The sequence below is a fragment of the Jiella mangrovi genome (assembly GCF_017815135.1).
GTDB classification, from domain to species: Bacteria; Pseudomonadota; Alphaproteobacteria; order Rhizobiales; family Rhizobiaceae; genus Jiella; species Jiella mangrovi.
The window spans coordinates 287266-330885 of the sequence record NZ_JAGJCF010000005.1 but is presented as its reverse complement, the minus strand read 5'-3'; the positions used below and the strand labels follow the sequence as shown (position 1 = coordinate 330885).

Annotated in this window: 44 protein-coding genes (1 of these 44 only partly in view); 17 read left to right on the top strand and 27 right to left on the bottom strand. The window is 65.4% G+C overall.

The genetic code is table 11. From position 1 onward, the window contains the following. Positions 1 to 266: 266 nt before the first annotated feature. The 4 genes from J6595_RS10605 to J6595_RS10590 form a co-directional block, all read right to left on the bottom strand. The gene (locus J6595_RS10605) at positions 267 to 2417 is read right to left on the bottom strand and encodes a sodium-translocating pyrophosphatase (protein ID WP_209594485.1); all 2151 of its coding nucleotides are present in this window, start codon (positions 2415 to 2417) and stop codon (positions 267 to 269) included. Positions 2418 to 2578: 161 nt separating this feature from the next. Then, positions 2579 to 3817 (bottom strand): MFS transporter, encoded by a 1239-nt coding sequence (locus J6595_RS10600; protein WP_209594484.1) that lies wholly within the window; start codon positions 3815 to 3817, stop codon positions 2579 to 2581. After that, positions 3814 to 4323 (bottom strand): transcription antitermination factor NusB, encoded by a 510-nt coding sequence (nusB, locus tag J6595_RS10595; protein ID WP_209594483.1) that lies wholly within the window; start codon positions 4321 to 4323, stop codon positions 3814 to 3816. The genes J6595_RS10600 and nusB overlap by 4 nt, the downstream gene beginning before the upstream one ends. Before the next feature lie 2 nt (positions 4324 to 4325). Beyond that, positions 4326 to 4775 (bottom strand): 6,7-dimethyl-8-ribityllumazine synthase, encoded by a 450-nt coding sequence (locus tag J6595_RS10590; RefSeq protein ID WP_209594482.1) that lies wholly within the window; start codon positions 4773 to 4775, stop codon positions 4326 to 4328. A 233-nt stretch (positions 4776 to 5008) separates the two neighbouring features. Here J6595_RS10590 and J6595_RS10585 point away from each other — a divergent pair, with 233 nt between their 5' ends. Next, on the top strand, positions 5009 to 5428 hold the full coding sequence (locus J6595_RS10585) for a hypothetical protein (RefSeq protein WP_209594477.1): 420 nt from the start codon (positions 5009 to 5011) through the stop codon (positions 5426 to 5428). 20 nt (positions 5429 to 5448) lie between these two features. Here J6595_RS10585 and J6595_RS10580 read toward each other — a convergent pair whose 3' ends face one another. The 6 genes from J6595_RS10580 to gshB all read right to left on the bottom strand — a co-directional run bounded on the left by J6595_RS10580 (position 5449) and on the right by gshB (position 11364). Then, positions 5449 to 6060 carry a riboflavin synthase gene (locus J6595_RS10580; protein WP_209594475.1) on the bottom strand — a complete coding sequence of 204 codons (612 nt, stop codon included), beginning with the start codon at positions 6058 to 6060 and terminating at the stop codon, positions 5449 to 5451. After that, positions 6060 to 7205, bottom strand: a complete 1146-nt coding sequence (gene ribD / locus J6595_RS10575; protein ID WP_209594473.1) for a bifunctional diaminohydroxyphosphoribosylaminopyrimidine deaminase/5-amino-6-(5-phosphoribosylamino)uracil reductase RibD — start codon at positions 7203 to 7205, stop codon at positions 6060 to 6062. Before ribD ends, J6595_RS10580 begins: the two co-directional genes overlap by 1 nt. After that, on the bottom strand, positions 7195 to 7716 hold the full coding sequence (nrdR, locus tag J6595_RS10570; RefSeq protein WP_209594471.1) for a transcriptional regulator NrdR: 522 nt from the start codon (positions 7714 to 7716) through the stop codon (positions 7195 to 7197). The genes ribD and nrdR overlap by 11 nt, the downstream gene beginning before the upstream one ends. A 265-nt stretch (positions 7717 to 7981) precedes the next feature. Next, positions 7982 to 9298, bottom strand: a complete 1317-nt coding sequence (gene glyA / locus J6595_RS10565) for a serine hydroxymethyltransferase (RefSeq protein ID WP_209594470.1) — start codon at positions 9296 to 9298, stop codon at positions 7982 to 7984. Between the two features lie 229 nt (positions 9299 to 9527). Then, the gene (locus J6595_RS10560; protein WP_209594468.1) at positions 9528 to 10268 is read right to left on the bottom strand and encodes an SH3 domain-containing protein; all 741 of its coding nucleotides are present in this window, start codon (positions 10266 to 10268) and stop codon (positions 9528 to 9530) included. A 157-nt stretch (positions 10269 to 10425) separates the two neighbouring features. Beyond that, a complete protein-coding gene (gshB, locus tag J6595_RS10555) occupies positions 10426 to 11364 on the bottom strand; it encodes a glutathione synthase (RefSeq protein ID WP_209594466.1) in 939 nt (312 codons plus the stop codon). Here gshB and J6595_RS22510 point away from each other — a divergent pair. The 3 genes from J6595_RS22510 to J6595_RS10540 all read left to right on the top strand — a co-directional run bounded on the left by J6595_RS22510 (position 11332) and on the right by J6595_RS10540 (position 14631). Continuing rightward, positions 11332 to 11718: a VOC family protein gene (locus tag J6595_RS22510; RefSeq protein ID WP_342453153.1), complete on the top strand. Its 387-nt coding sequence runs from the start codon at positions 11332 to 11334 to the stop codon at positions 11716 to 11718. The genes gshB and J6595_RS22510 overlap by 33 nt on opposite strands. A gap of 125 nt (positions 11719 to 11843) precedes the next feature. Continuing rightward, entirely contained in the window at positions 11844 to 13268 is a 1425-nt protein-coding gene (sthA, locus tag J6595_RS10545; RefSeq protein WP_209594459.1) for a Si-specific NAD(P)(+) transhydrogenase, read from the top strand. A 265-nt stretch (positions 13269 to 13533) separates the two neighbouring features. Beyond that, positions 13534 to 14631 carry a hypothetical protein gene (locus J6595_RS10540; protein WP_209594458.1) on the top strand — a complete coding sequence of 366 codons (1098 nt, stop codon included), beginning with the start codon at positions 13534 to 13536 and terminating at the stop codon, positions 14629 to 14631. Between the two features lie 201 nt (positions 14632 to 14832). On the opposite strand, the gene J6595_RS10535 is transcribed toward J6595_RS10540, so the two are convergent. Then, the gene (locus J6595_RS10535; RefSeq protein WP_209594457.1) at positions 14833 to 15729 is read right to left on the bottom strand and encodes a LysR family transcriptional regulator; all 897 of its coding nucleotides are present in this window, start codon (positions 15727 to 15729) and stop codon (positions 14833 to 14835) included. A 101-nt stretch (positions 15730 to 15830) separates the two neighbouring features. Between J6595_RS10535 and J6595_RS10530 the strand changes: the two genes are divergently transcribed. The 5 genes from J6595_RS10530 to arsH all read left to right on the top strand — a co-directional run bounded on the left by J6595_RS10530 (position 15831) and on the right by arsH (position 19333). After that, entirely contained in the window at positions 15831 to 16937 is a 1107-nt protein-coding gene (locus J6595_RS10530; protein WP_209594455.1) for an aldo/keto reductase, read from the top strand. 63 nt (positions 16938 to 17000) lie between these two features. After that, a complete protein-coding gene (locus J6595_RS10525; RefSeq protein WP_209594453.1) occupies positions 17001 to 17384 on the top strand; it encodes an ArsR/SmtB family transcription factor in 384 nt (127 codons plus the stop codon). Continuing rightward, positions 17381 to 18094 (top strand): MIP/aquaporin family protein, encoded by a 714-nt coding sequence (locus J6595_RS10520; protein ID WP_209594451.1) that lies wholly within the window; start codon positions 17381 to 17383, stop codon positions 18092 to 18094. Before J6595_RS10525 ends, J6595_RS10520 begins: the two co-directional genes overlap by 4 nt. Positions 18095 to 18120: 26 nt before the next feature. Continuing rightward, positions 18121 to 18528, top strand: coding sequence for an arsenate reductase (glutaredoxin) (gene arsC / locus J6595_RS10515; RefSeq protein WP_209594449.1), 408 nt, complete (start codon positions 18121 to 18123; stop codon positions 18526 to 18528). An 88-nt stretch (positions 18529 to 18616) separates the two neighbouring features. Then, positions 18617 to 19333: an arsenical resistance protein ArsH gene (gene arsH, locus J6595_RS10510; RefSeq protein ID WP_209594447.1), complete on the top strand. Its 717-nt coding sequence runs from the start codon at positions 18617 to 18619 to the stop codon at positions 19331 to 19333. Positions 19334 to 19402: 69 nt separating this feature from the next. Here arsH and J6595_RS10505 read toward each other — a convergent pair whose 3' ends face one another. Then, the gene (locus tag J6595_RS10505; RefSeq protein ID WP_209594445.1) at positions 19403 to 21094 is read right to left on the bottom strand and encodes a peptidoglycan D,D-transpeptidase FtsI family protein; all 1692 of its coding nucleotides are present in this window, start codon (positions 21092 to 21094) and stop codon (positions 19403 to 19405) included. A gap of 362 nt (positions 21095 to 21456) precedes the next feature. Here J6595_RS10505 and J6595_RS10500 point away from each other — a divergent pair, with 362 nt between their 5' ends. After that, positions 21457 to 21921: a GreA/GreB family elongation factor gene (locus tag J6595_RS10500; protein WP_209594443.1), complete on the top strand. Its 465-nt coding sequence runs from the start codon at positions 21457 to 21459 to the stop codon at positions 21919 to 21921. Between the two features lie 22 nt (positions 21922 to 21943). Here J6595_RS10500 and panB read toward each other — a convergent pair whose 3' ends face one another. Both panB and panC read right to left on the bottom strand, forming a co-directional pair. Beyond that, positions 21944 to 22762 carry a 3-methyl-2-oxobutanoate hydroxymethyltransferase gene (gene panB / locus J6595_RS10495; protein ID WP_209594442.1) on the bottom strand — a complete coding sequence of 273 codons (819 nt, stop codon included), beginning with the start codon at positions 22760 to 22762 and terminating at the stop codon, positions 21944 to 21946. Between the two features lie 49 nt (positions 22763 to 22811). Continuing rightward, on the bottom strand, positions 22812 to 23666 hold the full coding sequence (gene panC / locus J6595_RS10490; protein WP_209594441.1) for a pantoate--beta-alanine ligase: 855 nt from the start codon (positions 23664 to 23666) through the stop codon (positions 22812 to 22814). 194 nt (positions 23667 to 23860) lie between these two features. Here panC and J6595_RS10485 point away from each other — a divergent pair, with 194 nt between their 5' ends. Then, positions 23861 to 25090 carry an MFS transporter gene (locus J6595_RS10485; RefSeq protein WP_209594439.1) on the top strand — a complete coding sequence of 410 codons (1230 nt, stop codon included), beginning with the start codon at positions 23861 to 23863 and terminating at the stop codon, positions 25088 to 25090. Positions 25091 to 25099: 9 nt separating this feature from the next. On the opposite strand, the gene recO is transcribed toward J6595_RS10485, so the two are convergent. The 8 genes from recO to rpoZ all read right to left on the bottom strand — a co-directional run bounded on the left by recO (position 25100) and on the right by rpoZ (position 32678). Then, positions 25100 to 25837 carry a DNA repair protein RecO gene (gene recO / locus J6595_RS10480; protein WP_209594437.1) on the bottom strand — a complete coding sequence of 246 codons (738 nt, stop codon included), beginning with the start codon at positions 25835 to 25837 and terminating at the stop codon, positions 25100 to 25102. 20 nt (positions 25838 to 25857) lie between these two features. Next, complete coding sequence (era, locus tag J6595_RS10475; RefSeq protein ID WP_209594435.1) at positions 25858 to 26829, bottom strand: GTPase Era; 972 nt, start codon at positions 26827 to 26829, stop codon at positions 25858 to 25860. Then, on the bottom strand, positions 26826 to 27524 hold the full coding sequence (gene rnc / locus J6595_RS10470; protein ID WP_245197999.1) for a ribonuclease III: 699 nt from the start codon (positions 27522 to 27524) through the stop codon (positions 26826 to 26828). The genes era and rnc overlap by 4 nt, the downstream gene beginning before the upstream one ends. Continuing rightward, positions 27521 to 28255 (bottom strand): signal peptidase I, encoded by a 735-nt coding sequence (gene lepB / locus J6595_RS10465; RefSeq protein ID WP_209594431.1) that lies wholly within the window; start codon positions 28253 to 28255, stop codon positions 27521 to 27523. The genes rnc and lepB overlap by 4 nt, the downstream gene beginning before the upstream one ends. A gap of 87 nt (positions 28256 to 28342) precedes the next feature. Next, entirely contained in the window at positions 28343 to 28996 is a 654-nt protein-coding gene (locus J6595_RS10460; protein ID WP_209594428.1) for a DUF2062 domain-containing protein, read from the bottom strand. A gap of 258 nt (positions 28997 to 29254) precedes the next feature. Then, complete coding sequence (pyrE, locus tag J6595_RS10455; RefSeq protein WP_209594427.1) at positions 29255 to 29833, bottom strand: orotate phosphoribosyltransferase; 579 nt, start codon at positions 29831 to 29833, stop codon at positions 29255 to 29257. 72 nt (positions 29834 to 29905) lie between these two features. Continuing rightward, complete coding sequence (locus tag J6595_RS10450; protein ID WP_209594425.1) at positions 29906 to 32122, bottom strand: RelA/SpoT family protein; 2217 nt, start codon at positions 32120 to 32122, stop codon at positions 29906 to 29908. Between the two features lie 124 nt (positions 32123 to 32246). Then, a complete protein-coding gene (gene rpoZ / locus J6595_RS10445; RefSeq protein ID WP_209594424.1) occupies positions 32247 to 32678 on the bottom strand; it encodes a DNA-directed RNA polymerase subunit omega in 432 nt (143 codons plus the stop codon). A 327-nt stretch (positions 32679 to 33005) separates the two neighbouring features. Between rpoZ and J6595_RS10440 the strand changes: the two genes are divergently transcribed. Beyond that, entirely contained in the window at positions 33006 to 33590 is a 585-nt protein-coding gene (locus J6595_RS10440; protein ID WP_209594422.1) for a LabA-like NYN domain-containing protein, read from the top strand. A gap of 23 nt (positions 33591 to 33613) precedes the next feature. Then, positions 33614 to 34321, top strand: a complete 708-nt coding sequence (locus J6595_RS10435) for a uracil-DNA glycosylase (protein WP_209594416.1) — start codon at positions 33614 to 33616, stop codon at positions 34319 to 34321. Positions 34322 to 34365: 44 nt separating this feature from the next. Here the strand turns inward: J6595_RS10435 and J6595_RS10430 are convergent, their stop codons facing one another. The 3 genes from J6595_RS10430 to dapA form a co-directional block, all read right to left on the bottom strand. Continuing rightward, entirely contained in the window at positions 34366 to 34827 is a 462-nt protein-coding gene (locus J6595_RS10430; RefSeq protein WP_209594414.1) for a metallophosphoesterase family protein, read from the bottom strand. 133 nt (positions 34828 to 34960) lie between these two features. Next, positions 34961 to 35431, bottom strand: coding sequence for an SsrA-binding protein SmpB (gene smpB, locus J6595_RS10425; protein ID WP_209594412.1), 471 nt, complete (start codon positions 35429 to 35431; stop codon positions 34961 to 34963). Between the two features lie 169 nt (positions 35432 to 35600). Then, positions 35601 to 36482, bottom strand: coding sequence for a 4-hydroxy-tetrahydrodipicolinate synthase (dapA, locus tag J6595_RS10420; protein WP_209594410.1), 882 nt, complete (start codon positions 36480 to 36482; stop codon positions 35601 to 35603). Positions 36483 to 36820: 338 nt separating this feature from the next. On the opposite strand from dapA, the gene J6595_RS10415 reads away from it, so the two are divergent. Together J6595_RS10415 and J6595_RS10410 are read left to right on the top strand one after the other, a co-directional pair. Then, a complete protein-coding gene (locus J6595_RS10415; RefSeq protein ID WP_209594408.1) occupies positions 36821 to 39007 on the top strand; it encodes a lytic transglycosylase domain-containing protein in 2187 nt (728 codons plus the stop codon). Between the two features lie 88 nt (positions 39008 to 39095). Then, positions 39096 to 40016: an alpha/beta fold hydrolase gene (locus tag J6595_RS10410; protein ID WP_209594406.1), complete on the top strand. Its 921-nt coding sequence runs from the start codon at positions 39096 to 39098 to the stop codon at positions 40014 to 40016. Between the two features lie 70 nt (positions 40017 to 40086). Here J6595_RS10410 and J6595_RS10405 read toward each other — a convergent pair whose 3' ends face one another. After that, the gene (locus J6595_RS10405) at positions 40087 to 41052 is read right to left on the bottom strand and encodes a prephenate dehydratase (protein ID WP_425342139.1); all 966 of its coding nucleotides are present in this window, start codon (positions 41050 to 41052) and stop codon (positions 40087 to 40089) included. 2 nt (positions 41053 to 41054) lie between these two features. Continuing rightward, positions 41055 to 41783 (bottom strand): 3-deoxy-manno-octulosonate cytidylyltransferase, encoded by a 729-nt coding sequence (locus J6595_RS10400; protein ID WP_209594402.1) that lies wholly within the window; start codon positions 41781 to 41783, stop codon positions 41055 to 41057. 195 nt (positions 41784 to 41978) lie between these two features. On the opposite strand from J6595_RS10400, the gene J6595_RS22840 reads away from it, so the two are divergent. Together J6595_RS22840 and J6595_RS10390 are read left to right on the top strand one after the other, a co-directional pair. After that, the gene (locus J6595_RS22840; protein WP_209594400.1) at positions 41979 to 43238 is read left to right on the top strand and encodes a c-type cytochrome; all 1260 of its coding nucleotides are present in this window, start codon (positions 41979 to 41981) and stop codon (positions 43236 to 43238) included. A 221-nt stretch (positions 43239 to 43459) separates the two neighbouring features. After that, positions 43460 to 43620: the beginning of an extracellular solute-binding protein gene (locus tag J6595_RS10390; protein ID WP_245197997.1), read on the top strand. The gene runs 1882 nt beyond the window's last position; only the first 161 of its 2043 coding nucleotides appear in the window; it begins with the start codon at positions 43460 to 43462; its stop codon lies beyond the right edge, outside the window.

Sequence of the window (43620 nt, the reverse complement as noted above, 5' to 3'; positions counted from 1 at the left end):
CAGCCTCATGCAACTGTTCAGGTTTCGAAGACGGCGCGGGAAGGGGCCATGCCAGGCACCGGTCTGCCTTGCGGACGACCAGGATTCTCTCGGCCTCCTTCCCGCCTCCCACCATACACCAATTCGAACACACAGGATTCTCGGGACGGGGCCCGAGAATGACGAAGCGTTTGGGGCGGCGACTTCACTTCAGGGCCTCATCCCCTGCCAGCGGCGTGATCCCCAAGTGAGGTCGAGGATCACGCCGCAAAGGCGGGGTCGTTCCCTCACTGATGCGCCAATATCGCCAGCAGCAGCAGTGCCACGATGTTGGTGATCTTGATCGCAGGATTCACCGCCGGACCGGCCGTGTCCTTGTAGGGATCGCCCACCGTGTCGCCCGTCACCGAGGCCTTGTGCGCTTCTGAACCCTTCATGTGGCGCGTGCCGGCGGCGTCGACGAAACCGTCCTCGAACGACTTCTTGGCGTTGTCCCAGGCGCCGCCGCCCGACGTCATCGAGATCGCGACGAAGATGCCGGTGACGATCACACCGAGCAGCATGGCGCCGACCGCCGAGAAGGCCTGGCTCTTGTCGGAGATCAGATAGACCGCGAAATAGACGACGACCGGCGCCAGCACCGGCAAGAGCGAGGGCACGACCATCTCCTTGATCGCCGCCCTGGTCAGAAGGTCGACGGCGCGGGCATAGTCCGGCCGCTCGGTGCCGGCCATGATGCCGGGCTTTTCGCGAAACTGCCGGCGCACCTCCTCGACCACCGAGCTCGCCGCCCGGCCGACCGCCGTCATCGCGATGCCGCCGAACAGGAACGGGATCAGGCCGCCGAGCAGGAGGCCGACGACGACGTAAGGGTTTGTCAGGGCGAAGTCCGGCTGGACGCCCCGGAAATATTCGTAGCCGTTGCCGGCCTCGGCCTGCGCCACGAAATACTGCAGGTCGTAATTATAGGCCGCGAAGAGGACGAGCGCGCCGAGGCCGGCGGAGCCGATCGCATAGCCCTTGGTCACCGCCTTGGTGGTGTTACCGACCGCATCGAGCGCATCGGTCGAGCGGCGCACATCCGCCGGCAGACCGGCCATCTCGGCGATGCCGCCGGCATTGTCGGTGACCGGCCCGAAGGCGTCGAGGGCGACGATCATGCCGGCGACGCCGAGCATCGCCGTGACCGCGATGCCGGTGCCGTAGAGGCCGGCGAGCTGATAGGTGGAGATGATGCCGGCGACGATGACGATCGTCGGCATCGCCGTTGCCTCCAGCGACACGGCAAGACCCTGGATGACGTTGGTGCCGTGGCCGGAAACCGAGGCCTCGGAGATCGAGCGGACCGGGCGAAAGCCGATGCCGGTGTAGAATTCGGTGATCCAGACGATCAGGCCGGTGACGGCGAGACCGACGATGCCGCAGATGAAGAGGTTCAGACCGTTGATCGTGGCGCCGGACGAAGCTTCGCCGACATCGCCGAAGCCGATGGTGAAATAGTTCGCGATGGCGAGGCCGACGATCGACAGAAGCGTCGTCACCCACAGGCCCTTGTAGAGCGCGCCCATGATCGAGCCGTTGGAGCCGAGGCGGACGAAGAAGGTGCCAATGATCGAGGTGATGATACAGGCGCCGCAGATCGCCAGCGGATAGACCATGACGCTTTCGATGACGTTCGACCCGGCGAAGAAGATCGCCCCCAGAACCATGGTGGCGACGACCGTCACCGCATAGGTCTCGAACAGATCGGCCGCCATGCCGGCGCAGTCGCCGACATTGTCGCCGACATTGTCGGCGATGGTCGCCGGGTTGCGAGGATCGTCCTCGGGAATGCCGGCTTCCACCTTGCCGACGAGATCGCCGCCGACATCGGCGCCCTTGGTGAAGATGCCGCCGCCGAGGCGGGCGAAGATCGAGATCAGCGAGGCGCCGAAACCGAGCGAAACCAAAGAGTCGATCACCGTGCGGTCACCGGGGCCGAAGCCGAGCCAGCCGGTCAGGACGAGGAAATACAAGGTGACGCCGAGGAGCGCCAGACCGGCGACGAGCATGCCGGTGATCGCTCCGGACTTGAAGGCGACGCCGAGGCCGGCGCCGAGCGAGCGGGAGGCCGCCTCGGCGGTGCGGATATTGGCCCGCACCGAAACATTCATGCCGATGAAGCCGGCGAGGCCCGACAGGATCGCGCCGATGGCGAAACCGGCGGCGGCGTAGAGCGAGAGAAGGAACCAGCTGAGCGCGAAGACGACGACGCCGACCATGGCGATGGTCGTGTATTGCCGCGCGAGATAAGCCTGGGCGCCCTCGCGGATCGCCCCGGCGATTTCCTGCATGCGGGCCGAGCCCTGATCGGCGGCCAGGATCGAGCGGGTCGCCCATATGGCATAAGCGACCGCGAGCAGCCCGCAAAGGGCCACTACGAGAAGAATTGTCTGCATGCCGTTTCCTCACTTCGTCCCGGCCGAGGGCCCAAGACTATCCCGTTATTGTTATTTTGGGCCCGACCGACCTTGCTCCCCCAAGGACAGGGCAGGTGGAGGTTATATGAGGCATTGGCCGCGTCAAGCGCAGGCTGGCGCGCCGCGGGGGCGACGCTTGGTCAGGTAGTAAGCAACCGGGCGCCGGCACGGCGCGCTTCGAGGAGGATCGCCGCGAGGCAGACGAGGACGATCGGCACGGCAACGACGTTCATCGTGTCCCACCCGCTCGCATTGAAGACGCGGCCGGACATGTAGGACGAGAAGGCGACGGTGGTGAACAGGACGAGGTCGTTGAAGCCCTGCGTCTTGTTCTTTTCCGACGGACGATGGGTCTCGGCGACCATCGCCGTCGCCCCGATGAAGCCGAAGTTCCAGCCGAGACCGAGGAGCACGAGGCCGAGCCAGAACTGCCAGACGGCGACGCCGGACAGAAAGACCGCGAAGCTCGCCAGAAGGGCGACGAGGCCGGCCGCGATGATCCGCTCCTTGCCGAAACGGGCGATCAGCCGGCCGGTGAAGAAGCTCGGGCCGAACATGGCCATCACATGCCACTGGATCCCGAAGAAGCCGATCTGCTTGGAATGGCCGCAAGCGACGATGGCGAGCGGCGCACCGGTCATCACGAAGCTCATCATCGCGTAGCTGCCAACGGCGCACAAAAGCGCCGTCACGAAACGCGGCTGCAGAACGATCTCGGACAGCGGGCGGGCCGGCTCCTCCGGCCCTGCGTCCGCCTGAACGGCCGACACTTCGGGCACCTTCAGCCGCGACAGGACGAAGACGCCGAGAAGGCCGAGGATCGACACGCCGAAGAAGCCTCCGGCAAATTCCGCCGGCCGGAACAGGCCGGTGGTGAAATTCACCATCTGGGGGCCGATGACGGCGGCGAACATGCCGCCGGCAAGGACCAGGCCGATCGCCCGGGCCTGATAGTCGCGCGGCACGCCGTCCGTCGCGGCGAAGCGGTATTGCTGGGTGAAGGAGTTTCCGCAGCCGACGAGTATCATCGAGGCCACGAACGGCCAAAAGGCCTCGGCGATGAGGGAGAACCCCGCACAAAGCCCGCCGATCGAGACGAAAAGGGCGCCGGACGAAAAACCGAGCCGCCGGCCGATTGCCCGCATCAGCACCGCCGCTGGCAATGCGCCGAGCGCGACGCCGACGTTGAAGCCTGTGACCGGCAACGTCGCCAGCGACTTGTCTTCGAGGAGCAGCCAAGTGCCCGCAAGCCCGCCGGTCGAGATCGCCACCGGCGCGGCCGAACCGACCACGGCCTGCGCGACGGCAAGGACGAGGGCGTTGCGCCGCGCCGTCGCCGCCCCGACGGAGCCGCTGTACTCGGCTGCCCCTAAGGTCATGAGCCTTCGCTCTTGCCCTGCCTTTCGGCCTTGTCTGTACGATGGTCCCGGGCGATCCGGTCGAGCACGGCGTTGACCAGCTTCGGCTCGTCCTCGGTGTAGAAGGCCCTCGCAACGTCGACATATTCGGTGATGATCACCGCGACGGGTACGTCGAGCCGCGAGCGGAGCTCGAAGACGCCGGCCCGCATGATCGCCCGCAGGGTCGTGTCGAGGCGGTCGAGCGGCCAGTCCGTCGGCAGGGCGCCGTGGATCAGCGGATCGATGGTCTTCTGCTGGCGCACCACGCCGGAGACGACGTCGCGAAACCAGCCGGCGTCCGCCGAGCGGTACTGCTCGCCGTCGATCTCCTGGCCCAGCCGGAAGGACTCGTGTTCGGCCACGGTCTCCATCAGCGTCGAGCCGCCGACATCCATCTGATAGAGCGCCTGCACCGCGGCCAGCCGCGCCGCGCCGCGCTTGTTGGCGGCCTTCACCGGCCGGGGCGGCTGATGAGGTTCGGCCATGATCAGGCTCCCAGCCCTTCTCGGAGGACAATCATGCGCAGCGCCGTCTTGGCGGCCTCGCCGCCCTTGTCCTTGCGGGCGGGATCGGCGCGCACCAGCGCCTGCTCCTCGTTCTCGACGGTGAGGATGCCGTTGCCGATGGCCAGCCCTTCGTCGACGGCGAGCGTCATCAGCGCCCGGGCGGATTCCCCCGCCACGATGTCGAAATGGAAAGTCTCGCCGCGAATGACGCAGCCGAGCGCGACGAAGCCGTCGAATTCGGTCGCGCCGGCATCGGCGCCGGACAAAGCGAAGCCGATCGCGGCCGGGGCTTCCAGCGCGCCGGGAACGGTCACCACCTCGAAGGTCGCGCCTTCCGCCTCGAGCGCCGCCTTGGCGCCGGCGAGAAGGTGATCGTTGATGTGCTCGTAATAACGCGCCTCGACGATCAGGATATGCGGTTTGGAGGCCATGGGAAGTCCTTCAGGAAACGGATTGTCGGGGGGATACGCCTCCGCCGTGCCACAGGCAACCGCTCACTTGTCGAACGGTGCCTTTACGGCGGCCGGAGGATCGGAAAACGGCCGTGAGTTCCGCGGGTGGATGCCGCCGCATCCCCTTCAGCGCGGAAAAGAGTGCCGTTCATTGGGCGATTGTTCATCTCGATGACGGACAGTCAGGCGCAGTTGGAAGGAGGCCATGCGAGATGCCAAACGCAGCGATTGCTTTCATGCTTTGCCTGATCGTCCAGACCAGCGGGATAGCCCATGCCCAGACTGCGGATTTCGTCGGTCACTGGCGGCAAGTCTCCTCCAATGCCGGTGATTGTCCCCGGTGCAGCCTCGACGTCGTCGCCTCCCGGCGTGAGATCACCGTCAAGGCCAGCAACGGATGGTCGGCCGAACTCGCCGTGCAATTCGAGCAACGCGTGGCCGCTGCAGCCGGCAAGGGCACATGGCGGGAAGGTGCCGGCGGTTCGTATGGCGGCCTGGCGTTTTCGGTGCTGTTCCAGCTCGTCGACGGCCGGCTTCACATGCAGATGATGGTGCCGAGGCCGGACGGCAGGACCTCCCGCATCGAGGCCGTCTACGAGCGCAGCGCGCTTCTGAGCCTTCTGGCCAAGTAGCCTTCCGCGGCCGACAAGCCTCAGCCGGCCGACGCGCCGAACAGCCGCTCCGCATAGCGCGCAATCTGATCGATCTCGAGATTGACGACGTCGCCGACGCTGCGGTCGCCCCAGGTGGTCACCGCCAGCGAATGGCGGATGAGCAGCACGTCGAAGACGTCGTCCTCGACCGAATTGACGGTCAAGGACGTGCCATCGAGGCAGATCGAGCCCTTCTGGGCGATGTAGCGTTTCAGGTCCTGCGGTGCCCTGAGACGGAAGCGGACGGCTTCGCCTTCCTCCTCGCGCGAGACGATCTCGGCCTTGCCGTCGACATGGCCGGAGACGAGATGACCGCCGATCTCGTCGCCGATCTTCAGGGAGCGTTCGAGATTGACCCGCGTTCCCGGCTGCCATGAACCTGCGCTTGTCAGCCGCAACGCCTCTTCCCAGGCCTCGACCTCGAACCAGCGGGCGTTCGACGTCGTGTCGGGAAGCGTCGTCACCGTCAGGCAGACGCCGCCGCAGGCGATCGAGGCGCCGATCGCGATCGTTTCCGGATCATAGTCGGTGGCGATGCGGAAGGCCCGCCCCTTCTCGCGCGGCTCGACCGTTTCGATCCGGCCGACATCAGTGACGATTCCGGTGAACATCAAACGCCCTCACATGCAAAATCAAACCAGTGGTCATCGCCGAACACGTCCTGGCGCAGCAGCGCGAAACGCTCACGCGCCGCTTCGACGCCGACCGGTGCGGTCACCCCCTCTTCGCCGATCTCCACGGCGCCTTGAACCAGGATCAGGCGATCAACCAGCCGGGCCTGAAGGAAACTCTCGGCAATGTTCGCCCCGCCCTCGACGAGAATGCTGGTGATGCCAGTCGCCGCGAGGTCCTCCAGAAGCTCCGGCAAGGCGACACGACCTGTGTCGGGATCGGCGACGCAGGCGACGAAGGCAACGCCCTCGGCGGCAAGCGCTGCCCGGCGCTCGGGATCGGACGTCTGATAGGTGGCGATCATCGTCGGCACCGCACGCGCGGTGCGCGCCACCGTCATGTCGGGCGTCGTCCGAAGGTTCGGATCGAGGACGATCCGTGCCGGAGAACGGTCCGCCATGCCCGGGAGCCGGCAGTCGAGCCGCGGGTCATCCTCAAGAGCCGTGCCGGCCCCGACGAGAATCGCGTCATGCCGGGCGCGCACGAGATGGGTCTGGGCATCGGAGACGGCGCCGGTGATCTTAACCTGGCCGCCGCCACGGATCCCGATCCGCCCGTCTCTCGACAGCGCCATCTTCAGCGTGACGCCGGGCCGGCCGCGGCGGTGACGGGTCAAGTAGCCCTCGATCGTGCGCGCCGCTTCAACCGCCATCACCCGCGGCGTCACGGCGACGCCGCCGTCCATCAGCATCCGGTGTCCCTTGCCGTCGACCCGCGGGTCGGGATCGGCCGCAGCCGAAACGACGCGAGCGACGCCGGCTCGCACCAGCGCCTCGGCACACGGCGGGGTGCGGCCATGATGGGCGCAGGGTTCGAGCGTGACATAGGCGGTCGCGCCCCGCGCAAGGTCGCCGGCCTCGGCGAGCGCCCCCGCCTCGGCATGCGGGCGGCCGCCCAGCGCCGTGACGCCGCGCCCGACGATGCGCGGCGGGCGGCCGTCGCCATCGTTTCGCACGATCAGTGTCGCGACGGAGGGGTTAGTGCCGGTGCGCCCGACATTTCGCATGGCATAGCGGATCGCCGCCGCCATGAAATGCCGGTCCTCGGGCCGCTCGGGCACGAAGTTCGCCACGTCACTTGTCATCGGAATCACCTTCATCGAGGCTAGGCTCGGCCACTACGGCAGCGATCGAGCCGTCCTTGTGGGTGCGGGCGAGTTCGCCGATCACCGATTCGAAGTCGCTCGCCTCGGCAAAATCGCGATAGACCGAGGCGAACCGGACATAGGCGACGTCGTCGAGGCCGCGCAGGGCCTCCATCACCATCGCACCAATCACGTCCGAGCGCACCTCGGGCTCGCCCATCTGCTCGAGCCTGCGCACGATGCCGGAGATCATCCGCTCGACCCGCTGCGGATCGACCGGTCGCTTGCGCAGCGCGATCTCGATCGAACGCGCCAGCTTGTCGCGCACGAAGGGCACGCGTTTGCCGGATTTCTTCAGGACGTGGAGCTCGCGCAGCTGCACCCGCTCGAAGGTGGTGAAGCGCCCCGAACAATCCGGGCAGACCCGCCGCCGGCGGATCGCCGCGCCATCCTCGGCGGGGCGCGAATCCTTCACCTGGCTGTCCTGGGACCCACAATAGGGACAGCGCATGGTCTCGTCCTTTCAATCAACTCACAACGATGCTCTTGGGATCGATGCCGAAAGGGGAGAAGCCTGTCTGGCAATGCGCCGTCATTCTCGGGCTCCGTCCCGAGAATCCAGGGCAGTTGCCGCGGCCCCGGTCACTCCTGCCCCGCGAAGATGCAATCCAGGCGCCCTACGACCTCTGGATTCTCGGGACGGGGCCCGAGAATGACGAAGCGCCGAGGGCCGGGGGCCGAGGCTTCAGCATCCCCAGCCCCGCAAACCCGACGTCTTAGATCGCCTGATAGATCGGGAACCGGTCGGTCAGCGCGATCACCCGCTCCTTGACCGAAGCCTCGACCTCGGCGTTGCCGTCCTCCGAATTGGCCTTGCGCAAGCCGTCCAGCACCTCGATGATCAGCTTGCCGACCTCGCGGAATTCGCCGGCGCCGAAACCACGGCTCGTCGCCGCCGGCGTTCCGAGGCGGATGCCGGAAGTGACCATCGGCTTCTGCGGATCGTTTGGCACGCCGTTCTTGTTGCAGGTGATGTTGGCCCGGCCGAGCGCCTTTTCCGAATCCTTGCCCGTGAGGTTCATCGGCCGCAGATCGACCAGCATCAGATGGGTGTCGGTGCCGCCCGAAACGATGTCGAGCCCGCCCTCGCGCAGCGTCTCGGCGAGCACCTTGGCGTTCTCGCACACGGCCGCGATATAGGACTTGTAGGCCGGGCGCTGTGCCTCGCCGAAGGCCACGGCCTTGCCGGCGATGACATGCATCAGCGGGCCGCCCTGGAGGCCAGGAAAGATCGCGGAATTGATCTTCTTGGCGATCTCGGGGTCGTTCGTCAGAACGATGCCGCCGCGAGGCCCGCGCAGGGTCTTGTGCGTGGTCGAGGTCGCGACATGGGCATGGGGGAACGGGTTCGGATGGTGACCCGCCGCGACGAGGCCGGCGAAATGCGCCATGTCGACCCACAGATAGGCCCCGACCTTGTCGGCGATCTCACGGAACCGCTTGAAGTCGATCTGCCGCGAATAGGCCGAGCCGCCGGCGACGATCACATCGGGCTTGCTGTCCATCGCCAGGCTCTCGACCTGATCGTAGTCGATGAGACCGGTCGAATTGTCGAGGCCGTACTGGACCGCGTTGAACCAACGGCCGGACAGGTTCGGCTTGGCGCCATGGGTCAGATGGCCACCGGCGTCGAGGCTCATGCCGAGAAGGGTCGCGCCCGGCTTCGACAGGGCGAGCAGGACGGCCTGATTGGCCTGGCTGCCGGAATTGGCCTGGACGTTGGCGAATTCGCAGCCGAACAGCGCCTTCACCCGCTCGATGGCCAGCTCTTCGACGATGTCGACATATTCGCAGCCGCCATAGTAGCGCCGTCCCGGATAACCCTCGGCATATTTGTTGGTGAGAACCGAGCCCTGAGCTTCCATGACGGCTCGCGAGACGATGTTCTCCGACGCGATCAGCTCGATCTCGTGGCGCTGGCGCCCGAGTTCCTTTTCCATGGCGGAGAAGATCTGCGGGTCGCTTTGCGAAACGGCGGTCGTGAAGAAACCGGAGAAATCATTCCCAGCGTCGGCGCTTGGGGCTTGGCTCATGAGTTCACACTCCCTTTGGCGGATGATCGCTCCGCGGCGAAGGCAACGGCCGGGACGGCAGGCTTACGCCGAACGACCAGTCCTTTGCTGGCGGCTTAGCACAGCGCCGGGGCATCTCCAAGCAGCGCGAAAGCAGGCGTCGCTCGCAGCCATCCAAGGCAAAACGGCGCCATCGCATGTCGCGACGACGCCGTTTGCCAACTCGCTTGCTCGCGGTGAGCGACCGAACTCAGTCGACCCGATAGAGCGGCACAGGCGGGCGGCCGTCCTCACCGCGGCGGCGATCGCCTCGGTCGCCGCGGTCGCCGCGATCGTTGTCACGCATACGACGGGCGCCGCGATCGTCACGGTCGCCGCGGCGGCGTGCGTCTTCCCCCCGGCGCTCGGCATCCCGGGCCAAGGCACCGAAACCGCGATCGGGCCCCCGGTCGGCATTGTCACGCCGGTCATGATCGCGGTCTCCGCGATCATGGCGCCGATCCCTGTCCCGGTCACGATCACGATCACGGCCACGATCGGCGTCGCGACCACGGCGGTCCCGCCCCCTGTCGCCATCCCGCCAGTCCGGGCCGCGCCCCCGATCGTAGCGATCGCGGTTGCGGTAAAAATCGCGTTTGCTGTAGTGCGCGCCCCAATAGCTATCGACCGAGAAGGTGATGACCGGCGCGGTATAGGGGTCGAAGGCGTGCCGGCCAGAATAGTTGCCGCCGGTCAGGGCGATGTAGTTCGCCGAGATCCAGCCACGCTGTCCGCGAAACCTGACGTCGCACCAGGATCTCGTGCTGAGGCAACCGAACAGCCGAAGCTGCTCGCCGGCGACGAGAACGTCGACGACGGGATATTGCGTCGACGGGCCGGCTCGCAGATTGACGTTCGTGGTCGCAATGGCCCTTTCCGACGCATGGGCCGAAGCCACCGGAAGGGCCACGACGCCTGCAAGGACGGCAGCGGCTGAAAGCGTCTTCTTCATGTTTTCCTCCGAGAAGCACGTGTGGCCAGGATCGTCCCGGCCTCTTCGTCAGGAGAAGAACATAGTGCGGCACAACGTTCCCGGAACGCAGCCTTCATCTGCCGTTCATGTGGCCGGGTGACGATCATCCGGCCGCGCCGGTCGTCCTTGCCCGCCGTCAGAGCCGCGCTTCGATCGCGTCCCAGATCATCGCCGCAATGTCGTTGCCGCCGAAGCGCGCGACCTCGCGGATCCCGGTCGGCGAGGTGACGTTGATCTCGGTCATCAGACCGCCGATCACGTCGATGCCGACGAAGAGGAGGTTGCGCTCCTTCAAGGCCGGCCCGATCCGCTCGCAGATCTCCCGCTCGCGCTCCGTCAGCTCGGTCGCCGTCGCCACCCCGCCGACATGCATGTTGGAGCGCGCGTCGCTCTCGGCCGGAACCCGGTTGATCGCCCCGGCCACCTTGCCGTCGACGAGGATGATCCGCTTGTCGCCCTGGCGCACGTCCTTCAGATAGCGCTGGACGATGAAGGGCTCGCGGTAGAGCAGGCCGAAGGTCTCGAAGAACGAAGTGAGATTGCGGTCCTGCGGGGTGATGTGGAACACCCCTGCCCCGCCATTGCCGTAGAGCGGCTTCATGATGATGTCGCCGAACTCGGCCCGGAAATCCATCAGCTCGGCCATGTCCTTGGTGATCAGCGTCTCCGGCATCAGATCGGGAAAATCCGTGACGAAGATCTTCTCGGGCGCGTTGCGCACCTCGGCGGGATCGTTGACCACCAGCGTCTTCGGCTGCACCCGCTCCAGAATATGGGTGGCGGTGATATAGGCCATGTCGAAGGGCGGATCCTGGCGCAGGAGCACGACGTCGCTTTCGCCGAGATTGCGCTTTTCGGTTTCGCCGAGGGTGAAATGCCGGCCCTGTTCCTCGCGCAGCTCCATCGCCTCGCCACGCACCGTCACCGTCCCGTCCCGAAGCGAGAGCCGATCGGGCGTATAGTGAAACAGGCTGTGGCCCCGGCGTTGCGCCTCGAGGCAGATGGCGAAGGTCGAATCGCCCTTGATCGAAATCGACGAGACGTGGTCCATCTGGACGGCGACATCGAGTGCCATGGCGGCATCCCCGCTTTTGAAGTGTTCGTTGCGGCAGGTGGTAGCGCTGCTCTGCGACGCTGGCAATGGCGGCGAAGGTGCCCGCACCGTCGCCGCCCGATCATTCTCGCCGGCGCTGTCGAAAGCCAGCCCATCATGCATATATCTTGTGCAGTCGCCCCGGTGAAAACCGGCATCCAGCCTCGAGCGAACGTCATGACCGTCAGGCGGATCGTTGCGAATATCGCCGCAGAAGACCTCAAGGCGGCCTCGCTTGCCATCGGGTACGGCCCCGCTGCCGAACCGTCTGGCGTCCGGCGGCTGTTCATGCGCGATCCCTTCGGCCGGCTGATCAACATTCTCAGCCATGAATGATCGTCAGAGCCGCGATCTCCTCGATTGAGTTCGCCCCGGCGCGGGCACGTTTCTTGCACCGCAGCAGTGTCTGGCTTATCCGACGCGGGCATCGCTCGAACACACGAGACCCTTGAGGCCAAAGCGTGGAACATTACGACTTCATCGTCATCGGCTCAGGCCCCTCCGGCCGCCGCGCCGCCATCCAGGCCGCCAAGCTCGGACGCAGCGTGCTCGTCGTCGAGCGCGGCCGCAAGGTCGGCGGCGTCTCCGTCCATACCGGCACCATCCCGTCCAAGACCCTGCGCGAGACGGTACTCAACCTCTCGGGCTGGCGCGAGCGGGGCTTTTACGGCCGGGCCTACCGGGTGAAGAAGGACATCAGCGCCGGCGATCTGCGCGAGCGGCTGCATCTCACCCTCGGCCATGAGGTCGAGGTGCTGGAGCATCAGTTCGCCCGAAACCGAGTCACGACGCTGCGCGGCGAGGCAAGCTTCGTCGAACCGCACAAGATCGAGGTGCATGGCGACGAGGGCGAGACCCACCAGTTCACCGGCGACAACTTCCTCATCGCCGTCGGCACAAAGCCCTTCCGGCCCGACTACATTCCCTTCGACGGCAAGACGGTGCTCGACAGCGACGAGATCATCGAACTCGAAACGCTGCCGCGTTCGATGGCGATCATCGGCGCGGGCGTCATCGGCGTCGAATATGCGACGATCTTCAACGCCCTCGACGTCAAGGTGACGCTGATCGAGCCACGCGATTCGATGCTCGACTTCCTCGACAAGGAGCTTCTGGCGGACTTCACCTACCAGCTGCGCGACTCAGGCATGGCGCTGCGTTTCGGCCACAAGGTCGAAAAGGTCACCCGTTCCGGCGACGGTCTCTGCGAGATCGCGCTCGAGGGCGGTCGCCGCGTCCACGCGCAGATGCTGCTCTTTGCCGCCGGCCGGATGGGCTCCACCAAGGCCCTCAACCTCGAGGCCTGCGGCCTGACCACCGACCACCGTGGCCGCCTCAAGGTCGATGCGAAGACGCTGCAGACGGACGTGCCGCACATCTACGCCGCCGGCGACGTCATCGGCTTTCCGAGCCTCGCCTCCACCTCGATGGAACAGGGCCGCGTCGCCGCCTGCCACGCCTTCGGCTATTCGGCGGTCGAACCGCCGGAATATTTCCCCTACGGCATCTATTCCGTCCCCGAGATGTCGATGGTCGGCATGACCGAACGCGAAGTCTCCGAACGCGGCATCGCCTACGAGACCGGCATCGCCCGCTTCCGCGAGACCTCGCGCGGCCACATCATGGGCCTCGACAAGGGCATGCTGAAGATGATCTTCTCGCTCAAGACGCGCCGGCTGCTCGGCTGCCACATCGTCGGCGAAGGCGCCACCGAGCTGATCCACATCGGCCAGGCCGTCCTCAACCTGAAAGGCACGCTCGACTATTTCGTCGAGAACACCTTCAACTACCCCACCCTCGCCGAGGCCTACAAGGTGGCCGCCCTCGACGCCTACAACCGCATGGGCGGCGCCGACGTCGCGGAGCATATCTCGGGGGACGAGTGAAGCGGCGGGCAATCGGATTGGCATGGATGAATTCAGGCTTCGCTGGCATGCTACCGACACCCGTCACTCTTCGCCCCGTTCAGGACACGAGACGAACATTTCACGTCTGAATGCCGTGTCTGTGCGTCCGGCAGGTCGCGCTGCGCTATAACGAAGCTTCAAGGCCATCACAGGCCATCCAGCCGTCGCGGCATCGCGCATCGCCAGCCATAGCCTGGACGCGAGGCGGCATCCGCCGGTAAGGAACTTCATAAGGATCGCGTACGTGACAGATACGGACGAGCCAGTTCGCCCGAGACGAGACTGGCGAGTTCTATCCGCAGTCATCGCTGTGTGCTTCGTTTTGTCGGTTGGCGAACACACGCCCTTGCCGTATCTCGACGCCCTCGCTTTTGCACGTCACCTGGAGGCCACGCAGGGCGGCTCAGCAAGACTGTCGGTCTTTGCCCTCGGGCTCGCGCCATTCATATCGGCTCTCACGGGGCTCGAGCTTCTGAAGCTCGCCGTTCCCCGCTTCGCCGCCTGGATTGCGCGTGAGCCGAAAGCCTACCGGGCAGCAATGCTCGTGGTCGCCGCATTCGCCCTCGTCAGCGCTGCGATGCAGGGGACCGGTATCTCCGTCGCATTAGCTGCCATGGGTCTTGTTGCGGAGGATACGCTTTCGCAAGTGGCGGTCACAGTCACCCTTCTTGCGGGGGTGGCGGTCCTCATCCTGGTCAGCCAGTCAATTCGTCTGCAACGACTGCCGATCGGTGGGGTATGGCTCGTCATCGCCCTTCCCGCAGCCGGGAGCATCGTTGCAGAGTTCGGCCAATTGCTGGAGCTTCTCAGGATCGGGGCCGTCGATACGCCGCTTGTTGCGGCGGCATTTGCCCTTTCCCTGTCAGCCATAACCGCCATCGTGTTTTTAGCCACCGCGCTGGAAAAATGCGTCAGAGCAGCTGGCGGCGATCCGTTTCATTGGACCCCAATCCTTGTCTGGCCCCCTCTGATAGCGGGGAGCATTGCAAACTTCATCGTTAGTCTCGTCTTTGAATTCATGCCGATCGCACCGACATTGTCCTTCTTCGATCACGACACTCTGTGGTCGCTGGCTTTCTCTCTCCTCGTGCCAATCATCGTCTATCTCTACGCACGTGCCATCACGCGAAGCGTTCCGGGCGCCGCGACCTGGTTTGGCAAACGCTCGGTTTTAACCTTCGTCAGCCTCGCACAGATCAGCATCTGCGTCGGCCCGTTTTTGGCTTCGAATCTCCTTTCGCCGCTGCCGATAAATTCGACGTTGATCGTGATCGTCGTGGCTTTCTGGGCAATCTCGAGGCAGTTCCTCGCACCCCGAGCCCACTTGATCGGGCAGAGTTGATCGCCCGGATCGAGGGATGGAGGTGTTCCGGCCTGGCATCGCCTGTCGAAGACATCCATGTGCCCGATCGTGTGGCGACCCGTCCTCGAACTGACAGGCCACCTCGACTGTGTTGTCGAGAACAGCTTCACCGATCCGGCTCTTGCGGAAGCTTACAAAATCGCCGCCCGGCGCATGGGCAGCAGCTCCCTTCCGCGGCATTCATGCTCCGTTGTCTCGCAAGGCATCGATCAGGGCCCGCAATGCCGGCGGTGTCTGTCGCCGGCTTGGATGATAGAGCCGGCAGCCCGGGAAGACGGGACAATAATCGTCGAGGACCTGCACCAGGCGTCCTGCGGCAACATCCTCCGCGACTTCATGCTCCATCATGTAGCCGAGCCCGGCACCGGCCCGCACGGCCGCTGCCACCATTTTTCCATCGTTGGTGATCAGTTGACCGCCAGGCCGAACATTGATGTCGCGGCCGCCGAATGCGAACTCCCAAGGCAGAAGCCCGCCGCTCGTTCGCAGGCGATAGTTCACGCAAACGTGCCCGCGAAGATCGCTCGGCGTTTCCGGCTTCGGATAGCAATCGAAATAGTCCGGCGTGCCGACGACGACCGTTCGAAGGTCCGGGCCGACCTTGACCGCGATCATGTCCTTCTCGACCGTTTCGCCGAACCGGATACCGGCATCGAAACCGCCCTCGACGATATCGACCAGCCCGTCATCGACGTCGATTTCGACAGTGACGTCCGGGTTCGCGAGCAGGAAGGCCGGCAGCTTCGGCTGGAGGATGGTTTCGGCTGCGTAGGAGAAGGTGGTCAGACGCACAGTCCCGGAAGGTGTCTCCCGCCAATCGGCAAGGCTCGCCAGGCCGTCCTCGATCTCGGCAAGCGCCGGCGTCAGGGCGCGCAACAGGCGCTCGCCCGCATCCGTCGGCGAGACGCTGCGAGTCGTGCGAGCGAGAAGGCGCACGCCGAGACGGGCTTCGAGCCCGCGCATGGCATGACTGAGAGCCGACGCGGACATGCCGAGCCTGGCCGCGGCACGCGTGAAGCTGCGCTCGCGGGCGATCGCCTCGAAGGCGAGCAGATCGTTGAGTTCGGACCGCTGCATTCATGCATCGTGCTCACAAGCTCATGCAGGCCGCAACCGCTAATCATCGCGGACGACCCGCTTTATCTGTCGGATCGATCCCAATCGCACGGAGACGATCGATGACGATGACAGACTACCGCACGCTTGGCCGCTCCGGCCTTCTCGTCAGCCCGCTGGCGCTCGGCACGATGACCTTCGGCGCCGAACGCTGGGGATCGGGACTGGAACAATCACGCGCCGTGTTCGATGCCTATGTCGAAGCCGGGGGCAATTTCATCGACACCGCCGACGTCTATTCCGGCGGGCGCAGCGAAGAGATGGTCGGAACTTTCGTCCGCGAGAAAAACGCCCGCGATCGCCTGGTGATTGCGACCAAAGCCGGATTTGCCCGCCGTCAGGACGGCAACCCGCACAGCGGCGGCAATGGCGCGAAGGCCATTCGCGCCAGCCTCGACGGATCGCTCCGCCGGCTCGGCACCGACTATATCGACATGTACTGGATCCACGTGTGGGATCGCATCACGCCCGCGGAAGAGGTTCTCGGCACGCTCACCGATGCCGTCAGAGCCGGCAAGATCCTGCATTATGGTTTTTCCAACGCACCAGGCTGGTACGTCGCCAAGATCGCGACGCTGGCGAAGGCCCATGGCCTGCCCGCCCCGATCGGACTTCAATATCAGTACTCACTGCTTGATCGCGGCGTCGAACTCGACATCCTTCCCGCCGGTCAAGAGTTCGACCTCGGCCTGATACCCTGGAGCCCGCTCGGCGGCGGGCTGCTGACCGGCAAATACGGACGCGAGATGATGCGCGAGGCCAGTCGGTCACCCGGGCTTCCCGACAAAGGAGTGTCGAGCGACAACGAAGCCTCTGAGAACCGGGACCGCTTGAAGGGCGACAACCCGTTCGGCGGCATGCTGTTCACCGAGCGCAACTTCGACGTGGTCGATACGCTTCGGACAGTCTCGGCCGAAATCGGTCGCTCGATGGCAGAGGTCGCCCTGGCCTGGGCCGTTGCTCGCAAGGGGGTGTCGTCCGTCTTGATCGGGGCAAGCCGCGCCGACCAGGTCGCCCAGAACGTTGCCTCGCTTGATATCAGGCTGACTGAGGACCAGGAACGGCGGCTCAATGAAGTCAGCGCCGTGCCGATGCTCAATCCCTACTTCATCTTCCAGCTTCCGCCTGCCATGCGCTTCGGCGTCGCTTCGGCACGTGGTTGGCGATAGGGCGCAAGGCGGCCAGGCGGACACCCCCTTCCATTCTGCAATAATCCTTGTATACTCGCATCCATGAAAGACACCGCCGCCGTCTCAGCCCTTGCCGCCCTCGCCCATGCCGATCGCCTGCGCGCGTTTCGGCTGCTGGTGAAGGCCGGGCCGAGTGGCCTGCCCTCGGGGGAGATCGCCGAGCGGCTGTCGATCATGCCGACGCGGATGAGTTTTCATCTGGCGGGCCTCGATCGCTCCGGCCTCGTCCATTCCTGGCGCGAGGGGCGGCAGGTTCGCTATGCCGTGCGGTTCGAGGCGATGCGGGCGCTCATGGGCTTTCTGGCGCAGGATTGCTGCGACGGGAATCCGGAGATCTGCGGCGTCGTGACGGATCCCTGCAAGGAACCCTGCGTGCCGGCTGACGGACGCAGCAGGCAGGCCGCGACAGGGCCGGTCGGGCGATGAGCGACACGGCCACCTTCGACCTTCCCCGCCGCCTCGTCGCCGAGGCGCTCGGCACCGCCCTGCTCGTCGCCACCGTCGTCGGCTCGGGCATCATGGCCGAGCGGCTGACGGGCGACACGGCGCTGGCCCTTCTCGGCAACACGCTGCCGACCGGGGCAATCCTCGTCGTCCTGATCACCATTCTCGGGCCGATCTCGGGGGCGCATTTCAATCCGGCGGTCACCCTCGCCATGCTCTTGCGCGGGGCGATCGGCCGCCGCGAAGCCTGGCGCTATGGCCTCGCGCAGATCCTCGGCGGCCTTGCCGGCACCATCGCCGCCCATCTGATGTTCGATCTGGCGCCGCTCGCGCTCTCCACCCACATGCGCGCCGGCCCGGCTCAGTGGTGGGCGGAGATCGTCGCTACCTTCGGCCTCGTCGGCGTCATTCTCGGGGGCCTGCGGTTCAACGGCCCGGCGATCCCCTGGCTGGTCGGGCTCTACATCACCGCCGCCTACTGGTTCACCGCCTCGACCTCCTTCGCCAACCCGGCCGTCGCCATCGCCCGGGCCTTCACCGACACGTTTTCCGGCATCCGGCCGGTGGACGTGCCGGCCTTCATCCTCGCCGAATGCCTCGGCGCCGTCCTTGCCGTCGCCATCTTCGGCTGGCTGCTGCATCCCGGCACCCGGCTGACCATCCGCGACGCCTTGCGCGCGCCGGCCAAGTGACCTCGCCCGCTTTCATCGGAGCTTTCATGACCGTCAAGATCCTGCACAATCCCCAATGCGGCACCTCGCGAAACACCCTGGCGATGATCCGCCAGTCGGGCGAGGAGCCGGAGGTGATCGAATATCTCAAGGACCCGCCGAGCCGCGAGATGCTGATCGAACTCCTCGACATGATGGGGATGAAGCCGCGCGATCTCCTGCGCGAAAAGGGCACGCCCTATAAGGAACTCGGCCTCGACGACGACAAGCTCGCCGACGAGGAGCTTTTGGCCGCGATGATCGAGCATCCGATCCTGATCAACCGGCCGATCGTCATCACCGACAAGGGCGTCAGGCTCTGCCGCCCCTCCGAAAAGGTGCTGGAGATCCTGCCGAACCCCGATATCGGCGCCTTCACCAAGGAGGACGGCGAGGTCGTCCCGCCCCGCGCCTGATCCCGGAAAGCGCCCGGTCCGGCTCGTCGGGCCGACCGCGCAAAACCCGCCAGCCCTTCTTTAAGACACGATCGATCGCTTCGCAGCCATGCCCCTTTCAGACCTGCCCAATCTCGCCCATGGCGCTCTCGCGCCCATCGAGCCCGCGCTCTATGCAGCTCCCGGCGACCCCGCCCATCCGCCGCGCATCCTGACGCTCTACGGCTCCTTGCGCGAGCGCTCCTATTCGCGCTTCGTCGCCGAGGAAGCCGGCCGGTTGCTGACCTATCTCGGCTGCGAGGTGAGGAGCTTCGACCCGCGCGATCTGCCGCTTCCCGATGGCGCGCCGAGCGACCATCCGAAAGTCGCCGAGCTTCGCGATCTCGCCAAATGGTCGGAAGGCATGGTCTGGGTCAGCCCCGAGCGCCACGGCGCCATGACCGGCATCATGAAGGCGCAGATCGACTGGATTCCGCTGTCGCAAGGCGCGGTGCGCCCGACCCAGGGCAAGACGCTGGCGGTGATGCAGGTCTCAGGCGGCTCCCAGAGCTTCAACGCCGTCAACCAGCTGCGCATCCTCGGCCGCTGGATGCGCATGGTGACGATCCCCAACCAGTCCTCGGTGCCGAAAGCCTTCAACGAGTTCGACGAGGCCGGCCGGATGAAGCCGTCCGCCCTTTACGAGCGCATCGTCGACGTCTGCGAAGAGCTGACGAAGTTCACCTACATGACCAGAGGCCGCTCTGCCGCCCTCACCGACCGCTATTCCGAACGCGTCGAGAGCGCGGCGGAACTGTCGAAGCGGGTCAACCAGCCGGCGATTTGACCGGCAGGCTTCCCGAGCGGGTGCCCCGGCGGCAAGATTTCGGGCGTCTGGACGCAGCCGCCTTCCGCCTCAATACTCCCGCATGAGATGCTGCCCCACCTCACCGAATGTCGGCTTGACATTCAGGAACGTCGCGGCGCCGCGCACCATGTTGCCCACCATCGGCGCCGCGTTCCATCCGGCCTGGGCATTGGGCTTGCCTTTTTCCACCTGCGGCTCGTCGATGATCGACATGACGATGTAGCGCGGCTTGTCGATCGGAAATGCCCCGACGAAGGCGTTGAAGCGCTTGTTGTGATTGTATTTGCCGTGCTCGACCTTTTCGGCCGTGCCGGTCTTGCCGCCGACGTGATAGCCGGGAACGTCGGCCTGCCGGCCGGTGCCTTCTTCGCCATTGAGCTTGAAGATCGCGCGCATGTCGAGCGACGTTTGGGGGTTGACGATCTGCCGGCGGATGGCGGCCGCCTCCTCCTCGGTCCGTGGCAGGAAGGTCGGCGGAACATAGTAGCCGCCATTGATCAGGGCCGCCGCCGCGACGGCTGTGTTGAGCGGCGTCGTCGAAACGCCGTGGCCGAAGGCGATCGTCATCGAATTGATCTTCTTCCAGACATGCGGCTGGGTCGGCATCGCGACCTCGGGAAGTTCCGTCTTCATCTTGGACAAGAGGCCAAGCCGGGTGAGAAATTCCCGGTGCCGGTCGGTGCCCACCATGTCCGCCTCGCGGGCCGAGCCGACATTCGACGAGAACTTGAAGATGTCCGGCACCGAGAGCCAGTTGCCCTCGTTGTGGAATTCCCGGAACGTATGGCCGGCCACGTGAAACGGCGACGTTGCCACCTGCGAGTTGATATTGACGACGCCGAAGTCGAGCGCCATCGCGGTCGTGAAGATCTTGAAGGTCGAGCCCATCTCGAACGTGCCCGCCGACATCCGGTTCAGGTTCTCTTTCTTGAGCGGCGCGTCCCCCGCGTCGTTGAGGTTGTAATCGGGGACGGACGCCATCGCGATGATCTCGCCCGTGTCGACATCGAGAATGACGCCGCCGGCCGCGATCGCCCGATATTCCTTCAAGGCGCGCACCAGTTCCTCGTGAACGACGTGCTGCACGTTGCGGTCAATGGAAAGCCTGAAAGCCTTCAGACCCTCTTTCCGGTTCAGCCCGGTGGCCTGAAGCGCGTTGAAGCCGCTGTCGTCGAGATATTTCTCCATGCCGGAGATGCCGCGATTGTCGATATTCGTCAGGCCGAGCACATGGGCGGCTTCCGAGCCGCCCGGATAGAACCGCCGCGTCTCGGTGCGGAAGCCGATCCCGGGAATGCCGAGATTGAAGACCGCCTGTTGCTGCATCGGCGTCAGCCCGCGGCTCAGCCAGGCGAATCCCGATTTCGAGCTGAGCTTCCTGTAAAGCGCGCCCGGATCGAGTTGCGGGAGAACCGTCAACACCGCTTCGGTCGCCTCGTCGGCGTCGATGATCCGCTTGGGCTCGGCAAAAAGCGACGCCGTGCGGATATCCGTCGCCAGGATCTCGCCATGTCGGTCGACGATGTCCGGCCGGTTCGAGGCGGGAATGCTCGAAACGAACATGCCGTCGATCCGGCCGGGCTCAAAGCCACCGAACCAGACGAGGCGACCGATGATCGTGGCGAATGCCAAGAGGAACATTGCCGATGTCAGCGCCGTGCGGGACCTGCCGTCACGGCCGTGCTCGACGGCGCGTTTCGATCGGCTGGCGGCCGGGGTTGATCTGGAAGCGAATTTCATGACGCGGGGCGATCCACAAGATCGAAGCGGCGCGGGGCTCGGATGCACGACGCCGATCGATGAACACTCCCCCGAGCAGTGCGCCCGTCATGCTTACCAATTGATGAAACCCACCCGCCGGACACCAACATCTCGGCGAATAAAACATCGCCGGGTCCACACATCCAGGCCACACTGGAAATGCGACGTCCCGGCGTCGCCGAAACCGCCACCGAAACGGCGAGACGTCTCGAACACGGAGCGATCCTGAGCGACACACGGCACACGGCGGATCGCCACGGGTTTTGCCCCGTCAATCGCCGCCATATATCGTCAGCCACGGGTTGCGCCCCTTAAAGCATGCACCAAGAGAGGACCGTCCCATGAGCGTCGCATTCGTCAAGGAGCCCAATGAGGATCAGGTCGAAGGTTTGCCCGAACGCGATCTCGGTTCGGACCCGAACTTCGTCACCGAGCGGGGCCTCGACATGCTCGAGGCGGAGATCGCCAAGGCCGAGGCATCGCTCGAGGAGGCGCGCTCGGCCAGCGACAAGATCGCTATGGCGATGATCAACCGCGACCTCAGATACTGGCGCGCCCGCCGCTCGACGGCGCAGCTCACGGTGCCCTCCGCCGAGACCGAGGTCGTCCAGTTCGGCCAGCGCGTCGCGATCCGGCGGCCGGACGGCACCGTCCAGAGCTACCGGATCGTCGGCATCGACGAGGCCGATCCGCCGAAGGGGCTGATCTCCTACCTCTCGCCACTGGCGCGCCAGCTCGTCGGCAAGGAGGAAGGCGACCGGGTCCGCGCCGGCCCGAGCGAAGCGGAGATCGTCTCGATCGAATGAATTGGGGGCTCAGTCGCCCTACTCAGCCGCGCGGCTTGTAGGTCTGCGCCTCGCCCGGAAAGCTTCGCTCCCGCACCTCCTCGGCATAGGCCGCCACGGCACTCGCGACCGCCTCGCCGATCGCCCCGTAGCGCTTGACGAATTTCGGCACGCGCGGCGTCAGGCCGAGCATGTCGTTGAGGACGAGGATCTGCCCGTCGCAGGCGCTCGAGGCGCCGATGCCGATTGTGGGGATCGCGACGGCGCGGGTGATCTCCTCGGCCAGCGGCGCGACGACGCCCTCGACGACGACGGCAAAGGCTCCCGCCTGCGACACCGCCACCGCGTCGGCGAGGATCTTCTCCCGCGCCGCCGCGTCGTGGCCCTGGCTCTTGAAACCGCCCAGCGCGTTGACCGCCTGCGGCGTCAGCCCGACATGGGCCATCACCGGAATACCGCGCGCGGCGATGAAGGCGATGGTCTCGGCCATCGGCACGCCGCCTTCGAGCTTGACCGCCCCGCAGCCGGTCTCGGCCATCAGCCTTGCGGCCGCGCGGAAGGCGTCTTCCTTCGAGGCTTCGTAGCTGCCGAAGGGCATATCGACGACGATCAGCGATTGCGCGGTCGAGCGCACCACCGCCCGCCCGTGGGCGATCATCAGGTCGAGGCTGACCGACAGCGTCGATTCCATCGCGTGCTCGACCATGCCGAGGCTGTCGCCGACGAGGATGAAGTCGACGAGCGGGTCGACGAAGGGCGCCAGCGCCGCGCTGTAGGCGGTGAGCGAGACGATCGGCTCGCCGCCCTTGCGGGCGAGAATGTCCGGCGCCGTCCGTCGTCTTTCGGGTTTTTGCGCGCTCATCGAATGTCTCCCGTCCAATTCTCTGCGAAGCCGCCCTCCGGCGGACCGCTCAGCTCGGCTGCGGCCGCGCCTCGTGCTGATCGATCAGAAGGACCGGCCCGACCTGCGCCGTCACCAGGATGACCACCGGCCCGTCGATCCGCTCCACCGCGGCAAGATTGCCGACGTCGCAGATGTCGAGGGAGCGCAACGCGACGCCTTGCTGCGCCTCAATCGTCGCCCTCATTTTGCCGAGCACCACCTCCGGCGACGCCTCTCCCGCCTCGATCATCGCAGCGCCTTCCGCAAGCGCCGCCGAGAGCACCCGCGCTGCTTGCCTCTCCTCCGGCGAAAGGCGGACGTTGCGCGACGACATGGCGAGCCCGTCTTCCTCGCGTACCGTCGGCACACCGACGATCTCGACCGCGAAATTCAGGTCCGCCACCATGCGGCGGATGACGGTCAGCTGCTGAAAATCCTTCTCGCCGAAATAGGCCCTGCCCGGCTGGACGATGTTGAACAGCTTGGCGACGACGGTGGCGACGCCGGTGAAGTGGCCGGGCCTCGCCTTGCCGATCAGCATCTCGCCGAGCCGCTTCGGCACGATCGCGGTCTCGAGCGGTTGCGGATAGATCTCGTCGACGCCCGGCGTGAAGACGTGATCGACCGAAGCGGCACGGAGCATGGCGAGGTCGCGCTCCATGTCGCGCGGATAGGTCGAGAAGTCTTCCCTCGGGCCGAACTGGGTCGGGTTGACGAAGATCGTCACGACCACGACGTCGTTCTCCTTGCAGGCCCGGCGCACGAGCTCCAGATGGCCGGCATGGAGATAGCCCATGGTCGGCACGACGCCGATGCTTATGCCGGCGCTGCGCAGCGGATCGAGGGCAGCCCTCAGATCCGCGATCGTTTCGTGTTGTTTCACGGGTCTATGTCCGTTTCCTCACCAGGTCGGCCTTCTAACGGCTTGCGGGGCGGAGCGGAAGGCGTGAACGGCCGGTTTCGTGCGTGGGGCGCATCGCAAATTCTGATAGCTGCGATATGAATTCGTCGTTATGCCCTGAGCCGTTTGGCGCGTAGAAGAGCGATCGCCGCAATTCGTCCGGAGGCCTTTCCGCAATGAGCACTCCATCTGCCCGAAGCAATGCGGACGGCGCGACGCTCCTCGCCATCGGTGCCGGCTGCCTGATCGCGCTCCTGACCTTCGGCCCGCGCTCGGCGATCGGCTTCTTCCAGCTGCCGATGCTGACGGATACCGGCTGGAGCCGGGACGAATTCGCCCTAGCGATCGCCATTCAGAATCTCTGCTGGGGCGCCGGACAGCCGCTGTTCGGCGCGATCGCCGACAAATGGGGCACGGCGCGGGTCCTCGTTCTGTCGGGTCTTCTTTATGCGGCGGGACTTGCCCTGACCGCGGTCGCGCCCTCGCCCTTCTTCCTGACGATCGGCTCGGGCGTCCTCGTCGGTCTCGGCGTCGCGGCAGGCTCCTTCGGCATCGTGCTCGCGGCCTTTGCCCGGCGCGTCAGCGCCGAACAGCGTTCCTTCGTCTTCGGCCTCGGCACGGCGGCGGGCTCGGCGGGCATGTTCGTCTTCGCGCCGCTCTCGCAAGCCCTGATCGACAGCTATGGCTGGTCCGACGCGCTGCTTGTTCTCTCCGCCATCATGCTTCTCGTGCCGCTTCTGTCCGTGGCCTTGAAGGGCAACAGCCAGATCCGGCGCGACCTCAAGCCCGAGATCGAGCAGACCATGGGCGCCGCGCTCTCCGAGGCCTTCGCGACGAAGAGCTACCTTCTCCTCACCGCCGGCTTCTTCGTCTGCGGCTTCCAGGTCGCATTCATCACGGCGCATTTTCCCGCCTTCCTCGCAGACATCGGCATCGCACCGAGATGGGCGGTGGTCGCGATGGCGCTGATCGGCTTCTTCAACATCATCGGCTCGATCTCATCGGGGATCATCGGCCAGCGCGTCTCGAAGCCGCATTTCCTCGCCTTGATCTACATCGCCCGCTCGGTCGTCGTGACGCTGTTCCTGCTGACGCCGATCACGCCTGCGACGGTGGTCGTCTTCGCCGTCGTCATGGGCCTCCTCTGGCTCTCCACCGTCCCGCCGACCAATGCCCTCGTCGCCATCATGTTCGGCACGAAATATCTCGGCCTCCTCGGCGGCATGGTGTTCCTGTCCCACCAGGTCGGCTCGTTTCTCGGCGTGTGGCTCGGCGGCTATCTCTACGAGACAACCGGCTCCTACGACGCGGTCTGGTGGCTCGGCGTCGTCCTCGGCCTGATCGCGGCCGTGATGCACTGGCCGATCCGGGAGACGGCGGTCGAGCGGCCGGCGCTGGCGGTTTAGCCGCTCGCTTCAAACGGCCTCTCGACGCGCATCTTTCGCCAGCGCAGCGATCAGCCCGTGGCGCGCTTCGGGCTCCTTGAGGCCGCGCGGCTCGAAGACGTTGCGGGCGAGGAAATAGCCGGTCAGGCGAAAGCCTTGCGCGATTTCCGCGGCTCCCTCATCGCCGCCTTCCTTCGCCAGGAACGCCGGCAACGGCAGGAGCTTGTCGTGCCAGGGCGCTCCCGCCTCGCGGCTGACGGCCCGGCCGGTCTTCGGCGAGACATAGACGAGGTCGCTCGTCTGCCCGGTGGCGGCGCATTGTGCCAAGTCGAGGCCGAAGCCGAGTTCTTCGAGCAGCGCGATCTCGAAGCGCAGCATCAGGGCCGACGTCGTCTGTGGCTCGGCGAGATGCTCGAGGATGACGGCGAGACCGTCGTAAAGCCGCGGATGCGGATCGCGCTCGGCCAGAAGCCTGAGATGCGCCGCCGCCAGCTGCACGGCGTTCAGAGCCGCGGCGCTTTCGATCAGCGAGGCGGCGCGAAGCGTCAAAGGTTCGAGGATGAAGGTGCCCATATGCTCGTCGAGCCGCGCCCGCCAATGGGCCTCGACAGTATTGCCCGGCTGCAGCACCGGCTGCTGCCGTCGCGACCGCCCGCCGCGCACGATGCCGAGATGCCGGCCGCGCGAGCGCGTCATCACCTCGGCGATGACGCTCGTCTCGCCATGACGCCGGACGCCGAGAACGATCGCCTCCTCACGCCATTCCATGGCCGGCACAGCCCCTCGGTTCAGCTCGAATAGTCGAGCCCCATCTCCCGGTAACGTTCCGGATCGTCGCCCCAGTTCTCGCGCACCTTCACGAAGAGGAACAGGTGCACCTTCTGGTCGGCCGCTTCCATGATCTCTTCGCGGGCCGCCTTGCCGATCGCCTTGATCGTTTCGCCCTGGTGGCCGAGGACGATCGCCTTCTGGCTGTCGCGCTCGACATAGATCGTCTGCTCGATGCGCACCGAGCCGTTCTGACGGACCTCCCAGAGCTCGGTCTCGACATGCGAAGAATAGGGCAGCTCCTGATGCAGCCGAAGATAGAGCTTTTCGCGGGTGATCTCGGCGGCGAGCTGGCGCAGCGGCAGATCCGAGACCTGGTCTTCGGGATAGTACCACGGCCCCTCGGGCAGCGTTTCGGCGAGCCAGTCCATCAGGTCGGCACAGCCCGAACCGTCGAGGGCCGAGATCATGAAGACCTTGTCGAACTCGACCTTGTCGGTGATCTCCTTGGTCAGGCCGAGCAGCTTGTCGCGCTGGATCCGGTCGACCTTGTTGAGAAGCAGGACCTTGGTCGCACGGGTGTCCTTCAGCCGTTCGAGGATGCGCTCGACGTCCTCGCTGACGCCGCGTTCGGAATCGACGATGGCAAGGACGATGTCGGCATCGCGCGCGCCGGACCAGGCGGTCTTCACCATCGCCCGGTCGAGCCTTCGCCGCGGCTTGAAAACGCCCGGCGTGTCGACGAAGACGATCTGGGCCTTGTTGTGCGTCGCGATCCCGCGCACCAGCGCCCGCGTCGTCTGGACCTTGTGGGTGACGATCGTCACCTTGGTGCCGACGAGCTGATTGACGAGGGTGGACTTGCCTGCATTGGGCGCACCGATCAGCGCGACGAAGCCCGAGCGCCGGCCATCGCCATTTTCGGCTGCCGCCGCATCGGTTCCTGCCGCCGCGGTGCCGGCCTCGCTGTTTTCGCCCGTCTCGTCGCTCAACCCTGTTCCTTCCAGACACCTTCGCGCCGCAACACGGCGGCGGCCGCTTCCTGCTCGGCAAAACGCTTCGAGCGCCCCTGCCCTTCGGCGGGTGCGATCCCTTCGACCGTCACCTTGATGGTGAAGACCGGCTCGTGATCCGGCCCCGACCGGCCGACCGTTTCATAGCGCGGCAGGTTCGGCCCCCGCTGATGCGCCCATTCCTGCAACGCCGTCTTCGGATCACGCCTTGCGACGACGTCGGCATCGAGCCGTTCGCCCCAGTGTCGATTGACGAAATCGCGCGCCGTTTCGAGGCCCTCGCCGAGATAGATGGCGGCGATCAGCGACTCGACGAGGTCGGCGCGAATGTTGCGGGTGCGCTCGCCCTTCAGCTTCTTCAGATCGGCGCCCTGGCGGACATAGTCGAACAGGCCGATCTCGTCGGCGATCTCGGCGCAGGCCTCGGCGCTGACGAGCGCGTTGAGCCGCAAGGACAGTTCGCCCTCGTCGGCATCGGGGAACTGGCCGAAGAGGCGTTCGGCGATGATCAGGCCGAGCACCCTGTCGCCGAGAAACTCCAGGCGCTCGTAGCTCCTGCTCGCCCCCTCGCCCTGCAGGCTGGCATGGGTCAGGGCCCGCTCGAAGCGTTCCTTGTCGCGGATCGGGACCCCGATCGTCTCTTCGAGTGCTTCGAGAGATTTTTCGCGTTTCATCCGAGCCATGTCAGGAAACGGCTTGGCCTCAGATCGCTCGGCCAGTTCCAGACCTCCAGCGGCGAGACGTCGTCCTTGATCGAGAAGAAGATCACCTGCGCCTTGCCGACGAGATTTTCGAACGGCACGTAGCCGACGTCGAACCGGCTATCGAGCGAGTTGTCGCGATTGTCGCCCATCATGAAATAGTGATCCGGCGGCACCACGAATTCGCGGGTGTTGTCGCCCGGCGAATTGGGCGACAGGTCGAGGGTGATGTAGGAAACCCCGTTCGGCAGCGTCTCGCGATACTGCTTGGCCGTCGTCCCGTCCTCGAAGGTGAATTCGCCGGCATCCTGGCGCGGCACCGGCTTGCCATTCAGATAGAAGATGTCGTCGCGCACCTGGATGCGATCTCCCGGCAGGCCGACGAGGCGCTTGATGTAGTCGACGTCTTCCTCGTGCGGCTTGCGAAAGACGACGACATCGCCGCGATGCGGCTGCGACGACAGGATCCGCCCCTCGAAGAGATCGGGAGAGAAGGGAAACGAGTATTTCGAAAAGCCGTAACTCCATTTCGAGACGAACAGATAGTCGCCCACGAGCAATGTCGGCATCATCGAGCCGGACGGAATGGAGAAGGGCTGGAACAGGAACGTGCGGATGACGAGCGCAAGGAGAAGCGCCTGGATAATGACCTTGACGGTCTCGCCGAAGCCGCCCTGTTCCGTTCGTTCGGCCTGGTCGACCATCACACTCTCTTTAGCCAGTTCGCGTTCGCGGCCCGGCCGCAAAGCGCCTTCTACCCACTCGACCGCCCCCCCGCAACGGCGATGAAATTAAAGTTTGTCAGGCTCGGGCCCGACGGAAGCGGCATGGTCTGCACCACGCTTGCCAGAGCGTGCCGTCAGGCGCTCGACGATTTCCCTGCCCGCCTGCGCCGCGGGCTTGCGGCCGGCAGCGATCTGCTTCTTGCGGTGACCCTGAAAACTGGTGACCGCCGAGCGCACCAGACCGTAGGATATGAGCCCGGCGACCAGCCCCAGCGGAACGGACCCGATCAGCATCGGCTTCACGATCGGCTCCCAGATCCCCATGATATTCGACGGCGACAGCGCCGATTCAAGCGACGGCATGTGCAGCCTCCGGACCGAGTGCCCGTCGCTCAGCGCGATGCCGACTTCGTAGGTCGCGCCCCAGATGAAGGGAAAGGTCGCCGGATTGCCGACTGCGGTCCCGAGCGCTGCGGCCGCCATGTTCCCGGCGATCAGATAGGCGATGGCGAAAGCGATGATGAAGTGAAAGCCGACAAAGGGCGTGAAGGAGGCGATGACGCCCGCGGCGAATCCGGCGGCAACGGCATGGGGCGCCGCGTCGAGGCGAATCACCCGCTTGACGAAATAGCGGTAGGAGCGCCGGAACGACCGGCGTGGCCAGACAAGTGTGCAAAATCGCGCCCATCGGCTTTCGGGCACGCGCCGACGAAACAACATGACCGCTCGGTTCTCCCGGCATATCGGACGGATGGTTCTGCGCCGACCCGTGGTCGGCGGCGGCAAGGCATCCTGCGAAGGGCCCCAAACACTCCGCCGTGAGCAAGAAGCTTAGCGCAATCGAATGCGGCGAAAAACCTTTCGTTGCGACCCGTGAGGGCTTCACGAGTTCGTCACGAACGGCAGACGCACCGATTAGGCTCGTTCGTCTTCAACCTACACGCTTTGCGTTGTCTCAATCTTTCGACGTCGCGTCGCTCACAGCGAACGGCTTCCCGGCTTCACCGGCGGGATCGCTGCGAGCTCCGGCGGAAGCGCGTCGGCGGAATAGGCGGGCACCTCGTATTCGGCGAGCGCGATCAAAGGCACGCCGACGTCGGATTTGCCGGCAGAGCGATCGATGATGCATGCCGCCGCGACGACCTCGGCGCCGAGATCGCGCATGCAGGCGACCGTCTCACGGATCGACAGCCCGGTGGTGACGATGTCCTCGACGATCACGACCCGCGCGCCGGGCTCGATCTCGAAGCGCCTCAATCGAAATGTTCCGTTCTCGCGCTCGACCCAGATCGCCGGCGCGCCAAGATGGCGGGAGGTCTCATAGGCGGGGATCAGGCCGCCGACCGCCGGTCCCACGACGAAATCGATCGGCTCTTCGGTCTCGGCCCGAATTCGCGCAGCGAGCGCCTTGCAGAGGGTCTCGGTCAGCTCGGGATGCATGAACACCCGCGCCTTTTGCAGAAATACCGGGCTTCGCAGCCCCGAGGTGAGGATGAAGTGGCCTTCCAGATAGGCCCCGGCCTTCCGGAAGATGTCGAGAACGTCCTCGTTCGTCATTGTCGCTCCACTCGTACTCGTCAACTGCGCGCTTCTCGTTAAAGACGGGTGGCGGCGGCCGCAAGCGCGGCTTTACCCGTTGACGCGAGAGACGTCGGCGACACAGGCCTTGCCCCGAAGCTGCCGGAGGGTCTGGTTCAGATGCTGAATGTCCCAGACCTCGAGCTCGATGACCATCTTGGTGAAATCCGGCGCGGTGGAGACCATCGAGAGGTTCTGGATATTGGCATCGTTGATGGCGATCGTCTCGGCGATTTCGGCGAGCGAACCCGGCTCGTTCTTGGCCGAGAGCGTGATTCTGGCGGGAAACCGCTCGCTCAGCGCCTCGTCGATGTCCCATCGGACGTCGATCCAGCGGTCGGGCTCGTCGTCATAGGCCATCAGCGCCGGTGACTGGATCGGATAGATCATGATGCCCTTGCCGGGCTCGATGATCCCGACGATCCGATCCCCGGGAACGGCGCCGTCCGGCCCGAAATGCACCGGCATGTCGTCGCCGGCGCCGCGGATGGGAATGGCCTTGCCGTTCTTCGGCGTCTTCGATTTCGATCGACCCGGCATGCGGAAGATCATGCCCGCTGCGGTGCGAAGATTGAACCAGCCCTCGTCCTCGCCCTTTTCCGCCGCCCGTGTCGCCCGGCTTTCCTGATATTCCGGAAAGGCCGCCTTCAAGACATCGCTCGGCTTCAACTCGCCCCGCCCGACGGCTGCCAGCGCATCCTCGATTTCCCGGTGGCCGAGCTTGGCGAGCAGCGGCTTCAGCGCGTCTTTGGAAAACGTCTTGCCGGCCCGCGTGAAGGTTCGCTCGAGGATCTGCTGGCCGATGCCGGAATACTGCTTGCGGATCTGCGTGCGCGCCGCCCGGCGGATCGCCGCCCGGGCCTTGCCGGTGACGGCGATGTTCTCCCAGGCCTGCGGCGGCGTCTGCCCCTTGGCGCAGATGACCTCCACCTCGTCACCATTGGCGAGTTCGGTCACGACCGGCATGATCCGACCGTCGATCTTGCAGCCGACGCAATTGTCGCCGACTTCCGAATGGACCGCATAGGCGAAATCGATCGGCGTCGCCCCGCGCGGCAGAGCGATCAGCTGGCCCTTCGGGGTGAAGCAGAAGACCTGGTCCTGAAACAGCTCCAGCTTGGTGTGTTCGAGAAACTCTTCCGGATTGTCGCCGGAGGCGAGCAGCTCGATGGTCCGCCGCAGCCAGCCATAGGCGTTCGAGTCCTTGGACAGGTGCACCGGGCCCGACGACGTCGCGCCATCCTTGTAGATCGAATGGGCGGCAACGCCATATTCGGCGACCTCGTGCATTTCCCGCGTTCGGATCTGCAGTTCGACGCGCTGGCGCGAGGGACCGACGATGGTGGTGTGGAGCGAGCGATAGTCGTTCTGCTTGGGCGTCGAGATGTAGTCCTTGAACCGCCCCGGCACCATCGCCCAGGTACGGTGGACGATGCCCAGCGTGCGATAGCAGGCCTCCTCGCTGTCGACGATCACCCGGAAACCGAAAATGTCCGAAAGCTGCTCCAGCGACAGCGCCTTGCGCTGCATCTTGGAGAACACCGAATAGGGCGTCTTCTGGCGCCCGGAGACGGAGGCGTGGATGCCGTTCTCCTTCAGCTTCGCCGTCAGATCCTGCTCGATGATCGCGATCTTCTCGGCGTGACGCTCGCGCAGCTCGGCCAGCCGGGCGGTCACCGTCTCATAGGCGTCGAGATTGATGTGGCGGAAGGCCAGCTGCTCCAGCTCGTCGCGCATGTCCTGCATGCCCATGCGACCGGCGAGCGGCGCATAGATGTCCATCGTCTCCTGGGCGATGCGGGCGCGCTTTTCCGGCAGCATCGGCCCGAGGGTGCGCATGTTGTGCAGGCGGTCGGCGAGCTTGACCAGAAGGACGCGGATGTCGTCGGCGATCGCCAGGAGAAGCTTGCGCAGATTCTCCGCTTGCGCCGCCTTACGGGAGACGAGATCGAGCTTCTTGAGCTTGGTCAGGCCCTCGACCAGCTGGCCGATCTTCGGCCCGAAGAGCTGGTCGATCTCCTTGCGGGTGGCATCGGTGTCCTCGATCGTGTCGTGGAGCAGCGCGACGGCGATGGTCGCCTCGTCGAGATGCATCTCGGTGAGGATCGCCGCGACTTCGAGCGGATGCGAGAAATAGGGGTCGCCACTGGCGCGCTTTTGCGTGCCATGCTTCTGCATCGCATAGACATAGGCCCGATTGAGAAGCGCTTCGTCGAGTTCCGGCTTGTAGGCCGCGACTTTCTCGACCAGTTCATATTGCCGCATCATGGGCTTGTGGCGAACGTCCTTGCTGGTGGCCTCAACGAAAAAAGGGGGCGGCGCCCTCAGGGCGCGCCCCCTCAATATAGTGTCGATGACCTAAAGGCTTGAAGGGCCAAAAGCCCGGTCTGCGTCAATAATCGTCCGTCTTTTCCGGCGGCACCAGACCCTCGATGCCGGCCAGGAGATCGTCTTCCGACATGCGATCGAAGGAAACCGGCTCGTCGTCGTCGGCGGCAGGCTGGATGGCGGCGGGAACTTCCGATTCGGCTGCCGCGATGAGACGCTGGTTCTCCTCGCGCCGGTCCTGGCTCGGCCGCGGCTCCGGCTCGTCCACCTCGACATGCTTCTGCAGCGAGTGGATCAGGTCTTCCTTCAGATCGCCCGGAGACAGCGTCTCGTCAGCGATCTCGCGCAGGGCGACGACGGGGTTCTTGTCGTTGTCGCGATCGACCGTTATGGTCTGACCCTGCGAGATCTGGCGCGCCCTGTGACTGGCAAGGAGAACCAGTTCGAAGCGGTTCTCTACTTTGTCGACGCAATCTTCTACGGTGACGCGGGCCATGCCTGTCTCCTGAAACGGATAAATTCGGTGACGAAGGCTCGGACATAGCCTTTTCGCCGCCGCGCCACAAGTACCCCCATCGACGGTCTTTTCTCCAGCCGACATGGCTTGCCCGGGTAAACGGGCCTTAGCACGGGCATCGGTGAGGCCCCTGCGCGCCTCCTGAAGCCGCCCTCCAAAGAACGCTGCGATTGCCAGCGGAACTCTTGCAGGCGTCTACAAAAACCTGCTACGGCCGGGTATCAAACGGCATCCATTAGACAACACGCCCCATTGAGCCAACCAATAATCGACGCAATCTGGTTTTTCTAACGAAAGCTGCATCCTATGTTTGACCAGCGCGAGAAACTCGCCCTTTTCATCGACGGCGCCAATCTTTACGCTACGTCGAAAAATCTTGGCTTCGACATCGATTACAAGAAGATGCTCACCTGGTTTCAGCGCCAAGCCTATGTCATCCGCGCCTATTATTATACCGCTCTGATCGAAGACAATGAGTATTCCTCGATCCGCCCGCTGATCGACTGGCTCGACTACAACGGCTACCGCGTCGTTACAAAGCCCGCAAAAGAATTCACCGATCCATCCGGACGTCGCAAGATCAAGGGCAATATGGACATCGAGCTCGCGATCGATGCCATGGAACTCGTCGACACCGTCGACCACTTCGTGCTGTTCTCCGGCGATGGCGACTTCCGCTCGCTGGTCGAGGCGCTGCAACGCAAGGGGCGCAAGGTCTCCGTCGTCTCGACGCTGACGTCCTCGCCGCCGATGGTGTCCGACGATCTGCGCCGCCAGGCCGATCATTTCATCGACATCGTCACCTTGCGCAACGAGGTCGGCCGCAACCCGGCAGAACGCGAAGCACGCATGTCGCGCCGGGCCGAGGCCGAGAGCGAAGACGACTACTGAGCTGCGATCGCGGAAGCCGGAGCGTGCCCTCGCCTGCCACGAAGTCGCCGAGGAGCCGAGCTGACGGCCGGCCCGGCTTTCCGCCCGGAACCGCCGCCGAGCCTTCCAGAGACTGCCCTTTATGCCCGCGGCTTGCCGAGTTCCGAGAGGAATGGCGCGAGAAGGAGCCGTCCTGGCACAACGCCCCGGTTCCGAGCTTCCTGCCAGCCGGCGGGCCTGAGAGCGTAAAGCTTCTCGTGGTCGGCCTCGCACCCGGCCTGAGGGGCGCCAACCGCACCGGCCGCCCCTTCACGGGCGACTATGCCGGCGACCTCCTCTATGCCACGCTGACGCGCTTTGGCTTTGCCAATGGCCGGTTCGACGCGAGGACGGACGACGGGCTCGAACTGATCGGCGCGGCGATCACCAATTCCGTGCGTTGCGTGCCGCCGCAGAACAAGCCGGTCGGCGGCGAGATCAACGCCTGCCGCCCCTTCCTGTCGGCAACGATCGATCAGCTGCCCAATCTCGCCGCCATCATCACCCTCGGCAAGATCGCCCATGATTCCACCGTCCGAACCCTCGGCGGCCGCGTCGCGGCGCATCCCTTTCGCCACAACGGGTTCAGCGATCTCGCCGGCGTACGGCTGTTTTCGAGCTATCACTGCTCGCGCTACAACACCAATACCGGACGCCTGACGACGGAAATGTTCGAGGCGGTGTTTGCGGATGCCGCCGCGTTCTTGGGTTAGCGCAGCGTCGGGACGCCCCGGCCCGGTCGCCAATCTTCCAACGTCTACTCCACGATCTCGTGAATCTCGGGCGTCATCGCCTCGCCTTCGATGCGAAGCGTGGCGACGGTGACCGGGAGCTTGAAGCGTCTTCGACCGGCACTGCCGGGATTGAGATAGAGAACCCCGCCGCTCGTTTGCAGGCCCGGGCGGTGCGAGTGGCCCGAGATGACGACGTCATACCCTTTTTGCGCGGGATCGAAGGAAAGATCGTTGCGATCGTGAATGACGAAGAAACGCCGGCCGAAAAGCTCCACCGATCGCGTTTCGGGAAAGGTCTGCGCCCAGTCTGCGACATCGACATTGCCGCGAATTGCGGTGACAGGCGCAATCTTCTCGAGGCGCGCGACGATGTCCGCCGCGCCGATATCGCCGCCATGGATGATATGCCCGACGCCCTGGAGCCTCGAGAGCGCCTCAGGCCGGAGCATTCCATGCGTATCCGAAATGATTCCGATGACTGGCATGTTCAAAGGCGCGTTTCACAGGGCCCGCTGATGCGGAAGGCAGCGACTGGCCGGGACGGCGCAGTCGTCGTGAAGGACGAGGCGACGAGGGCAAGTGGCGAAACCGCATCTTTTCCGCCCTTGCACCGGGCCGTCAGCCCTCCTTCAGGATCCGCTGCTTCTGGCGGTTCCAGTCGCGCTCCTTGATGGTCTGGCGCTTGTCGGGGGCGTTCTTGCCCTTGGCGACGGCGAGTTCCATCTTGGCCATGCCGCGATCGTCGAAATAGATCTTGAGCGGCACCAGCGTCATGCCGTCGCGCTGAACGGCGCCGGCCAGCTTGTTGAGCTGGGTGCGGTGGACCAACAGCTTCCGCCGACGCTTGGGGTTGTGGTTGAAGCGGTTGGCCTGGAGATATTCCGGCAGGTTGGAATTGATCAGCCAGAGCTCGCCCTGCTCTTCGGTGGCGTAGGCTTCGGCGATGGAGGCTTTGCCCTCGCGCAACGACTTCACCTCGGTGCCCGTCAAGACCAGCCCGGCTTCCAGCGTATCGACGATCTCGTAATTGAACCGCGCCTTGCGATTTTCGGCCGCGATGTTCGAATCGGCTTGTTTTTTCTTGGCCATGGTCAGTTTCATGCGCCGGAAAGCGCATATCCTTGTTACTTGGGCGGCTCATGCCGACCCGACATTTGGTGCCGGCCGGCGCAGGCTGCCAGGGAATGCCGCCTGCGGGGCGCATCGCCGGACTTGCGCGCGCTGCTCGACTGGGATGCGAAGCGCCGGTGTAAGGCTGTCAGTTCAAAAGGCCGGCGTGGCGTAATGCGCGATCGATCGCCTCGCCGGTGGAGGCTTCCACCGAAACCAGCGGCAGACGGACCGAATTGGCCACCTTGCCGAGCTTTTCCAGGGCATACTTCACGCCGGTCGGGCTCGGTTCGATGAACAGCGCCTTGTGCAGCGGCATCAGGCGATCCTGCACCTCGACGGCGCCCGCATAGTCGCCGCGCGCGCAAGCCGCCTGCATTTCGGCGCAAAGCCGCGGCGCGACATTCGCCGTCACCGAGATGCAGCCGTGCCCGCCATGGGCGTTGAAGCCGAGCGCGGTCGCATCCTCGCCCGAAAGCTGCACGAAATCGGTGCCGCAGGTCGCCCGCTGTTCCGAGACGCGATCGACCTTCGCCGTCGCGTCCTTCACGCCGACGATGTTGGAGAAGTCCGATGCCAGCCGGCCCATCGTCTCTGGTGTCATGTCGATGATCGAGCGGCCCGGGATGTTGTAGATCAGGATCGGCAGCGACACCGCCTTGGCGATCGCCGCGTAATGGGCGTAAAGGCCGCGCTGGTTCGGCTTGTTGTAGTAGGGCGTCACCACCAGAAGACCGTCAGCTCCTGCCTTTTCGGCGAATCTGGCGAGATCGATCGCTTCGTCGGTGTTGTTCGAGCCCGCCCCCGCGATCACGGGAACGCGACTCGCCGCGACCTTGACGCAAGCGTCGACGACGCGCTTGTGTTCGTCATGACTGAGGGTGGGGCTTTCCCCCGTGGTGCCGACCGGGACCAGCCCGCTCGAGCCTTCCGATATCTGCCATTCGACGAAGTCGGCAAAGACGTCTTCGGCAAAGCCGCCGTCCTCGGCAAAAGGCGTCACCAGCGCCGGAATCGAGCCATTGAACATCGTATGTTTCCCCATCCCGGACAAAGCCGTGGAGTTTCTTCTTGTCTTCGAGAAAGCCACCGCCGGCCGCCGCGGATCGGCGAACCGGCAGTCGCGCCTCGCGAGCGTCAGCTGACAGCCTCCCCCGCCGGGCGTGAACCGTTGCCGACCCTTCGTTGGAGAGGCGAACATATTGAAGCGCGACGGGGGAAACAAGCGGTGACGTCACCGTCGCGGCCAGGCCGGAAATCAGGCGCGGTAACACGACCTTAACGGCAGTTGTGAGAGATTTGAAAACCATGGCGGAACCGGATTGCCCGGCGCCACGCCCCAGTGTTCGACGCCCGACGAGGATGTCCATGCAAAGCCAAACGCGCGCCGCGAAATTCCTGATGGCCCTGCTCGCGTCGACGCTTGTCCCGGTGCCGTCGCTCGCGCAGACCGACTTCCTGCCACAAGTCGGGCCGACGCCGACCGCCCGTCCGGGCGCGATCAGCACCGGCATGTCGCTCGACGCCTCGAGATTCGGCGCCCCTGTCCCAACACAGATGCCCGCCTCGGTGCCGATCCCCCGGCGCCCGCCGGCCGAAGTTGCGCCGGCCTCGACCGCCTTCACCGCCTCGATCGCGGCGATGCCGCGAAGCATCAGCCCGGTGCAGCCGATCAATGGCGCTCTCAAGGACGGGCTGCAGGCCCTCTCCGACGGCAACCCCATGCGGGCCCGCCAGATCCGTGAGGGAATGACGCCCGGCTCCCTCGACCGTGACATCCTGACCTGGGCGGTTGCCCGCTCCGGCGGCAAGGACGTGCCGGCAGTCGACATCGCCAACGCCGCCCGCACGCTCGCCGGCTGGCCCGGCATGTCGGCCCTGCGTGTCAATTCGGAAAAGGCGATCTGGCGCGAAAACCGCCCGCCGCAGGAAGTTCTCGCCGCCTTCGCCAACACCGCCCCGGAGAGCCCGGAAGGCGCGATGGCGCTCGCCAAGGCCCTTCTGGGCGTCGGCAATGTCGGCCGCGCCAAGGCGCTGATCGATAAGACCTGGCGCAGCGAGGTCATGGATGCTGCGACCGAACGCCAGATGCTGTCGACATTCGGCACGCTGATCGGCCCGAGCGATCACAAGGCGCGCATGGACATGCTGCTCTATCGCGAGAGGGTGACCGATGCCGGCCGCGTCGCCAAGCTCGCCGGCGCGAGCGAGCTTTATGCCGCACGCGCCGCGGTGATCCGCAATCAGGCCAATGCCGGGCGGCTCCTGTCAGCCGTTCCCCGCTCGCAGCGTTCCGACCCCGGCTATCTCCTCGCCGTCGTCGAATACGACCGAAAGGCCGGCAAGGTCGACAAGGCCGCCGAGGTCCTGGCCAACGCCCCCCGCGACCCCGCGGTGCTGATCGACCCCGACGCCTGGTGGAACGAGCGGCGCATCGTCGCCCGCGATCTCCTCGATCTGGGGAAGGCCAAACAGGCCTATCGCATCGCGGCCGGCCACTCGGCGCTGGATTCCGCCGAGGCGGTGGAAGCCGAATTCCACGCCGGCTGGATCGCCCTGCGCTTTCTCGGCGATGCCTCGACGGCCTCGCGACATTTCGCGCGCATCGTCAACATGTCGAACAAGCCACTGTCGATCTCGCGTGGCTACTACTGGCTGGGCCGCGCCGCCGAGGCCGGCCGTTCGAGCAACGCCCGCGGCTACTACCAGCGCGCCGCTCATTATGCCGCGACGTTCTACGGCCAGCTCGCCGCCGCGAAGCTCGGCCACAGCCCCGGCGCGATCGAGTTTCCAAATCCGACCTCGGCCGAGCGCAGCCGCTTCTTCGCCCGCCCGGCCGTCAGGGCGATCCAGCGGCTGGAGCAGATCGGCTCCGACTGGCGCGCCGACATCCTCTACCGCGATCTCGCGCGCGAGATCGACAGCCCCGGCGAGCTCGCCCTTCTGTCGGTCATGGCCGAGCGGCGCGGCGACCATCACCTCGTCCTGTCGATCGGCAAGATCGCCTATTGGCGCGGCATCGACGCGCCGGCGCTCGCCTTCCCGATCGGCGTCATTCCGGCCAGCGCCAACATCTCCGCCGCCGGCAAGGCGCTCGCCTATGCGATCGCCCGGCAGGAAAGCGCCTTCAATCCCAAGGCCCGCTCGCCGGTGGGCGCTCTTGGCCTGTTGCAGCTGATGCCGGGGACGGCGAAGAGCATGGCGCGCAAGGTGGGCGTGTCCTATTCGCCGTCGCGGCTGACCTCCGATCCGGGCTACAACGCAACGCTCGGCGCCCAGTATCTCGGCGATCAGATCGACAATTTCGACGGCTCCTACGTCCTCACCTTCGCCGCCTACAATGCCGGCCCGCGCCGCGCCCGCGAATGGATCGAGCGCTTCGGAGATCCGCGGGGCATGTCGCTCGATCAGGTGGTCGATTGGGTCGAGCGCATCCCCTACACGGAGACGCGCAACTACGTGCAGCGGGTCATGGAGAACTACGAGGTCTACAAGATCCGCCTCGGAGCGCCGTTCTCGATCGAGAGCGACCTCGTCAGGGGGCGTCGCGGCTGAGACGCGGCGCGCCTCGAAATCCGCCTGCTCCGCCTTAGCTCGTGCCAGAAGGGCTTCGCCCCTTGCACCGGCACGCGGAGTGACGACGATGACGCGCGACGATTCGACGACCTTCACTTTCGAGCATGACGGGCTGCGCCTCGCAGGACGCCTGTGGGGCGCAAGGGCGGCTAGCGCAGCCGACGACGCGCTGCTGCCGATCGTCTGCCTGCCGGGTCTGACCCGCAATTCCCGCGACTTTGCGGCATTCGCCTACGCGGTGCGCCAGCGCGACCCCGAGCGGATGATCGTCGCCTTCGACTATCGCGGGCGCGGCCTGTCGCAACAGGCCGGAACGGCCGAAACCTACACGGTGCCCGCCGAAGCCGCAGACACGATCGCCGGCCTAGCCCATCTTGGCATCGCCCGCGCCGTCTTCGTCGGCACCTCGCGCGGCGCCCTCATCATTCATGCCCTCGCGGCCATGCATCCCGCCTGCCTTGCCGGCGCCGTGCTCAACGACGCCGGCCCGCGCATCGAGACGGAGGGTCTGAGGCACATCCGGGACACCGTCGGCGTGGTGGAATCCCATGCGGACTGGGATGCGGCCATCGCCGCCGTCGCCACGGCGAACGCCGCGAGCTTTCCCGCCCTCTCACACGACGATTTCGCCCGCATGGCCCGCGCCGGTTTCACCGAGCGCGAGGGAAAGATCGTCGGCGACTATGACCGCAAGCTGCTTGATCCACTGCGGATCATGGACCTCGACACCGCCCTGCCCGAACTCTGGGACGCCTTCGATCTGATGCAGGCCATCCCGCTCCTGGTCATTCGCGGCGAGAACTCGTCGCTGTTCAGCCGCGACACCGTCGCGCAAATGGCAGACCGCCATCAGGGTATGGAGACGATCGAAGTCGCCGGTCAGGGCCACGCGCCGTTTCTGGAGACCGCCGGCCTGCCGGAAAGGATCCTGACGTTCGTGAAAAGAGCCGAGCGCCGAGGTGGTGGAGCGGAAGCCGCCTCATCCTGAGGTGCGGCGCGAAGCGCAGCCTCGAAGGGCAAGGCGGCTTCTGCCGGCACGCCATCGGATCGCGGGCCTCTCACTCCCCCGGCAACAGCAGCGCCTGACGGTTCTCCGCCGCGCGGTAGACGCCGAGAGTGCGGTATTCGGCCGAGAAGAACCGCAACTCCTCCAGTGCTCGCCCGAGCGCCGGATCATGCGGGTGCCCCTCGACGTCGGCATAAAACAGCGTCGCCGAAAAGCTTCCGCCGAGCTGGTAGCTCTCCAGCTTGGTCATGTTGATGCCGTTGGTGGCAAAGCCGCCGAGCGCCTTGTAGAGCGCGGCCGGAATGTTCCTCACGCGAAAAACGAAGGTGGTCACCACGTCGCGGCTGATCATCTGCCGCCCGTCGTCGCTGGGTTCGGGATCGCGCGCCGCCCAGAGGCTGAGCCGCTGCTCGTCAGCGTCGGCGAAGGGCTGCTGGCCGGGATCGGCCAGGATGACGAAGCGGGTGACGTTGTTGGAGGCGTCCTCGACGTCCTCCTCCAGAATCGACAGGCCGTAATATTCGGCCGCGAGCCTAGGGGCGAGAGCCGCTCGGCTGCGATCACCGGCCTCGGACACCTCTCGTGCCGCCCCCGCCGTGTCGCCTGCGACCTGTGGCTTCCAGCCGTTCGAGCGCAGATATTTGCGGCACTGCCCGAGCGCATGGATGTGGCTCGACACGCTGCGGATTTCCGTCCGCTTGACGCCGGGCAGCGTCATCAGCTGAAAATGGATCGGCATGAAGTGTTCGCCGACGATCGACAGCCCGGAATCGGGCATCAGCAGGTGGATGTCGGCGACGCGGCCGGCCAGGGTATTCTCGATCGGGATCATCGCCCGCTCGACCCGGCGCTCGCGGCCCTCGTGCTCGACCGTCCTCGCCTTGAGCGCGGCGAAGGCGTCGTCGAAGGACGGACAAGGCAGCGCCTCATAGGCGTCACCGAAGACGTCTCTCACCGCCATGTCGGAATTCGCGCCGGGTTCGCCCTGAAAGGCGATCATCGGGCGGTCGTCTGCCATCGTCATGCTCCCAGGATTTCGCGGGCCCGGGCAAGATCGTCCGGCCCATCGACGCCAAGCGGCACGGTATCGACGATTTCGGCGTCGATTCGCATCCCGTTTTCCAAGGCCCGCAGCTGCTCGAGCTTCTCGCGCTTTTCGAGCGTCGACGGGGCCAGCGAGACGAAACGCTCAAGGCTCGCGCGGCGATACGCATAAAGCCCGATGTGATGATAGTGCGGCCCCGGCCCCCAGGGCGCCGTCGCCCGGGTGAAATAAAGCGCGTGAAGCCGCTCATGGCCGATCGGCGAGCCGACCAGCTTGACGACGTCGGAGTTCGTGCGCTCGTGGTCATCGGCGATTTCGGCGGCGAGCGTCGCGATGTCGCAGCGCGGATCATCGAAGGGCGACAGCGCGCGGCGGATCAGCGCCGGCTCGATCGTCGGCAGATCGCCCTGGACGTTGATGATCGTTTCCGCCTCGCCGCCCGGATCGACCTTGCGTAAGGCCTCGAAGATGCGGTCCGAGCCCGACTGGTGATCGACCGAGGTCATCACGCCCTCAAAGCCCGCGGCCTCGACGGCCTGGCGGATTTCCTCGGCATCGGTTGCGACGACGACACGTCCGACGGCCGCCGCCGCTGCCCTTTCGGCAACATGCACGACCATGGGTTTACCGGCGATGTCGGCGAGAGCTTTCCTGGGCAGCCGCGTCGAACCGAGACGGGCGGGGATGAGAACGAGTGTCGACATAAGACTTTCGATCAACTGCAATGTGTTTCTTCAGACCTTGAGCCACATTTTAGAAAGTGACAAAAAGCCCCGTCGCCCGGCCTTCTACAGATGTTGCCATGAATCGGCAAAACACCTAGGGTCCGGCGCGTCTACTTGGGGGTCTGCCGGGAACGGTAGGGTTGTGGCAATTGATGGGGAGGGTCGGTCCCGACAATGGATTCGTTTGAGGCCAACAAGATCTTCGGTGCCGTTCTCGGCACCATTTTCGTGCTGTTCGGCGGCAGTCTCCTCGCAGAGGGTCTGTTTCACTCCGAAGCCCCCGAGCAACCAGGCTACGAAATCGTCGCCGCAGAACCTGGCGAAGGCGAAGCCGCCGGCAACGAGGTCGCAGAGGAAGATCCCCCGATCGCGGCCCTTCTCCAGACGGCCAGCGCCGAGAGCGGCGCCAACGTCTTCAAGAAGTGCAGCGCCTGCCACTCCGGCGAGAAGGGCGGCCCCAACAAGGTCGGCCCGCATCTGTGGGACGTGGTCATGCGGCCCATCGCCTCGGTCTCCGACTTCAACTATTCTGCCGGCATGAAGGAGTTCTCCGAGGGCGGCTCCGTCAAGTGGGACTACGAGCACCTCTACGGCTTCCTGAAGAACCCGAAGGGCTATGTGAGTGGCACGGCGATGGGCTTTGCCGGGCTGAAGAGCCCCGAAGATCGCGCCGATCTCATTGCCTATCTGCACACGCTTTCCGACAATCCCGCGCCGCTGCCCGAGGCTCCCGCCGAGGGCGAAGCGGCCTCGGCAGAAACCGCCGAAGTGACGAACCCGGCGACGACGACCAAGATGGGCGAAGGCGGCGAAGAGGCGCAGATGCCGCCCGAAACCGGTGCCGCACCGGAATCAGCGCCGACCGAAAGCAGCGACGCGACGACCCAGGCACAGATGGCCGAGGATGGTGTGCAGGGCGAACAGCCGGCTCCTCCCGCCGCGGCTGCTGGCGGGGACGATCAGGCCGCCGGCGGTGAACAGGCTTCCGGCGAGGCAGGCGCAGGCGCAGGCGAAGCCCAGCCCACAGGCGAAGACAGCGCGGCCGCCCCGGCCGCAGCTCCGGAAGCAAGCGAGCCGACCCAGACCGCCCTCGCCGGCGATCCGGCTGCCGGCGAGAAGGTCTTCAACAAGTGCAAGGCCTGCCATGCGGTCGGCGAAGGCGCCAAGAACAAGATCGGGCCGGAGCTGAACGGCATCCTGGGCGAGAAGATCGCCGCGGTGGATGGCTACAGCTTCTCCTCGGCGCTCAAGTCCTATGCCGAAGAGCATCCGACCTGGACCGTCGAGGAGCTGAAGGCCTGGCTCGCCGACCCGAGGGCCGTGGCGCCGGGCACGAAAATGTCCTTCCCGGGCCTGAAGAACGAGGCGGATATCGACAACGTCATCGCCTATCTCGCGAGCTTCGACGAGGACGGAGCCAGGAAGGGCCAGTAGTTCCAACGCCCGTCGTCAGGCATGATCGAAAAGCCCCGGCCCCTCGCCGGGGCTTTTCGTTTGCGCGGCGAGCAAGGGCGCGGGACGTGCAACGCGGGAACGTGATCCGCACCACCAGCGAAAAGAAGGCCTTCTGACTTGGCAAGGCCTCCCGAAGACCGCCATAAAGCTGTGGTCAAACCGCTGTTCGACAAACGGAATGCCCCTACGGAGACTTGCCCTTGCCGATCCCGACACGCGCCGCCCAGCTCCTCGCGACCTCCTGCCTGTCCATCGCGTTGTCCTTTTCGCAGGTGCATGCTCAGGAGAAAGGGGCCGGCGCCAGCGTCGAGACGACGGCCCCTGCGGAAGCGGAAACCTCTTCGCCGGGCGCGGTTTCGCC

Coding starts and splice junctions, on each gene's coding strand:
- J6595_RS10525 (WP_209594453.1), top strand. CDS start 17,001: ATGAAAGACACCGCCGCCGTCTCAGCCCTTGCCGCCCTCGCCCATGCC.
- J6595_RS10505 (WP_209594445.1), bottom strand. CDS start 21,094: ATGAAATTCGCTTCCAGATCAACCCCGGCCGCCAGCCGATCGAAACGC.
- J6595_RS10485 (WP_209594439.1), top strand. CDS start 23,861: ATGAGCACTCCATCTGCCCGAAGCAATGCGGACGGCGCGACGCTCCTC.
- recO (WP_209594437.1), bottom strand. CDS start 25,837: ATGGAATGGCGTGAGGAGGCGATCGTTCTCGGCGTCCGGCGTCATGGC.
- J6595_RS10450 (WP_209594425.1), bottom strand. CDS start 32,122: ATGATGCGGCAATATGAACTGGTCGAGAAAGTCGCGGCCTACAAGCCG.
- pyrE (WP_209594427.1), bottom strand. CDS start 29,833: ATGACGAACGAGGACGTTCTCGACATCTTCCGGAAGGCCGGGGCCTAT.
- panB (WP_209594442.1), bottom strand. CDS start 22,762: ATGAGCGCGCAAAAACCCGAAAGACGACGGACGGCGCCGGACATTCTC.
- J6595_RS10430 (WP_209594414.1), bottom strand. CDS start 34,827: ATGCCAGTCATCGGAATCATTTCGGATACGCATGGAATGCTCCGGCCT.
- rpoZ (WP_209594424.1), bottom strand. CDS start 32,678: ATGGCCCGCGTCACCGTAGAAGATTGCGTCGACAAAGTAGAGAACCGC.
- glyA (WP_209594470.1), bottom strand. CDS start 9,298: ATGAGCCAAGCCCCAAGCGCCGACGCTGGGAATGATTTCTCCGGTTTC.
- J6595_RS10415 (WP_209594408.1), top strand. CDS start 36,821: ATGCAAAGCCAAACGCGCGCCGCGAAATTCCTGATGGCCCTGCTCGCG.
- J6595_RS10400 (WP_209594402.1), bottom strand. CDS start 41,783: ATGTCGACACTCGTTCTCATCCCCGCCCGTCTCGGTTCGACGCGGCTG.
- J6595_RS10605 (WP_209594485.1), bottom strand. CDS start 2,417: ATGCAGACAATTCTTCTCGTAGTGGCCCTTTGCGGGCTGCTCGCGGTC.
- J6595_RS10405 (WP_425342139.1), bottom strand. CDS start 41,052: ATGGCAGACGACCGCCCGATGATCGCCTTTCAGGGCGAACCCGGCGCG.
- J6595_RS10500 (WP_209594443.1), top strand. CDS start 21,457: ATGAGCGTCGCATTCGTCAAGGAGCCCAATGAGGATCAGGTCGAAGGT.
- J6595_RS10560 (WP_209594468.1), bottom strand. CDS start 10,268: ATGAAGAAGACGCTTTCAGCCGCTGCCGTCCTTGCAGGCGTCGTGGCC.
- J6595_RS10520 (WP_209594451.1), top strand. CDS start 17,381: ATGAGCGACACGGCCACCTTCGACCTTCCCCGCCGCCTCGTCGCCGAG.
- gshB (WP_209594466.1), bottom strand. CDS start 11,364: ATGGCACTCGATGTCGCCGTCCAGATGGACCACGTCTCGTCGATTTCG.
- J6595_RS10590 (WP_209594482.1), bottom strand. CDS start 4,775: ATGGCCTCCAAACCGCATATCCTGATCGTCGAGGCGCGTTATTACGAG.
- nusB (WP_209594483.1), bottom strand. CDS start 4,323: ATGGCCGAACCTCATCAGCCGCCCCGGCCGGTGAAGGCCGCCAACAAG.
- J6595_RS10460 (WP_209594428.1), bottom strand. CDS start 28,996: ATGTTGTTTCGTCGGCGCGTGCCCGAAAGCCGATGGGCGCGATTTTGC.
- arsC (WP_209594449.1), top strand. CDS start 18,121: ATGACCGTCAAGATCCTGCACAATCCCCAATGCGGCACCTCGCGAAAC.
- smpB (WP_209594412.1), bottom strand. CDS start 35,431: ATGGCCAAGAAAAAACAAGCCGATTCGAACATCGCGGCCGAAAATCGC.
- J6595_RS10535 (WP_209594457.1), bottom strand. CDS start 15,729: ATGCAGCGGTCCGAACTCAACGATCTGCTCGCCTTCGAGGCGATCGCC.
- J6595_RS10440 (WP_209594422.1), top strand. CDS start 33,006: ATGTTTGACCAGCGCGAGAAACTCGCCCTTTTCATCGACGGCGCCAAT.
- ribD (WP_209594473.1), bottom strand. CDS start 7,205: ATGACAAGTGACGTGGCGAACTTCGTGCCCGAGCGGCCCGAGGACCGG.
- J6595_RS10580 (WP_209594475.1), bottom strand. CDS start 6,060: ATGTTCACCGGAATCGTCACTGATGTCGGCCGGATCGAAACGGTCGAG.
- J6595_RS10585 (WP_209594477.1), top strand. CDS start 5,009: ATGCCAAACGCAGCGATTGCTTTCATGCTTTGCCTGATCGTCCAGACC.
- J6595_RS10410 (WP_209594406.1), top strand. CDS start 39,096: ATGACGCGCGACGATTCGACGACCTTCACTTTCGAGCATGACGGGCTG.
- nrdR (WP_209594471.1), bottom strand. CDS start 7,716: ATGCGCTGTCCCTATTGTGGGTCCCAGGACAGCCAGGTGAAGGATTCG.
- J6595_RS10530 (WP_209594455.1), top strand. CDS start 15,831: ATGACGATGACAGACTACCGCACGCTTGGCCGCTCCGGCCTTCTCGTC.
- J6595_RS22840 (WP_209594400.1), top strand. CDS start 41,979: ATGGATTCGTTTGAGGCCAACAAGATCTTCGGTGCCGTTCTCGGCACC.
- arsH (WP_209594447.1), top strand. CDS start 18,617: ATGCCCCTTTCAGACCTGCCCAATCTCGCCCATGGCGCTCTCGCGCCC.
- dapA (WP_209594410.1), bottom strand. CDS start 36,482: ATGTTCAATGGCTCGATTCCGGCGCTGGTGACGCCTTTTGCCGAGGAC.
- lepB (WP_209594431.1), bottom strand. CDS start 28,255: ATGGTCGACCAGGCCGAACGAACGGAACAGGGCGGCTTCGGCGAGACC.
- rnc (WP_245197999.1), bottom strand. CDS start 27,524: ATGAAACGCGAAAAATCTCTCGAAGCACTCGAAGAGACGATCGGGGTC.
- J6595_RS10600 (WP_209594484.1), bottom strand. CDS start 3,817: ATGACCTTAGGGGCAGCCGAGTACAGCGGCTCCGTCGGGGCGGCGACG.